The sequence below is a fragment of the Ideonella livida genome (genome assembly GCF_010499455.1).
In the GTDB taxonomy this organism is placed as follows: domain Bacteria; phylum Pseudomonadota; class Gammaproteobacteria; order Burkholderiales; family Burkholderiaceae_C; genus Ideonella; species Ideonella livida.
Genome location: NZ_JAAGOH010000014.1, coordinates 55424 through 113094, shown reverse-complemented (window position 1 = coordinate 113094; position 57671 = coordinate 55424). Strand labels below are relative to the sequence as shown.

Sequence of the window (57671 nt, the reverse complement as noted above, 5' to 3'; positions counted from 1 at the left end):
CGCGCTGGCCAGCCAGAAGGGGTTGGGGCTGGAAATGCCCACGAAATTGCTGCGCAGATCTGCCATGGCGATGGCTCCGGAAAAAGGTGTGCGGGGGACGGCGGGTCAGCCGATCAGGTACTGGTGGATGGCCTGGGCGGCGCGTTTGCCGTGCTCCACGGCCCAGACGGTGAGGTCGCGGCCACCGGCCACGCAGTCCCCACCGGCCCACACGCCCGGCAGCGCGGTGGCGCCGGCCTCATCGGCCACCAACTTGCCGGCGGCCGTGGTCAAGCCCGCCGCCGCGGCCCAGGGCACGGCCAGCTTCTGGCCAATGGCCTTGAGCAGCAGGTCGGCCGGCAGGGTGTCGGTGGCGCCGGTGGGCTGCAGGCGGCCGTCGACCAGCGCTTGCTGCGCCAGGGTCACGGCCTGCAGCGCACCGCCCTCGCCCACCAGGGCCTGTGGGGCCACCCAGTGGCGGATGACCACGCCGTTTTGCAAGGCCCAGCGCTGCTCGTCCACCGAGGCGCCCATGGCCTCGGGGCCACGGCGGTAGGCCAGCGTCACCTGCTCGGCGCCCAGCAGCTTGCACTGCACGGCAGCGTCCACCGCCGTCATGCCGCCGCCGATCACCACCACACGCCGGCCCACGGGCAGGGTGCTCAGGTCTTCGGTTTGGCGCAGGCGGGCGATGAAGGCCACGGCGTCTTCCACGCCGGCCAGGTCTTCACCGGGCAGGCCCAGGCGCTGGGTGTCGCCCAGGCCGATGCCCAGGAACACGGCGTCATGGCCGGCGCGCAGCTCGGCCAGTTGCTCGGGCGTGTCCAGCCGCCAGCCGGTGCGCACCTGGATGTCGCCCTGGCCCAGCAGCCAAGCCACTTCACGCTGGGCAAAGTCGCCCGGGGTTTTGTAGCGGGCCAGGCCGTATTCGTTCAGGCCGCCCAGGCGCTCGTGGGCGTCCAACACGGTGACGCGGTGGCCTAGCAGCGCCAACTGCTGGGCACAGGCCAAGCCGGCCGGGCCGGCGCCCACCACCGCCACATGGCGGCCGGTGGCCGGCGCGCTGGGCAGCAGGCTGGGCAGGGGCAGGTGCATCACCGCATCCACCGCATGGCGCTGCAGCCGGCCGATGGCGATGGGCTGGCCCTGCTGCGTGTTGCGCACGCAGACCTGCTCGCAAAGCTCTTCCGTGGGGCAAACGCGGGCGCACATGCCGCCCAGCGGGTTGGCCGCCAAGATGGCCTGGGCGGCGCCGCGCAGGTTGCCGTCGCCAATGCGGCGGATGAACTGCGGCACCGGGATGCCGGTGGGGCAGGCCGTTTGGCAAGGCGCGTCGTGGCAGTACACGCAGCGCTCGGCCTCCAGCACGGCCTGGGCGGGCGTGAGGGGCGGCTGCGCATCGGCAAAACGCTGGGCGTACTCGGCGGCGGGCAGGCGGCCGGCGCGGAGGTCGGGGGCGGGGCTGGCGGTCACACGGACTCCTTGGCTAAGCAGTGGGGCTCAACTTCTTGACCATTTGGTCAGGATTTGGAGTCGACAGAAGCCAGAAGCGTGCCAAGGAAGGACCACCGCCGGCGAGCAGATGCCGCACCAGCGCGGGGACCAAACCCCTCCCGGGCACTGCGGGCGTGCATGGCCCCGCGTCAGGTCGGTGCCAGTTCGGTGCCCATCAGGCCCGCTGGCGCCCAACAAGACCCAGATCACCAGGCCTCGACCGCAAACAACACGACGCGCGGCCACCCGCCCTCGGCCACGGGGTGCGCTGTATGTGGAGTGCGGTGGCCCTGAGGCAGGTCACCGACAGACCTGCCTCAGACAGGCCAGGGCGGTCAGACCGCGACGCCGTAGGCCTCTGTGAAGGCGGCAGCGGCATAGGCATCGCTGGCGTAGGCGTAGCCGCGGTCGCCCCATTCGGTGCCCCAGGAGTTGCGCACGATGAAGTGGCTGCGGGTGTAGCCCACGATCAGCACGCAATGGCCGCCGCCCGCCTGGGCCGCGTCGTATTGGCGGAGCTTGCCTTGGGTGCGGGTGGCGTCGTTCCAGGCGGGGTCCACGTCCAGCCGGGTGAGGATGGGGCCGTTGTGGGCCAGCCAGGCGCGCCAGTTGCCCAGGTCGCGGCCCAGGTTGAAGTAGGCCGAGATCTTGCGCTGCGCGGCCATGGCGTAGAAGGTGTCGACCGGGCTGGGATCCCCTTCCACCGGCGAGAGGAACAGCGCGGGCTCGCCGTCCTCGCGCTGGAAGGGCAGCACCTCCTCGGTCACGCAGCCGAACTTGCGGGCGATGTCCAGCGCCGCCTTGAGGGAGGTGCCGTCCTGCTCGATGAAGGTGGTGGGCCGGCTGCGGAACTCGTCGGTCTCCTTGGCGGCCATCCAGATGAAGCGCACCGACAAGCGCTGACCCGGGCCGAGCTTGCCTGCGCGGGCCAGGTGCCAGCGCAAGATGCCGTCGGCAGTGCTCCAGCCCACGCAGGAGCCGGTGCGGCCCTGGTGCACCACCGGCCACTGGGCGTCGTCGCGCAGGTCCACCTTGGCGGGCAGCTTGGCGGCCGGGGCATGCACGCCGCTGGCGCGGGCGGTGGCCAGGCCCCAGTCCTTCTCAGGCTCGCGCGAGGGGGTGCAGTTGAGAATGAAGGGGCGGGCTGCCGGCGTGGCAGATCGGATTTGAGGGGCGCGGGCCATGGGGGCTCTCCTGCGGGGCGCCAGAGGCGCCGGGTTGGAAGACATGGGGCTGGCGCCCCGGGGGGTCGGCCGGCGCCGCCGCCTCAGCCGGTGACGGCGTCGGGATGGCGCTGGCGGATGTCGTCGATCTGGCCCAGGGTGCCGCTCAGGTGCAGCCGCAGCGCGGCGCGGGCCGCCTCGGGCTGCCCCTGCGCGATGGCGTCCACGATGGCCTGGTGCTGGCCCACCACCGAGGCGGCCTTGCCCGCCTCGGGCAGGTGCAGGCGGCGCAGCCGGTCGATGTGGCCGCTTTGGCGACGCACCTGGGTCCACAGCGCCTCCATGCCGCGGGCCGCATAGAGCACCTGGTGGAAGGCACGGTCGGCCTCGATGAACTCGGCGTAGCTGGCATCGTCCAGCAGGCCCCGCGCGTCCTGCCGCGACAGCAGCGCGCGCTGCAGGCCCAACGCGCCTTGCAGCCGGGCCAGGGTGGCGGGGTCGGGATCAGCCGCCAGGGCACCCACCAGCTCCAGCTCCAGCGCCAGCCGCAGAAAGTGCGCCTGCCGCGCAGCGGTCAGGTCGATGCGGCTGACCACGGTGGCGTGCTGGGCAAAGATCTGCACCAGCCCTTCCTCGCCCAACTTGAGCAGGGCATCGCGGATGGGGGTCTGGCTCAGGCCGAAGCCTTCGGCCAGCTCGCCGCGGGCCAGCACCGTGCCGGGCGCCAGCTGCATCGACACGATGAGCGCGCGCAGGTGCTCAAACACCTGTGGCGCCGCATGGCGGGTACGGTCCAGCTTGAAGCGGGCCAGGATCTCGGGAAGGGCGGTCATGCGGCGGAAAGGGACAAACGGCGGCATTCTAGGCAGCCGCCTGCGGCGCCTGGCAGAGGCTTTCGCACACTTGCTGGCACTGATATATTAGTGCTTTAATGCACCAATAGCCCGGCCACGCGCCGCCCGCCACCGCCCGCAACGCACGGGCGCAGGCCCACTCACCGGAGACAAGCCCCATGACCCTTCACCGCCGCCAACTCCTGCAAGCCCTGGCGGGCAGCACCACCCTGGGCCTGACCGGCCTCGCCCCGTCGGCCGGCGCCCAGGAGGCCCCCTGGCCCACCGCCAAGCCCATCACCTATGTGGTGCCGTTCACCGCCGGCGGCTCCACCGACGTGGTGGGCCGCACGCTGGCGCAGAAGCTGGGCGAGGCACTCAAGCAGACCGTGGTGGTGGAGAACCGCCCGGGCACCGGCGGCGGCATCGGCGCGGCCTCGGTGGCCAAGGCCCCGGCCGATGGCTACACCCTGATGGGCGGCACCATCAGCTCGCACGCCATCAACGCCGGCCTGTACCGCAAGCTGCCCTATGACCCGGTCAAGGACTTTGAGCCGGTGAGCCTGGTGGCCTTTTTGCCGAACGTGCTGCTGGTCAACCCGAACTTGGGCGTCAACTCGGTGGCCGACCTCATCGCCTTGCTCAAGAAAGACGAAAGCAAGCGCACCTTCGCCTCCTCCGGCGCCGGCACCTCCACCCACCTGGCCGGCGAGCTGTTCGCCGACCTGATCGGCGTGCCGCTCACCCACATCGCCTACAAGGGCACGCCGCCGGCTATGGTGGACGTGTCCGCCGGGCAGGTGACCTTCATGTTCGACCAGATGACGGCCGCCCTGCCCCTGCTGCAGGCCGGCAAGCTCAAGCTGCTGGCAGTGACCACGGGCAAGCGCTTCTTCCTGGCGCCGGACACGCCGACCATGATCGAGGCCGGCGTGCCAGGCTTCGAGATGTCATCCTGGCAGGCGGTGTATGCGCCCAAGGGCACGCCCAAGGCCATCGTGCAGCGCCTGAACGCCGAGATCGTCAAGGCACTCAAGCAGCCGGATGTGCGCGAGAAGCTGGGCAAGCAGCTGGGCATGGAGCTGGTGGGCAGCACGCCCGAGGAACTGGCCGCCCTGATGCAGCGCGAGATCCCGCGCTGGGCCGCGCTGGTCAAGAAGTCAGGCGCCAGCGCCGACTGAGGGACGCGCGCCGCCCGACCTGCCACCCCTTCCCACAGCCCCTGTTCAAGATGGCCTCCACCGCTTTTACCGCTTCCGCCGCTCCCCACGCCACCCCCGTTGTCGCCACCATGCGGGTGGTGCCCGTGGCGGGCCAGGACAGCATGCTGCTGAACCTGTGCGGCGCGCATGCGCCCTGGTTCACCCGCAACCTGGTCCTGCTCACCGACTCCGCCGGCCATACCGGCCTGGGCGAGGTGCCTGGCGGCGAGGGCATCCGACAGGCGCTGGAGCGCGTGGCGCCGCTGGTGATCGGCCAGCCCCTGGGCGCCTACCGCCGCACCCTCAACCGGGTGCGCGCCACCTTGGGTGGCGGTGGCGCCCACAGCGCCACCGTGCATCAGGTGACCGATGCGGCTGAGGCCGCCGTGCTGCGCCAGCCGCACGAGATCAACCTGCGCATGGACAACGTCATCACCGCCATCGAGGCGCCGCTGCTGGACCTGCTGGGCCAGCACCTGGGCGTGCCGGTGGCTGAGCTGCTGGGCGAAGGCCAGCAGCGTGACGCCGTCCCCATGCTGGCCTACCTCTTCTACATCGGCGAGCGCCGCCAGACCGACCTGCCTTACGCCGGCCCGCAGGGCCCCGTCGCCGCGGGCGACGACTGGCTGAACCTGCGCGACGAGGCCGCCCTCACGCCCGAGGCCGTGGCCCGCCTGGCCGAGGCGGCGCATGCCCGCTACGGCTTCCAGGACTTCAAGCTCAAGGGTGGCGTGATGCGCGGCGCCGACGAGATGCAGGCCGTGGCCGCCATCAAGGCACGCTTCCCGCAGGCCCGCGTCACGCTGGACCCCAACGGCGCCTGGTCACTGGCCGAAGCCATCGAGGTGTGCCGTGGCCAGGGCCACCTGCTGGCCTATGCCGAAGACCCCTGCGGCCCGGAGGATGGCTACTCCGGCCGCGAGGTGATGGCCGAATTCCGCCGTGCCACGGGCCTCCGCACCGCCACTAACATGGTCGCCACCGACTGGCGCCAGCTCGGCCACTCGCTGCGCCTGGACGCGGTGGACATCCCACTGGCCGACCCGCACTTCTGGACCATGGAAGGCAGCGTGCGCGTGGCCCAGCTCTGCCAGTCCTTCGGCATGACCTGGGGCAGCCATTCCAACAACCACTTTGACGTCTCGCTGGCCATGTTCACCCATGTGGCCGCGGCCGCCCCGGGCCCCATCACCGCCATCGACACCCACTGGATCTGGCAGGAAGGCCGCGAGCGCCTGACCACCGAGCCGCTGCGCATCGAAGGCGGCCAGGTGCGCGTGCCCGACCGCCCCGGCCTGGGCATCACGCCCGACATGGCGCGCATCGAAGCGGCCCACGCCCTTTACCGCCAGGTGGCCGCCACCGCCCGCGACGACGCGCTGGCCATGCGCCAGATCTTCCCCGGCTGGCAATACCACCCCAAGCGGCCGAGCTGGGCGCGCTGAGGCGGCCACACGCCAGCGGGCGCAACTAATCGGCGGCAGCCGCCGGCCGCTGCTTGTCCAGCCGGTAGGCGAACTGGGCGCGGCTCAGCCCCAGGCTTCGTGCGGCGGCAGAGACGTTGCCTTCGTGCGCCAGCAGTGCGTCGCGAAGCAGGCGGGCTTCCAGCGCGTCCAGGCTGAGCTGCTCGGTACCCAACGCGTCGCGCAGCAGGCCGTGCAGGTGTTGCGGGTCGGCACTGGCCGGGCGGCCCAGGTGGCCACTGGCGCCCAGCGCGAGCAGAGTTTCGTCACTGAGCTGCTCGCGGCGGAACAGGTGGGGCACGTCAATCGCCTTGCCCTCCTCGGCCGAGATCACGCCGCGCTCCACCAAGTTTTGCAGCTCGCGGATGTTGCCCGGGAAGGCGTAGCCCAGCAGGGCGCGTACCGCCCGGGGGGTGAAGCCCACCACCTCGCGTCCGTGGCGGGCGCATTCGCGTTGCAGGAAGTGGTTCATCAGCAGCGGGATGTCGTCGCGCCGCTCGCGCAGGGGCGGAAGGTGCATCGGAAACACGTTGAGCCGGTAGTACAGGTCTTCACGGAAGCGGCCAGCCTCCACCTCGGCAAGCAGGTCCACATTGGTGGCGGCCACCAAGCGCACGTCCACCTGCACGGTCTTGCTGCCGCCCACGCGTTCGATCTCGCCTTCCTGCAGGGCCCGCAGCAGTTTGCCTTGGCTGACCAAGCTCAGCGTGCCGATTTCGTCCAGGAAGAGCGTGCCGCCGTCGGCCCGCTCGAAACGGCCTGGCCGTGACACGCTGGCGCCGGTGAAGGCGCCACGCTCCACCCCGAACAGCTCGGATTCGATCAGCGTGTCCGGGATGGCGGCGCAGTTCACGGCCACAAAGGGGCCCTCGGCGCGGCGGCTGATGCGGTGCAGGCGCCGCGCAAACACCTCCTTGCCCACGCCCGACTCGCCGGTGAACAGCACCGTGGCCTGGGTGGGCGCCACACGCGCCAATTGGTGGCAGGCCGAGTTGAAGGCCGATGAGGCCCCCACGATTTCATGCCGCCCGCCGGCGGTGGCTGCGGGGGCGGTGCGGGCTTGCCCGGGCCCCTCCCCGGCGGCGACCGGCGGTGGTGGCGCGGCGTGCAACGTGGCCCGGGCGGGCGGTGAGGCAGCCGCCAGCGCCCGGAAGTCCTTGGCCTCTAAGTAGCGCAAGTCCTCGCGCACATCGCCCCACGCGCTGGCGTTGCGGCCCACCACCCGACACACCGCCGCCCCCATCGAGCGGCAGTCCAGCTCGCGAAAGATCACCAGCTGGCCGAACAGGCTGGTGACGTAGCCGGTGGCGTAGCCCACCTGGGTCCAGCAGGCGGACTCAGTGCCGATGCCGTAGGCCTCGATGTGCTCGTCGTCCTCGCTGGAGTGCTCCCAGAGGAATTCGCCCTCGTAGGTGCCACGGTCGATGTCGAAGTCATAACTCACCGGCGTGACCTTGACGATGCCCTCCAGCGCGTGCAGCCGCGTGCCGGCCATGAACACGGTGGTGGTGTCGCCCTGGGGCCAGCGCTCGCGCACCAACTGCGCGTCGCGCGCGCCGGCCACGTAGCCGGCGCGGGTGAGCAGGCCACGGGCCCGCTCGCGGCCCAGGGTGTCGATCAGCTCACGCCGCAGGTGGCCCATGGCCGAGCTGTGCAGCAGCAGCATACGCTGGTCGTTGAGCCAGATGCGGCCGTCACCGGGCGAGAAGAACAGGCTCTCGGTCAGGTCGGCCATGGTGGGGTGGTGACCGGGCGCGATCTGGTCCACCCGGCCCTTCTTCAGCAGGCCGCCGGTCTCGCGGGCCGCTTCGGCCAGGGAAATGCGGGGGGTCTTGGCGGGTGGCGTTTTTCTCATTTCGTCAATCCACGACAACGGAATGGCCTGAAATGTTCACCATTTAAGCAGGTGGATTCGGGTGGGTTTTCCCTGTGCTGCGCGGCATCCGCCGGCCCTGGGGAAAGTCCCAGGGTGCGGGGGTGGCGGCCCTATGAGAACCGGGCCGCGCCGGACGGCCCGCCAGCCCATGCGGCGCGGGTCTTCTGGCGGTGTCGGCACGGCCGTTGCGCTGAGGCAGGCATGGCGGACCGTCGGTCTGCCAACCAGGAGCCTGACGACATGAGCACTTCTTCTCCTTCCTCCTTGCTGAACGCCGCGCCCTGGCCGGGCCGCTTCTTCAGCCAGGGCTGGCAGATCGGCCACGAACCCCTGACGGTGACCGAGCCGGCCACCGGCCAGACCCTTGCTACCGTGGGCCTGGCAAAGCCGGTCGACGTGGCCGCCGCCAGCGCGGCCGCCGCCACCGCCCGGCGCGCCTGGGCCGCCCTGCCGCCGCGTGAGCGGGCCGCCGTGTTCCAACGTGCGGCGCGCCTGTTCGAGCAGCACCTTGACGAACTGGCCCTGTGGGTCACCCGCGAGTCCGGCGGCATCCTGCCCAAGGGCCAGCATGAGCTGCGCGAGGCGGCGGCGTTCTGCCACCTGGCCGGCGCCCTGCCACTGCACGCCGCCGGCCAGGTGCTGCCCAGCGTGCCCGGGCGCCTGTCGCTGGCCAAACGGGTGCCGCTGGGCACGGTGGGCGTGATCTCTCCCTTCAACTTCCCGCTGATCCTGACGCTGCGGGTGGTGGCCCCGGCGCTGGCGCTGGGCAATGCCGTGGTCGTCAAGCCCGATCCCCGCACGCCCATCAGCGGCGGCCTGCTGATTGCCCGGGTGTTTGAACTGGCGGGCCTGCCGGCCGGCGTGCTGCACGTGCTGCCGGGAGGCCCTGCCGTGGGCGAAGCGCTGGTCACCGATCCCGGCGTGGCCATGATCTCCTTCACCGGCTCGGCCGGCGTCGGCCGCCGCATTGGCGAGCTGGCCGGCAAGCACCTGAAGAAGGTGTCGCTGGAACTGGGTGGCATCAACCCATTGGTGGTGCTGGAGGATGCCGACCTCGATCTGGCCGCCTCCAACGTGGCCTGGGGCGCCTGGTTGCACCAGGGCCAGATCTGCATGGAGTCCAACCGCATCCTGGTGCACGAGTCCATCGCCCCGGCTTTGAGCGAGCGCCTGGTGGTCAAGGCCCGGCACCTGCCGATGGGCAATGGTGCCACCGGCCAGGTGGCCTTAGGCCCCCTGATCGACGCCCGCCAGCGCGACCGGGTCCATGCCCAGGTCATGGGCAGCGTGGCCGCAGGCGCCCGCCTGCTGGCTGGCGGCACCTACGATGGCCTGTTCTACAGCCCCACCGTCCTGGCCGGCGTGCGCCCGGGCATGCCGACCTTTGACCACGAGACCTTCGGGCCGGTGGTGAACCTCTGCACCTTCCGCACGGACGAGGAGGCCGTGGCCCTGGCCAACCAAGGCCCTGGCGGCCTGGCCGGCGCGGTGATTTCACCCAACCTGGGGCGCGCCCTGGCCCTGGGCGAGCGCCTGCACGTGGGCATGTTGCATATCAACGACCAGACGGTGAACGACGACGCCAACAACCCCTTCGGCGGGCCCGGCATCGCCGGCAACGGCAGCTCGCACGGCGGGCCGGCTGACATCGAGCAGTTCAGCACCTGGCAGTGGGTCACGGTCAAGAACGCGCCGCCCGCCTACCCCTTCTGAACCGCGACCAGTCTTTCACCGGATGGCCCCAGGGCACCTGCCCCGTCTCCTGAGGGGCTTTGACGAAACGGGCCATCCGGTCCTTTCCAACCCCGACCGCAGACCCCCTTCCCAAACACCGAGGAACCCGCCATGAGTCAAACCCTTTTCGGCAAGACCATCGTCATCACCGGCGTCAGTTCGGGCATCGGCAGCGAGACCGCCCGCCTGATGCGCCAGCTAGGCGCCTGTGTCATCGGCATGGACCGCCAAGACCCCAGCATCACGCTGGACGGCTTCATCAAGGCAGACCTGTCGGAGCAGGCGGCCATTGATGCCGCCGTCAAGCAACTGCCCGCACGCATCGATGCCCTGTGCAACATCGCCGGTGTCCCCGGCACCGCCCCGGTCGATCTGGTGGCCCGCGTCAACTACCTGGGCCTTCGCCACCTCTGCCAGCAAATGCTGGAACGCCTGCCCCAGGGCGGAAGCATCGTCAACATCGCCTCCATCCTGGGGGCCGAATGGCCGCTGCGCCTGGACGTGCACAAGGCCCTGGCCGAGACCCCCAGCTTTGAGGCCGGCCTGGCCTGGCTGGCCCGCCACCCGGTGGCGCAGGCAACCTGCTACCAGTACTTCAAGGAGGCGCTGATCGTCTGGACAGCCGCCCAGTCCCAGCCCTGGTTCCTGACGCAGGGCGTACGCATGAATTCGGTGGCCCCGGGGCCGGTGTTCACCCCCATCCTGGGAGATTTCGTGACCATGCTGGGCGAGGAGCGGGTGCAGAAGGACGCCCACCGCATGAAGCGCCCGGCCTACGCCGACGAGGTGGCGCCGGTCATCGCCTTCCTGTGCTCGGACGCCGCGCGCTGGGTGAGCGGCGTGAACCTGCCGGTGGATGGCGGGCTGGCCGCCACCTACCTCTGAGGTCTACGACCAAGCCGCCAAGCGGCCGTGCCGCCGACGCCCTCACCGTTCGTTCATGACCCGGTCCCACGAGGCCGGGCGTCCTGGAGACCTCCTATGCCCTTGTCCTTTTCGCCGCGGCTGAGCCGCTGGCTGACCGTCTGCGCAGCGGCCGTGGCCAGCCTGGCCGCCCTGCCCGCCCGGGCCGATATCACGGTGGGCGTCACGCTCTCGACCACCGGCCCGCTGTCTTCGCTGGGGCTACCGGTGCAGGCCTCGCTGGCCTTGTGGCCCAAGACGCTGGCCGGCCAGCCGCTCAAGGTGGTAGTGCTGGACGATGGCTCGGACCCTTCTGCCGCCGTGCGCAACGCCCGCCGCCTGGTGACGGAGCAGCAGGCCGACGTGCTCCTGGGCTCCTCCGGCGTGCCCGCCGTGCTGTCCGTGGCCCAGGTGGCCACGGAGACGCGAACGGTGCAACTGGCCCTGGCACCCGCCCCCCGGCCCGGCGGCGCCCAGGACTGGACCTTTGCCCTGCCCCAGCCGGTGTCCTTGATGGCCCAGACCCTGGCCCGCCGCATGGTCGCCGACAAGGTGCACAAGGTGGCGGTGCTGGGCTGGAACGAGGCCTACGGTGAAAGCTGGGTGCAGGCCTTCGGGCCGGCCGCCCAGGCGCAGGGGCTGCAGATCATCGGCACCGAGCGTTTTGCCCCGCCCGACACCAGCGTCACCGCCCAGGTGTTGAAGGTCCTGGCCAGCCAGCCTGAGGCCGTGCTGGTGGTGGCCGCCGGCACGGGATCGGTGATGCCTCAGGCCGCGCTGCGGGAGCGGGGTTTCAAGGGCCCGATCTACCACACGCATGGCGCGGCCTCGCCCGACCTGATCCGCGTGGGCGGCAAGCTGATGGAGGGGGCGGTGCTGCCCGCCGGCCCCATGCTGGTGGCCGAGCAGTTGCCTGCCAGCCACCCCAGCCGCCCGGTGGCCCTGGCCTATGTGCAGGCCTTTGAAGGCAAACATGGCCCGGGTTCCCGCACCCAGTTTGGTGGCCATGCACATGACGCACTGCAGGTGCTGGAGCGCATCGTGCCGCTGGCGCTCAAGCAGGCGCAGCCCGGTACCGCCGCCTTCCGCCAGGCCCTGCGCCAGGCGCTGGAGAGCGAGCGCGAGATCGCGCTCTCGCACGGCGTTGTCAATTTCACGCCAACCGACCACATCGGCTTTGACGCCCGGGGTGTTGTGGTGCTGCGCATCGAGCAGGGCCAGTTCCGCCTGCAGCCCTGAGCGGCCCCCGCCCCCGTTCTCCCACAGCCCGTGGCGCAGACCACGGCTCCTTCCTCCACTGGAGACATTCCCATGCAACACCGCCGCCATGTGCTGGCAGTGGCGGCAGCGCTCGCGCTGCCCGCCGCCGGCCATGCCTTTGACATCGACACCGGTACCGATTCCGCGCTCAAGGTCCGCCTGGACCTCACGCCCAAGTACAGCGCCGCCTGGCGGCTGAAGGACCCGTCCATTGCCACCTCGGTGGACGTGACCGCCGACCCGGGCGTGCTCAACGAGGACGACGGCAACCACAACTTCAATAAGGGGCTGATCTCCAGCCGCCTGGACCTGCTGGCCGAGCTGGACGTGGCCGCGCCGGGCTGGGGCGCGCGTCTGAGCGGGGCGGGCTGGCGTGACAGCGCCTACCTGGGCCGCTCCGACTACAGCGGCGCCACCCCGTTCCGTGCCGGCCCGGCCGCCCTCGGCGCTTTCAGCACCGCCAACGGCAGCGCGGGCCAGGCCCCCGATGAGTTCCTGGCCGCCACGCGGCGCCAGCATGGTCAGGGAGGCGAGGTGTTGGACGCCTTCGTCTACGCCAAGGGCGAGGTCGGCGGCCTGCCCGGCACCGTGCGCCTGGGCAAGCACACCCTGCAGTGGGGCGAGAGCCTGTTCTTTGGTCAGAACGGCATTGCCAATGCGCAGGGGCCGGTGGACATCGCCAAGATCATGTCGGTGCCCGGCTGGCAGTTCAAGGAAGTGCTGCTGCCGGTGGAGCAGGTCTCCGGCTCACTGCAGGTCGCTGAGGGCCTGACCCTGGGCGCCTACTACCAGCTCAAGTGGCGGCCCAGCAAGATCCCTGGCGTCGGCAGCTACTTCTCCAACCAGGACTATGTGGGCACGGGCAGCGTCAACTTCGGCAACGACAGCAGTGGCGCGCCCATCGTTCTGTACCAGGACAACCAGGCCGACCTGCGGCCCAAGGACAGCGGCCAAGGCGGCGTGCAACTGCGCTGGAGCCCCATGGGCAGCGATTTCGAATTCGGCTTCTACGCCACGCAGTACCACGACAAGACGCCCGCCGTGCCGGTGTTCGACTTCGTCAACGGCAATGTGCACCTGGCCTACGCCAGCAACATCCGCACGGTGGGTGCCAGCGTCACCGCCTCGGCGGGCCAGCTGAACTGGGCGGTGGAAGGCTCGCTGCGCAGCAACGCCCCGCTCAACAGCGACCCCGCCGTGCTCGGCCTGGGCCCGGTGACGGCCTGCGGCACCGCCGGCGCCGCCCCCTGCTACGCCGTGGGCCGCACCGCCCACCTGCAGGCCTCGGGCATCTATGTGCTGCAACCCGGCCCGCTGTGGCAGGGCGGCGCGGTGCTGGCCGAGCTGGCCTACAACCGCACCGTGAAGGTGACCGAGGACCCCTTCGCCCTGGGCCCGGGCGGCACCAGCGCAGGCCTGGGCGGCCTGGACCCGAACACCACCAAGGGCGCCTTCGCCTTCCGCATGCTGTTCGAGCCGCAGTACTTCCAGGTGCTGCCGGGCGTGGACCTCTCCCTGCCCATGGGCCTGGGCTACAACTTTGGCGGCCGCTCCTCGGCCATCGCCAACTTTGCCGGCGGCGCCAGCAACGCCGGGGACGTGAGCCTGGGCGTCAAGGCCAAGGTGGACAACGTCTGGAACACCAGCCTCACCTGGACCGACTACTTCGGCCGGCCCGGCACCTTCACGGAGACCCTGGTTCCGGGCAGCGGCAGCCCGCGCCAACTGACTTTTGCCCAGACCCTCAAGGACCGCAGCTACGTGGCCCTCGCGGTCTCGCGCACCTTCTGATCCACACGGAGACTCTCTCATGCAACGCAAGCATTTCCTGGCCCGGGCACTGGCCGCTGCCCTGGCCTGCGGGCTGGGTGCCACCGCGCCCGCCCGCGCCGCGGTCAGCGCCGACGAGGCCGCCAAGCTCAAGACCACCCTCACCCCGATGGGCGCAGAGCGCGCCGGCAACAAGGACGGCAGCATCCCCGCCTGGACCGGCGGGCTGACCCAGGCCCCAGCGGGGTACAAGCCCGGTGACCACCGCGCCGACCCCTATCCCGGCGACAAGCCGGTGCTGACCATCAGCGCGCAGAACATGGCACAGCACGACGCCCGGCTGAGCGACGGCGTCAAGGCGCTGATGAAGAAGCATCCGGACTTCCGCATCGAGGTCTATCCCGCCCGCCGCAGCGCCGCCGCACCGCAGTGGGTCTACGACAACACCTTCAAGAACGCCACCCGCGCCAAGCTGGCCGGAGGCGGGCACGGCACCGAAGGCGCCTACGGCGGCGTGCCCTTCCCCATCCCCAAGGACGCCTACGAGGTGTTCCAGAACCACCGCCTGGCCTGGACCGGCACCCATGTGCAAGCCCCCGTGCGGGTGTGGGTGGTGACGGGGGACGGCAAGCGCACCATGGCCTCGGGCGGCACCCAAACCCTGTCCAAGCCCTACTACCTGCCCGATGGCAGCCTGGAGCAGTTCGACGGCTACTACTCGCTGGGCAAGTTCCTGGCCAGCGAACCCGGTTCCAAGGCCGGCGAGGCCATCTTGGCCCATGACCCCATCAACGCCAGCCAGCCGCGTGGCCTGTGGCAATACCTGGTGGGCCAGCGCCGAGTGCGCAAGGCACCGTCGGTGGCCTACGACACGCCCGACTCGGTGACCTCGGGCATCGGCCTGTTCGACGAGGCCTTCATGCTCTTCGGCCCCATCGACAAGCACGAGTTGAAGCTGGTGGGCAAGAAGGAACTCTACATCCCCTACAACAACAACCGCGCCGCCCTGGCCCCGGTGGCCGATCTGGTGACCCCGGGCACCCTGAACCCCAAGTTCGTGCGCTGGGAACTGCACCGGGTGTGGGAGGTGGAGGCCACGCTGGCCGCAGGCAAGCGCCATGTGGTGCCCAAGCGCAAGTACTACCTGGACGAGGACACCTGGCAGATCATCCTCATGGACGGCTGGGACGCCAAGGGTGAGCTGTGGCGCACCAACTTCACCCTCGCCCTGACCGCGCCGGACATTCCGGCCGTGGTGGGCAATATGTTCTGGGGCGGCTACGACCTGCAGACCGGCGCCTACTACCTGAACATGGCCTCCAACGAGCTGAAGGCACAGTACCAGGTAGTGCCGCCGCTGCCGCGCAGCTTCTTCAGCCCCGAGGCCCTGGCCAACGAGGGAGCACGCTGATGTCCCCGGCCGTGACGCAGCCCGGGTGGCACCGGCGGCGCCTGCTGGCGGCGCTGGCCACCGGACCGATGCTGGTGGACCGCGCCCCGGCCCGGGGTCAGCCCCTCAGCCCCACCCCTGGGCCGGCGGCCCCGCGCCCGGAGGTGCTGGACCGGCCGGCGCTGGCCAGTCTCCGGGCGCTGCAAGCCACGCTGCTGGCGGTATCCCGCGCAGGCGACGGCAACGCCCCCCGCCTGGTGGCCGTGGGCGAACGCGGCACCGTGCTGCTCTCAGACGACGGTGGGCGGGCCTGGCGCCAGGCGGCCCAGGTCCCGGTGCAGGTCACCCTGACCGGGGTGCGCTTTGCCAACGCCCGCCAGGGATGGGCCGTGGGCCACTTGGGGGTGATCCTGCGCACCGAAGACAGCGGCGAGCACTGGATCCGCCAGCTCGACGGCCTGCAGGCCGCCGCCGCCTGCGCCGAGGCCGCCACTCGGGTGGGTGACGAACGCCTGGCCCGCCAGCTCCAGCGCCTGGGCGAGGAAGGGCCGGACAAGCCATTCTTTGACATCGCCTGCCGCGACGCCCGCACCGCCTGGGCCGTGGGCGCCTACGGCCTGGCCTTTGTCACCCACGACGGCGGCCAGCGTTGGCAGCCCCTCACGCCCGCGCTGGACAACCCGCGCAGCCTGCACCTGTATGGCGTGTTGCCGCCGGGGCCGGCCACCGGCGGCCGCCTGCTGGTGGTGGGTGAACAAGGCCTGGTGCTGCGCGGCGACTCCGGCGCCGCCGAGAGCGAGCGCCTGAGCGCCCAAGCCAGCGGCAGCCGCGCCACCCTGTTTGGTGTGGTGGCCGCCCCCAGCGGTGGCCTGCTGGCCCACGGCCTGCGCGGCACCCTGCTGCGCTCGGACGACGGTGGCCAGCGCTGGCAGGCCCAAGACAGCGGCGTGTCCGCCAGCCTGGCTGCTGCCGCGCCCCTGCCCGACGGGCGGGTGGCCGTGCTGGCGCAAAGCGGTGAGCTGCTGCTGGTCCCAGCGCCGGGCGTGCCGGGCCAGCCGCTGCAGCGCCGGCCAGCACCGCCGGGCAGCCTGCCAGCGGCCGGCCTGAGCTGGAGCCAGGGAACGGACGGCACGGCCCTGGTGGTGGCCGGCCTGCGCGGGCTGCGCCGCCAAAGCCTGGCCTGAGAGGCTGAGCGACTTTCACCCATGCCCCCTTGAGCCCGGCGCGCCCTGCAGCGCCGCCGGGCCTGCTTGACCCTTGCCCCCACGGCGCCCCGGGTGCCGTCCCCTGCCATGCACGCTGACACCTCCCTGGACCACCAACCGGTCATCCCCCGACTGGAGGATTTCGACCCCCGCTCCGGCTCCCTGCTGGAGCGGGCGGTGTTCAACCACCGGCCCTGGGTGATCGCCCTGAGCCTGCTGGCCACGCTGCTGCTGGGCTGGCAGGCCCTGCGGCTGCCGCTCAACGCCAGCTTTGACAAGACCCTGCCGGGCCGGCATCCGTACATCACGAACTACCAGGCTCACCGGGCCGATCTGGCCGGCCAGGGCAACGCCCTGCGCATCGTGCTGGCGACCGCGGAGGGGGACATATTCAGTCCCCGCTACCTGGACACCCTGCGCCAGCTCAGCGACGAGGTGTTCCTGCTGCCCGGCGTGGACAGGCCCTTCATGAAGTCGCTCTGGACCGCCAACACCCGCTGGGTGGCCGTCACCGAAGAGGGCCTGGACGGCGACACCGTGATGGGCGACGGCTACGACGGCAGTGCGGCCGCGCTCGCCCAGGTGCGGCTGAACGTGGAGCGCTCCGGTGAGATCGGCCAGCTGGTGGCGGCGGATTTCCAGTCCAGCATCGTCTACGTGCCTTTGCTGGACAAGGACCCGCGCACGGGCCAAGCCCTGGACTACGGCGCCCTCTCCCGCCAGGTGGAGGCGCTGCGCGCCAAGTACCAGCAGGGGCCGCTGCAGGTGCATGTGACCGGTTTTGCGAAGGTGGCCGGGGACTTGATAGAGGGCGTGCAGCAGGTGATGCTGTTCTTTGGCGTGGCGCTGCTGATCTGCGCGGGCGTGCTCTACGGCTACACCCGCTGCGCTCGCAGCACGGTGCTGGTGGTGGCCTGTTCGGTGGTGGCAGTGGTCTGGCAGGCGGGCCTGCTGGCCCTGCTGGGCTATGGGCTGGACCCGTATTCGGTGCTGGTGCCCTTCTTGGTGTTCGCCATCGGCATGAGCCATGGCGCCCAGAAGATGAACGGCATCATGCAGGACATCGGCCGCGGCACCCACCGGGTGGTGGCCGCGCGATACACCTTCCGCCGCCTGATCGTGGCCGGCGTCACCGCCCTACTATGCGACGCCGTGGGCTTTGCGGTGCTGGCCATCATCCCCATTCCGGTCATCCAAGACTTGGCGGTGGTGGCCAGCCTGGGTGTGGCAGTGCTGATCTTCACCAACCTGGTGCTGCTGCCCATCCTGCTGAGCCACCTGGGCGTAAGCCCGGCGGCCGCACGGCGCAGCCTGCAGCAGGAGGCGCGAGACCTGGCCCAGCCCGAAGCCACCTTCACCGCCCGGCGCGGCCAAGGCCTGTGGGGGGGGCTGTCGCGCTTCACGCAGACTCGACCGGCGGCCTGGGCGCTGGTGGTGAGCGCGCTGCTGGCCGCAGGCGGCTACGCGGCCAGCCTGAAACTGCAGATCGGCGACCTGGACCCTGGCGCCCCCGAGCTGCGCCCGGACAGTCGCTACAACCGAGACAACGCCTACCTGGCCCGGCACTACGCCGCCAGCAGCGACATCCTGGTGGTGATGATCACCACACCCGAGGACCAGTGCACCCGCTACGACACCTTGGCCAGGTTGGATCGCCTGAGCGCCGCCCTGGTGCAGTTGCCAGGGGTGGAATCCACCCAGTCCATGGCCCAGCTCTCCAAGCAGGCCATGGTGGGCTACAACGAAGGCCAGCTCAAATGGGGCGACCTGTTCCCCAATGCCGCCGCGCTGGGCGGGGTGCAGAGCCGTGCACCGCGTGAGCTGTTCAACCAGGGCTGCAGCTTCCTGTCGCTCTACGTGTACCTGCAGGACCACAAGGCGGCCACGCTGAGCCGCGTGGTTGAGGCCGTGGAGGCCTTTGCTGCGGCGCATCCGGTGGCCGATGAGCGTCTGCTGCTGGCTGCCGGTTCCGCCGGTTTTGACGCGGCCACCAACATCGTCGTCAAGCAGGCCATGCGCGAGATGCTGTGGTGGGTATACGGCGCGGTGGTGCTGCTGTGCTTTGCCACCTTCCGCTCCTGGCGCGCGGTGGTGTGTGCGGTGCTGCCGCTGGTGCTCACCAGCGTGCTGTGCGAGGCGCTGATGGTGGGCCTGGGCATGGGCGTGAAGGTGGCCACGCTGCCGGTGATCGCGCTGGGCGTAGGCATCGGCGTGGACTACGCGCTCTATGTGCTCTCGGTCATGCTGGCCCGGCTGCGCCTGGGGGACTCGCTGCAGTCGGCCTATCTGCATGCGCTGCAGTTCACCGGGCGGGTGGTGCTGCTCACTGGCCTGACCCTGGCGCTGGCCGTGGGCACCTGGGCCTTCTCGCCCATCAAGTTCCAGGCCGACATGGGCATCCTGCTGGCCTTCATGTTCGTCTGGAACATGGTGGGCGCCCTGGTGTTGCTGCCGGCGCTGGCGCGCTGGCTGCTCCAACCGGCGGCACGTCCGGCCCCCACCCCGCCCGCCGCCCACGTGGCCACCCGCCCGATGGAGCTGGCATGAGCATGCCGCGCCGCCGGGGGGGCGCCGAAGTGTGCCGCGGCGTGCTGGCCTGGCTCCTGGCCACCGGCACGGTAGCTGCAACGGCGCAGCAGGGCGCCGGCATGCCCTGGCTGCTGGGCCAGTCCCTGCCGCTGAGCGGCCCGGGCTATGCCACCGCCAAGCGGGTGCAGGCCGGAGCCCAGGCCTGGTTGGCGCGGCTCAACGCCCAGGGCGGCGTGCAGGGCCGGCCGGTGGAACTGCTCACCCTGGACGACGGCGGAGACCCCCAGCGCACCGCCGCCAACGTGCGCCGGCTGGCCCGCGACGGTGCGCTGGCAGTGCTCAATTGCCAAGGCGAGCGGGCCTGCGGTGCGGCGGCACAGGCGACCCGCGAGGTGGGGCTGCCACTGCTAGGTCCGTACTCGGGGGCCTTGGCCCTGCGCCAGGGGGACGGCGCACAGGTGCTGCCGCTGCGGGCCGACGACGGCCGTGAGATCGACGCCCTGCTTCACCAACTGCAGGGCATGGCCGTGCGCCAGGTGGCCCTGCTGGGGGACGGCAGCGAGCCCGCCCGAGAGCGCCTGCTGGCCGAGCGCCTAGGCCATGCAGCCCTGCTGGCCGTGCACTGGTCTTTGCCCCAGGCCGACGCCACGGCACTGGTCCAAGTGCAACAGGCGCTCCAGGCACGCCAAGGCGCAGGGCAGGCGCCGCTGCAAGCCTTGGTGCTCTGTCTGGGCTGGGACAGCCTGGACCTGCTGGACCGCGAACGCTTTGGGCTGGCGCCCGGGGTGCCAGCCGTGGTGACCAGCTTGTCCACCGCAGGGCTCACCCAGTTGTTGGCGGTGTTCCGCAACCAGATGGTGGGGTTCACCAGCGTGCTGCCCAACCCCGACATCTCGCGGCTGCCGCTGGTGCTGGACCTGCAGCGCGACGCCGAAGCCTATGTGGGCCCGGAGGCCCTCAACCTCGACGGCTTGGCGGCCTATCTGCACCTGCGCGTGGCCACCGAGGCCCTGGCCCGCATGCCACGCAGCGGCCCGGCGGCGGGCGCCCCGGCCCAGGCGTTCTGGCAGGCCTTGCAGGGACTGGCCGGCACCACCGTGGGCGGCTGGCGGCTGAATTTCGGTCCCGGCACGCCGGGCGCTTCGGGCGTGGAAATCGTGCTGCGGGGCCGCGATGGCCGCCTGCGGCGCTGAGCCTGCCCGCCGCGCGCGGGCCATTGCACCGTTCATTTCTTGCACTTCCTGAGGAGACGACGCCATGCTTGATCTTGATGTCCGCCAAATGCTTGCCCCTCTGCAGGCGGCCCAGGTGCCAGATTTGGCCGACCTGCCGCCCGAAGGTGCCCGCGCCCTGTACCGCCAGATCATGGCCGCCCACGGCCCGGGGCCGGACGCCTCGGAGGTGCAGACCCAGGTGCTCCATGCTCCGGGAGATGGGGGGCCGCTGGAGGTGCGGCTGTACCGGCCCGCCCAGGCCCCGGCAGCGGTACTGCCTGTGGTGCTGTTCCTGCATGGCGGGGGTTACAGCGTGGGGGACCTGGAGGGTTACGACCCCATCTGCCGGCAACTGTGTGTGGACAGCGGCGCTGCCGTGGCCACCGTAGCCTACCGCCTGGCCCCCGAGCATCCCATGCCCGCCGGCATGGCCGATGCCTGGGCCACGCTGCTGTGGTTGCACGGCGGCTGTCCCGCGCTGGGCCTGGACCCCGAGCGCATCGCCGTGGCTGGCGACAGCGCCGGCGCCGCGATGGCGGCGGTGCTGGCCCTCCTGGCCCGCGACTCGGGTGGCCCCGTGCTGCGCGGCCAGGCCTTGCTGTATCCGCCCGCCGCCGGGGGCCATGCCGAGGGGCCGCAGGGGCCGTTCTTGTCCCACCAACGCCATGCCCTGGGGCCCACCCTGACGGCACGCACCATGCAGCGCTTCAACGCCTGGACCTATGGCGAGGCGGGCCGAGCGGCCTCCTGGCGCGAGGCCGCTCCCTTGCTGGCCCCGGATTTTTCCGGTCTGCCGCCGGCCTTGATGATGCTGGCCGGGCTGGACACCTTGCATGACGAGGGACATGCCTTGGCTGCTGCGCTGCTGGCCGCCGGCAGCCCGGTGACGCTGGTGGACTACGCCACGCTGCCTCACGGCTTTCTCAGCATGGCCGGCCCGGTGCCGGCGGCCCGGCTGGCGCAGCGCCAGCTCGGGCTGTGGTTGGCCGAACGTTTGCGCTGAGCGGCGATCCCTCAGCGCGCCACCGGATAGGCCCGTTCGGGTTCAGGTAAAGGGCCACGGCCGAACCAGACGGTCTTGACCGAGGCCACATCCCGTCCGTCACGGCGGGCAGGCACATGAGGGGTGTCGCGCAGCAGCTGGGCCAGGGCCTGCGCAAAGGCTTCATCCCCGGGCTGCACACGCAGCACCTCCACCGACTCCACCACCCCCAGTGCCGAGATCTGCAGCCGCAGCTGGAGCCCTGCACCGCTGAAGGCCAGGCCTTCCAGCCGCTCCAGCGTCAGACCGGTCACAGGCAGGGCAGGACGGTCGGGCGCCGTGGGTAAGGGGGAAACGACGCGCTCATCAGCTTGGTCAGGCCGCGCCTCGCGTGGGTCTGCCAAGTCCGCCAGGGGGACGGCCGCTGTGGGTTCAGGTGAAGCCGGGGCTGCCGGCCTGTCGGGCAAGGCGGACGGCGCCTGCGGGGCCGCGGCGGGCGGAAGCTGTGGCACCACCGCCGCTGCAGCCACTGGCAACGGGGGGGGGCCGTTGGTCTGCGCCACCACCCAGAGCAGCGCTGCGCGCGGCGGCGCGGAGGACGGCGGTGACAGGCGGGCGGCGGGGGTGTCCAGCGCCTGCACCAGGCCCCACACCAAGCCCGCGTGCAGGCCCAGCACCGCCACGCTGGCGGCCCACCGGCCGGAGCCACCCGGGATACGGGCCGGGCCCTCCCCTGGCAGGCCACCTCCCCCCGGTCGGTCAACGCACGGTGGAGATCTCACGCCAATCCAGGCGGTGCAGGCTGGTGGCTCCCGTGCCCAGGGCCAGGGTCAGCACGTTGCCAGCGCTGTCGCCGTAGTTGAGCTGCACCTGCCCGTCGACCTTGATCATCGTGATGTCGGTGGCCAGGCCGGCGGTGTCTTCCTTGTACTCCAGGGTGCCACCGGAGCTGCTGGCAGGGTCCAGCAGGACCGACTTGCCGGTGGCAAATGCCGCGGCGTAGGAGCGGCTGGTGCCGGAGAGCGAACAGACGTCGCCCAACGGGGTGTTGGTGGCAAAGGCGACGATGCCGTTGTAGACGTCGCCGTCCACATCGGTCACGCCAGTCACGTTGTAGTACCAGCCCATGGCGGACACCGGGTTTGTGGTGTCCAGACCGGACTGCAGACTGCTGACCTGGGTGAGCTGGCTGCGGGTGAGCGGATAGGTGTAGCCGCTGGGCAGGGTGCTGGCGGTGTAGAACCCGCCGGTGGCATCGGTCCCGTCCACCAGGGCGAAAAAGCTGTGCGTGCCCTCCTTGGCCTTACGCACGTCCTGCGCTGACAGCAGCTGGCCGGTGCCCAGCATCACATAGCGCTTGCGTGTGGACGGGTCGCCAGCCACCAGGGGCATGGCGGTGATGGGCAGGGCATCGCCGTTGGCATCCGTCAGCCGCGCCAGCAGCAGCGGCGAGGGATAACTGCCGGTGGTGCCGGTGAGGTCGAAGCGCCAGACGTTGCCGCGCAGGTCGCCGGCGTAGACTGCGTCGGCGGTGTAGTCGCCCGCCTCGGGGATGAAGGCCCGCAGCGACGCCATGTTCAAGGGGGCGCCGGTGCTGCCTTCGGTGGTGGCGATGGCCTCCAGCAGGGCCCCTGTGCGGGGGTTCACCAGAAAGAGGTAGCCCACGCCGTCGCTGTTGTTGTAGCCCGAACTCAGCAGCACCACCCAGCCGTACTTGGCGGTCTTGACCACGTGGGGCACGCCAAAGCTGTAGCCCATGCGGCTGTCGGTGAACTCCCAGAGCACCTTGCCGGCGACCGCGGATTCCGAGGTCCAGCTCGCCGGGTTGGTGACGTCGATGGCGTAGTAGCCGCGGCCGCCCTTGCCCAGCCCGCCGACCAGCACGGTGCGCCAGTTCGGGCTCGTGCCGCTGCTGCCTTGGGTCTGGGTCATGTCCAGGTCAAAAGCCACAGGCGTGCTGTCCACGTAGTAGCGGTGGCTGTAGGTGGGGTTGCCCAGGGCCGCCAGGCCAGCCGTGGCGAAATAGCGGTCAGAGGTGGCGGCGGCGTCGCCGTAGGTGAAGCTGGGGATGTAGGCGAACAGCTCCTTGCCCTTGTCGCTGCCGCTGGTGCTGCCGTTGAAGGCGTGCAGCATGCCGTCGTTGGCGCCGGCGTAGACCACCGGCTGGCGGTTGGCATAGGTGGCACGGAAGCTGGAGTAGCCCGGGTTGTAGGCGTCGGTGTAGGGGTAGCTGGGGGTTCCCACGGCCGTCAGCTTGGAGTTGACGATGTCACCCAGGCGGTAGGAGCGGCTGCGGAAGACCCCGCCGCTGTCCACCTCCTGCGCATGGTCGCCCCGCAGATAGGCCACGAAATTGGAGGCCGATTGCGAGCTGGCGCTCACCCCAGGCACCGAGGAGAAGGAGGAGAACAGCGTGCGGGCATGCAGGGTGCTGGACGTCAAGCTGGCATAGGTGAAGGGCAGCGCCGCGCCGGTGGCGGTGCAGCAGGTCACGATCTTGCGCTGTGCCGTTGTCATGCCCTCCAGCACGGCCTGGGCATCCCACACCGCGGTCAGCGTGGCCTCGCCACTGCTGTCGTAGGTGACGGTGGAACCCACCACATTGCCGGACCAGGTGTTCGGGTCGTAGCTGGAGGCGTAGCTGGCGCTGCCGGTGCTGGCACTGCGCCGGGTGCTGGCGGAGTAGGCGGTGGTGGTGGCGGTCGAGGTCTCGGCCGCAATCTTGGCGAAGGCGGCGGTCAGCCCGGCCTTCATCTTGTCGGCCTGGTTGGCCGCGAAGTAATTGTCCGGCCGCCGGTTGGAGCCCACCGTGTCGGACGTGGTGGCCCAGGCGCTGGTAGGCAAGGTGGAGGTGTCGTTGCTGCTGCTGTAGGGGTCAAAGCCGCTGGGCACGGTGAACCCGCCGTACTTGGTGGCCAGCCAGTACTGGTTCTTGGGGGAATAGCCGCTCTCCCACACGTCCAGCCAGTAGGTGCTGACCGTCTGGTTGCCGCTCAGGTCACTGCGCTGGTCCACGGTGTGGGCGTCGTAGGCCAGGCCGGCGATGTAATAGGTGCCGTTGCTGACCCGGGTGCTCTCGAGCGAGGTGATGCCCTCGAGCTTGCCCACCATGGCGGTGGCCTTGGCCACATCCACCGTGGTGTCACCGCTCACCTCGGTGGGCAGCGTTGGCTCAGAGGAATTGCGCAGGGTGGTGCCAGGCAGGTTGGCGTCGTAGTTGGTGTTGGTGTCGCCGATGCCCAGGATGAAGTTCTTTTGGCAGGAATAGAGGATGGGGTCATCCCAGGTCTTGATGACCGGTGAGCCATCGGCATAGGCCGCGGTGGAGCTGCCCAGGGCCGCGTAGTAGGACGGCACATTGCCTTGGTGCTTGAGGTAGCGCAGGGCCGTGTAGTAGAGCTCGCCGACCGGGTCGTAGGTCTTGTAGGTCTTGGCGGCGTTACCGAATCGGTTGAGGTAATTGACCACCCCGCTGGACGTCACCGTACCGCTGGGGAGCGAAAAATCCGACTCGGTCTGTGAGGCGTCAGCGCTGTCCGGCTGGGTCGCAAAGATGCCGGTGGTGGCACTCCATTCCGCAGCAGCGTTGGTGATGGCCGTGGAGCCCGGAACGGGCTGCATAGGACCCACGTACTTCATGCGGGCCCGCAGCACGCCCCCATCGATGAGCTTGTTGGGGTTCACGAGGTCACCGTAGGTCAGGTAGCCCAGCGCCCCGAAACGCAACTTGTCGGCATAAGCCTGGATCAGGCCCTCCGGCTTGTAGTTGCTCCCGTAGGCCGTGCAGTTGGACTCCACACCCACGCTGCTGTCGCAGACCTTGATGCGCACGTAGACCTTGTAGGCCACGCTGGCGCTGGCCGTGCCGCCCGCCGCGCTCTGGTTGTTGTAGTCGATGACATTGACACCGTCGCTGTTGACCGTGTTCGAGGTCGAGGTGTGCATCAGGTAGCCCACCGAGCCTGGCATTGCGCCGGCATCGGCATCAACTGCCGACACCAGGATCGCATTGCCCATCTGCCAGGATTTGGAGTTGAGCCGGCCCCAGGAAAATGGACTGGCGCCCCCGACATGGCCGGCCCCCTGCAGGAACTTCAGCGGTGAGTTGGCGGTGTTCTTGTACGTGCTGAAGTTGTAAGCCTTCTCCAGGATGGTCTGGGTGGTGGTGTCCACCGCCCGGTAGCCGCCCGAGAGCACCATGCGGAACGTGTCCAGCGCCCCCATGGTGAGCCAGTTCATGAAGTTGCCGCTCCACAGGGGCGAACTGGCGCTGGAGCTGCAGGTGTGGCTGCTGGCCGCCCCATGGGGTGTGAAGTAGCTCTGCGCCGGCGTGGTGTCGTTGTAGACGTAGCGGTAACACTTGCCGGGATCGAAGTAGCCGATGTAGGTGTTGCCGGCGCTGTAGTTGTTGGTGCCGCTGTACGCCGCCGACAGCGCGGTCGGGAACTCCACCGACAAGGCCAGGGCCACGTTGCCCGGCACGGTGGCGGTGGTGAAGAAGGGTTCGTCAGCCAGGGTGACAGCATCGGCAACGCCCGCCAGCAGCAGCAGGGGCAAAGGCAGCAGGCGCAGGCGGAAACCGGCGGACGAGATCGGCATGAGGCGCGGTGAGGGCATGGGATGACAGGCGGTCAGCGCGTGCAGGAGGTGGAGGGAAGCGGGGCGTTAGCCCAGCCCGAGGGAATTCACAGGGCCACCAGGCTCTGGAAGAAGGCCTGCGTGTTGCGCGGGCCGTCGACCCGCACTGAGATGCGGTAGGTGGCGGTCGAGCAGGTCAGCACCTCGCCGCCGGCCTTGCCGCTGCTCTGCGTGCTGCTGGTGCCGCAAGGCACCTCCTGCAACACGCACTGCGCGGCAGTGGCGGAGCCGGTGGCGTTACACATCCGGTCGATGACGGTGCGCACGGTGACGCCGGCGACAGTGCTGGAAATGTCCGTGCCGCTGAAGTTCGCGGCGGTCCACGCCGCATCGCTCAGCAGCACCTGCGGCACGCCGTCAGACGAGCTGGCCAGCAAGGTGGCGGAATAGTTGGCGGTGCTCAGGTGGGCCTGTCGGGCCGCCACGGAGGACAAGTCCCCGGTCTTGAGCAGCGCCACGGCCGCGGCGATGCCGCGCTCGCCCTGGTTCTTGAGATCCCGCCGGAAGGCCAGCTGGCCGGCCAGGGTGACGGCGGCATCGGACGACCGCATCAGCGAAACACCGCCGGCCAGCAGCACCATCAACGCGATGAGCACGATGATCAGGGTGACACCCCGCTGACGCGCGGGGCGCGAGGTTGGGCTGCGGCGCATCATGACACCCCCACCGGGTTGCGCAGCACCACCGTGGTTTCCACCACGCGGTAGCGGTAATGGCGCTCCGCCGCGTCCAGCGTGCGCAGCAGGTTCAACCCGACCGGCTCCAGGTCCGCGAACAGATGGAGGCTGTCGGCGCTCTGCACGGTCTTTTCCGGCTGCAGGCTGCGCAGCACCAGGGCCACCCGGATGGCCTTGATCCGCTTGAAGATGGCCGGCAGCCCGGTGGTGCCGGCCACCAGACCCGAAGCGGCGTAGGTGCCGCTGCTCGGCGAGGCCCACGCGTCGATGCGGCCGTCGTCATCGTTGTCCACCCCGTAAACGGCATGCATGGCGTAGACACCGGCGGCCAAGGCTCGCAGGGCCCGGTCCTGCCCGTCGGTCTGCAGCAGGTCGTAGGCAAAGAGCGTCTGCTCGGCCCCCACCCCCAGCACCAGGAACTGCGGGCTCGTGCCAGCGGCCGGCACCCCCAAGGGCAGGACCTGGGTCTTGTCGCCCAGCCCGGCCAGACTCAGACCGCCGACCGTGGCCGCATGGAAATCCCCACCCAGCGGCAGGCTGGTGGCCGGTGGCCCCGCAAAGGTGCTGGCCACCTGGCTGACGGCACAGCTGGCCGCCACCGGGTCGTGCAGCAGCAGCAGCTCGTTGGCATGGAAGGTGAGGGTCTGCGGCACGCTCAACGCGGTCCCGGGCGCTGCCGTCACCGAGGTGGCCACCCCACCCGCTGCCGCCGTGCCAGACATCAGCAGCAGGGCATCGGACGGACGCGAGGCATCCGGGTGGGCAGTGGCGCCGGGCAGGATGAGCACCGGGGCCAGCAGGAACTGTCCGCTGCCATCCGGATCCACGTTCTCGAAGGGCGCCGGCAAGGCGGCAGACAAGGGCAGCGTCTGGCCGCTGGTGGCCTTGGCATGCAGCACACAGCCATAGCCCGTCCCGGCCACCGCGGTGAAGCCGCTGCCTGCACTGCGGGCCAGCGTGTCGATCTGGTAGAGCGCCAGTGCACCAGCCTGCTCCAGGTCGTTGAGCCGGGTGGTCACCCGTTTACGGCCTTCGGCCTCGACCAGCACGCCGAGCACGGCCACGCTCACCAGCGCGCCCACGGCCAGGGCCACCATCAACTCCACCAGCGACAGCCCGCGCGCTCCGCGGCCGCGGGGCTGGCGCCGCGCGAAGGGCCGCACCGTTGGCGTTGTTCTCAAGTCCTTCATGGATGACAGGTTCTTCGCGGTTCAGCCCGGCAGGGCGAACTCGGTGACATAGCGGCCCTGGGCCGCGGCGCTGCCGCGGGCTACCGAGGTCCAGGTGATGGTGAGCGTGACGGCATCCGCGCCAGGACTGAGGTCATAGGTGGCGTCCGGCAGACCGGAGGCGGTGGTGTCGGTCAGACGGGACTCCCAAGCCGCGAGGGTGGCGGTATCCAGGCTCACCGTTTGGGCGGCCCACATGGCCGCCACCAGCTCCTGGGCCATCAGCGAGGCACGGTGGCGTTCGCCAGCTTCTGTGGACAGCCGGGTGGCCGTGGCCTGCAAAGCCACCAGGCCCAGCACCCCGATGGCAAACAGCACCAGCGACACGAGCACCTCGATGAGCATGACGCCCCGGGCGGCCCGACGCATGCGGCGGCCGGGGAGACGCAGGGTACGGCTCATCGGCAGCCCTCCACCTGTCCGCTGGCCAGCGATTGGGAGGGGTCGCACAGACGCACCTCGCCGCCCAGTCCCACCTGCACGGCCAGGCTGCGCGAAGCGCCACTGGCGGTGAAGGTGTAGGTGACGGGATCGCTGCCGCTGGGCGATTCGCAGTCCGCCCCCAGGCCGTTTTCGGCGGCCGTCAGCGTGCTGCGCTGGCCCAGCGCGTTGAAGCACAGCAGGGCGGGGCCGGTCACGGTCACCCCTTGGCTGGCGGCCTCGGTGCCGCCGCGCAGAAAGGGATCATCCACGCTCGCCTCCCCGTCGCGGACCATCAGCAGCACGGCCCAGCGGCCGCCGTCTGCCTGCGGCACGGCGCTGGTCGATGGCACGTCGGCGGTCAACAGGTAGCCAGCCGAGCGGCTGCGGCGCACCGCCTCCGCCTGCGCCAGACGCACGGCATTCTGGGCCGTCTCGGCCACCGCACGCAGGCGGGCATTGGCCACCCACTGGCTGGCCGCCGGCACTGCCATCGCCAGCATCAGGGCGGCCACGGCCAGGGTGACCATCAACTCAACCAGGGTGAAACCGGCAGGCCGGCGGCGCTTCAAAGCGGTCCTCAGCATGACGTCCCCTTGCGCTGGATCCAGCAGCCGGTGGCGGCGGTCCCCCAGCTGGTAGGCAGGGCGGTGGTGGCCATCACGCCATCTTGGTCGATGGTGTAGGTGAATCCGGACACTGCGCCGCTGCCTTGCGCTTCGGCGACCCAGGTGCTGGCGGTCAGCGTGGTGCAGCTGATGGTGAACAGACCGGCGGTGCTGCTGTTCTCACAGGGGCTGGTGGCGGGGATGGCGGAAACCGTCTCGTAGGTGCGGTGGTCCTGGTAGTGCTGTTCCATGCGCACCCGCAGGCTGGACAGTGCATTGCTGCCGTCCACCAGGTGGCCACGCATCACATAGTCGGTGTAGGCCGGCACGGCCACCGCCGCCAGGATGCCCACGATGGCCACCACCACCATCAGCTCCAGAAGGGTGAAGCCGCCCATCGCGGCGCAGCGCCCCTGCCAGCTCAGGTCCCGGTGCTTGCGCCACCCGTGCCGGCGCGGTCCTTGCTTGCCATTTTTCATCTTCGTCTCCCGTGCACCGCGCCGGACCGTGCCGTGGCTGCAAGTCGCAGCGGCACGGCGTCGGCGCTGTCTGAAAGGGAAGATAGGGGCTAACCGTGTAACTTTCGGTTAATTAGGGGCGGACGGGCGTTCTTATCAAGCCAAACGGCCATCGGCCTCCCCCATTGAGGTGATCCCGCCACAGTCGTGGGGGGCGGCCGATGGCGGGGCTGCCGCCATGCCCCCCTGGCCCGCGCGCCGCGGTGCTGCGCGCACAATGGGCCCATGTCAAGCCGCCTCACCCTCACTCCCCTGGGCATGCCGCCCTGGCCCACGCAAGATCCCTTCCTTTTCTGCGTGCACCACGACGACCGCTACCCACGGGGCAACGGCCACTATGGCCCGGACGCTCCGCTGGCGGGCCGGCAGATCGGCAGCGACTTCAGCGGCCGGGACGGCTGGAGCATGTACCACGGCCAACAGGTGCCCGGGTTCCCCGCCCACCCCCACCGTGGCTTCGAAACAGTGACGGTGGTGCGCCAGGGTCGCATCGACCACAGCGATTCCCTGGGCGCGGCCGCCCGCTACGGCGGTGGCGACACCCAATGGCTGACCACCGGCGCCGGGGTGGTGCACGCCGAAATGTTTCCGCTGCTCTCCACCACGCAGGGCAACCCCACAGAGCTGTTCCAGATCTGGCTGAACCTGCCGGCCCGCGCCAAGTTCGCGCCGCCGCACTTCACCATGTTCTGGGCCGAACAGATCCCGCGACTGCTCGCCCCTGGCGTGACGGTGACGGTGGTGGCCGGCGCCCTGCCCGGCGCCAGCGGGGCCCCCTTGCCTCCGCCGCCCGACTCCTGGGCCGCCCAGCCCGAAGCCGACGTGGCCATTTGGACCGTGCGCCTGGCCCCCGACGCCCGCTGGACATTGCCTGCGGCCTGCGGCCCGCGCACCCTGCGTCGGCTTTACTTCTTTGCCGGCCAGGCGCTGGAGATCGACGGTCAGGCCATTGCCCCGGGCGTGGCCATTGACCCGCCCGCCGGCGAGGCCCTGGCCCTGCACAACCCCGGTGCCGCCGAGCTGGAGCTGCTGATGCTGCAGGGCGCGCCCATTGGCGAGTCGGTAGCGCAGTACGGCCCCTTTGTCATGAACACCCGTGCCGAACTGCAACAGGCCTTCGCCGACTACCAGCGCACCCAGTTTGGTGGCTGGCCCTGGCCCGACGAGGCCCCGGTGCACGGCCCAGACCCGGCGCGCTTTGCCCGCCATGCCGATGGACAGGTGGAACACCCGCCGGGCGCAGCGAAGGGCGGCTGACCGCCGGCCCGCACCCCATCGGGTCTAGGTGAAGCGCGCCCGCAGGTGCCATTCGCCAGGCGCTATGTCGTTGCGAATGGCCTCGCGGGTCAGCGCGTCCAGCGCCGGATCGTCCGGCGCGTACAGGCCGCACAGGCGCAGCGCGCGCCGCACGTCGATCTGCCGGCCCAGGTACTCGTAGACCACCCGCGCGCAGCAAGGCATGCGCTCGCCGCTGCCCGACACCCCCAGCCGCAGGCCCGAGAGCCGGGTCACCCGGTTCTTGTACGACGGGAACAGGATGGTCTGGGTCATCTCCAGGCCGGTCAGGGTCTCCAGATCGGTCAGGAAGATGCGGTCGGTCAGCAGGTGCGCCACCCCATGGTAGCGGCCGTGGCTGGCCCGCTCGCCCGGCCGCTCCACCATGCGCTCGGTGCGCTGGTAGACCACCCGGTCGCCCTGGCGCTGCAGCACCACCAGCGTGCGCAGCACCCGCCCCGGGCAGGCCATGGCGTAGTAAGTCTCAAAGTAGTGCCCCAGAAAGCGGTCCAGCCCCTCACTGCCTGAGGCCGCCAGCTGGCCCAAGGTGCTTGACACCGGGTCTGCCGCGGCCGCCTCGCGCGGCTCGGGTTGGCGCGGGCGCACCTGCACCAGGCGGGCGAACTGCGCGGCCGGCAGCACCATCTCGTGGGGCTCCACACCAAAGAAGTCGCACAGCCGGCGCAGCAGGCCGGCACCGGGCTGGAAGCGGCCGCTCAGGTAGCGGTTGAACTGGGCACGGTTGATGTCCAGCCGCCGGCAGACCTCGGCAATGGAGGGATAGAAGCTGCACAGCAGGCGCAGGTTGTGGGCGAAGTCGTCGTTCACGCGGGTGGGGGGTCTGGGTGTGACGCACTTTGGCGCACCAAAGGCGCCAGTTTGCATGCTTCTGCGCCGTGAGTGCGAATTCCCGTCGCGGCCGTGGGCCGATGAAATGCGGCGCTGAAGCCCTGAACGGCCAGGCCGAACCGCCTGCCGCTCGGGACCTGCCCCGACACGCCAACACGGAGACAACCCATGCGACCCCTGCCCTGTCCAGGCTGCCCCTGCACGCCTGCCCTCCTCGCCACCGCCCACTCGGAGGTGCGCCATGCTTGAGGCCCTCAACGACCTGCTCTGGAGCAAGGTGCTCATCGCCCTGCTGATCGGCCTGGGCCTGTGGTTCACCGTCGGCTCGCGTTTTGTGCAGTTCCGGCACTTTGGCCGCATGTTCGGCATCCTGAGTGCCAGCCAGGCTTTCGCCAAAGACCGTGAGGGGCACCTGTCTTCCTTCCAGGCGCTGATCCTGTCGGTGGCCGGGCGCGTGGGCGGCGGCAACATCGCCGGCGTGGCGGTGGCCATCACCCTGGGCGGCCCGGGCGCCGTGTTCTGGATGTGGATGGTGGGCCTGCTGGGCATGGCCACCAGCTACTTTGAATGCATGCTGGCCCAGGCCTACAAGCAGGCCCAGCCTGACGGCACCTACCGTGGCGGCCCGGCCTACTACATCGAGCGGGGCCTGGGCCCGCGCTGGAAGTGGCTGGCCGCGCTGTACTCGGTGCTGCTGCTGGTGACCTTCGGCTTTGGCTTCAGCGCGCTGCAGGCCTTCTCGGTGGCCAGCTCGGTCCAGGACGCCTTTGGCGTGCCGGTGGCCGTCACCGGCGTGGCGCTGGGCCTGGTCATGGTCGTCATTGCCTTTGGCGGCATCCGCCGCATCACCCAGGTGGCCGAGGTGCTGGTGCCGGTCATGGCCGTGGGTTACCTGGGCATGGCCCTGGTGGTCATGGCCCTGAACCTGGAGCAGATTCCCGGCGTGCTGGCCCTGATCTTCAAGAGTGCCTTCGGCCTGGAACCCGCCGTGGGCGGCACCGTGGGCGCTGCCGTGCTCATGGGCGTCAAGCGCGGCCTGTTCTCCAATGAGGCCGGCCTGGGCAGCGCGCCCAATGTGGCCGCTGTGGCCTATGTGCCGCACCCGGGCAGCCAGGGCGTGGTGCAAGCCTTCTCGGTCTTCATCGACACGCTGGTCATCTGCTCCTGCACCGCCTTCATGGTGCTGCTGGGCGACGTCTACAAGCCCGGCATGGACGCCAGCCTGGGCGGCATTGCCCTCACTCAGGCCTCTCTGGCCAGCCATGTGGGCGAGTGGGGACGGGTGTTCGTCAGCCTGGCCATGCTGCTCTTCGGCTTCACCACCGTCATCTACAACTACTACCTGGGCGAGAACAGCCTGACCTGGCTGGGCGGCCAGCGCCGCCCGCTGCTGGTGGCCTACCGCCTGACCGTGGCCGGCCTGTGCACCTGGGGCGCCACCAGCGACCTGGGCACCGTGTTCGCCTTCGCCGACGTGACCATGGGCTTTTTGGCCCTGGCCAACCTGTTTGCCCTGGTGATGCTGTTCCGGCCGGCGCTGCGCCTGATGCGTGACTTTGACGAGCAGGTGGCCCGGGGCGTGGCCGAGCCGGTATTTGACGCCCGCCGCTTCGCCGACATCGGCATCGACGCCCAGGCCTGGACCCTGGAGCGCCAAGACCAGGCCCGTCTGCAACACCCGCGCTGAAGTCGCGCCGCACCCCTTCCTTGAGGAGACCTCCCATGGACACCCGTCTTGAACACGATCTGTTGGGCGACATGGCCCTGCCCGCCGACTGCTGGTGGGGCATCCAGACCCAGCGCGCGGTGGAGAACTTTCCGCTCACCGGCGTGCCCATCGGCCACCACCCCGCGCTGGTGCGCGGCCTGGCCCTGGTCAAGGCCGCGGCCGCCCGCGCCAACCTGGAGCTGGGCGTGCTGCCCGCCCACAAGGCCGAGGCCATCGTGGCGGCCTGCCTGGAGGTGGCCGGTGGCCGCCTGCACGAGGCCTTTGTGGTGGACCTGATCCAGGGCGGCGCCGGCACTTCCACCAACATGAACGCCAACGAGGTGCTGGCCAACCTGGCGCTGGAGAAGTTGGGCTGGCCCAAGGGCGCCTACGCCCACCTGCACCCCAACGACGACGTCAACCAGTCGCAGTCCACCAACGACGCCTACCCCACCGCGGCACGGGTGGCGCTGCAGTTCGCCACCGAGCCGCTGATCGAGGCGGTGGCCGGCCTGCGCCAGGCCCTGGCCGACAAGGGCCGCGAGTTCGCCGGCGTGATCAAGATGGGCCGCACCCAGCTGCAGGACGCCGTGCCCATGACCCTGGGCCAGGAGTTCGAGGCCTTTGGCGTGACGCTGGGCGAGGACATCGACCGCCTGCGCGAGGTCTGCGCCCTGCTGTGCGAGGTGAACCTGGGCGGCACCGCCATTGGCACCGGCCTGAACGCCCCGGCCGGCTACGGCCCACGCGCCGTGGCCCACCTGGCCGAGTTGACCGGCCTGCCCATGGTGCCCGCCGCCCACCTGGTGGAGGCGACCTCGGACATGGGCGCCTTCGTGCTGTTCTCCGGTGTGCTCAAGCGCCTGGCGGTCAAGCTCTCCAAGGTGGCCAACGACCTGCGCCTGCTCTCCAGCGGCCCGCGCACCGGCTTTGGTGAAATCCACCTGCCGCCCATGCAGCCGGGCTCGTCCATCATGCCGGGCAAGGTCAACCCGGTGATCCCGGAGGCGGTGAACCAGGTGGCCTTCCAGGTCATCGCCAATGACCTGGCCGTGACCCTGGCGGCCGAGGCCGGCCAGCTGCAGCTCAACGCCATGGAGCCGCTCATCGTGGCCAACCTGCTGCAATCGCTGCAGATGCTGGCCGCGGCCTGCCAGATGTTCGAGACCCGCTGCATCCGCGGCATCCGGGCCGACACCGAGCGCTGCCGCGAGCTGCTGGAGCGCAGCATTGGCATGGTCACCGCCCTGGTGCCGCACCTGGGCTATGCCACCGCCACCCGGCTGGCCGCCGCCGCGCTGCAGACCGGCCAGACCGTGCGCGCCCTGGTGCTGGCCGAAGGCCTGATGGACGCCGAACGGCTGGACGAGGTGCTCAGCCCCGCCGCCATGCTGGGCCCCGGCGCCGACCCCAAGGCCATCGCATGAGCGCCACCGCCCGCCGCATCTTGGTGCTCTACACCGGCGGCACCATCGGCATGGCCCCCGGCCCGCAAGGGCTGGCGCCCATGACCGACTTTGCCGCCTGCCTGCAGGCCTGGCGCGCTGACCTGCAAGACTGCGGTGACCTGCCGGCCTTTGAGGTGCGCCCGCTGGCGCCGGCCATTGACAGTGCCAGCCTGCGCCCGGCCCACTGGCCGCGCCTGGCCCGCACCCTCACCGAGGCCTGGGACCACTTTGACGGCTTTGTCGTGCTACACGGCACCGACACCCTGGCCTGGAGCGCCGCCGCGCTGTCCTGTCTGCTGCGCGGGGCCGACAAGCCGGTCATCTTGACCGGCTCGCAAATCCCCTGGCAGGCGGCGCGCAGTGACGCCCCCGCCCACCTGGAAGCGGCACTGCGCCTGGCGGCCGACGCCCGGCTGGCGGGGGTGACCCTGTGTTTTGGCCGCCACCTGTGGCCGGGCGCGCGGGCGGTGAAGTGGTCTAGCCAATCCCTGGACGCCTTTGCGGCCCCCAATGACCTGCCGCTGGCCGATCTGGCGGCCACGCTGCGGGTGCACACCCCGCGGCTGCGGCGGGCGACGCCCCCCCGCCGCTTCCGCGAGGCGGTGGCCGGGGACGCCGCGGTGGCGGTGATCACCGTGCATCCCGGCCTGCCCGCCCAGACGGTGCGCGCCCAGTTGGCCGTGCCCGGCCTGCGCGGCGCGGTGCTGTGCAGCTACGGTCTGGGCAACCTGCCTGAAGACCCCGAGTTGCTGGCGGCCTTGGCCGAGGCCCGTGACCGGGGCGTGATGCTGGTCAACCGCAGCCAATGCCCGCATGGCGGCGTGGCGCCCGGCACCTACGCCAGCAGCCATGCGCTGCAGGCCCTGGGCGTGCTGCCGGCCGGTGATCTGACGCTGGAAGCGGCCTTTGCCAAGCTGCAGGTGCTGCTGGCCGAGCCCACCGACGACGAGGCCACCCGCCGCGCCGCTTGGTTCGAGAACTGGGCCGGCGAATGGGGCACCGTGTCCCCGCCCCAGGGGCTTGCCCAGGCTTGAGGGCTGGCAACCGGCCGCCGGTGGCCGGCGATGGCCGATGATGGGTGGGGGTACGGCACATGGTGTTGCCGCGCCCACCTCCTCTGTGGCTGTCATGAACTTCGCCTCCTTCACCCCTGCCTGGTGGCCACGGCTGCGCCAGCCCGGCACCCTGCGGGCCGACGCCCTGGCCGGATTGCTCAGCGCCTTGCTGGTGCTGCCCCAGGGCATCGCCTTTGCCACCCTGGCGGGGTTGCCGCCACAGTACGGCCTGTACTCGGCGGTGCTGCCCTGCATCGTGGCCGCGCTGGCGGGCAGCAGTTGGCATGTGGTGACGGGGCCCACCAACGCCAACTCCCTGGCTTTGGCGGCCATGCTGGCGCCGCTGGCCCTGCGCGGCAGCCCCGGCTATGTGGAGTTGGCGCTGGCGCTCACACTGTTGGTGGGCGCGTTGCAGTTCGCCACCGGGGCGCTGCGCCTGGGGGCCATTGCGCACTTCATCTCACCCACCGCGCTGCTGGGTTTTGCCAGTGGCGCGGCGCTGCTCATCGTCTGGCATGCACTGCCTGACGCACTGGGCCTGCCGGCCGACGCCCTGCACCAGCCGCTGGCCACTGTGCAGGCCTGGACAGGCGCTGTCGCTGACGGGCACACGTCGCCCGCGCCAGGTGCCCTGGTGGTGAGTGGCCTCACCCTGGCGCTGGCCGCCGGCCTGCGCAGGTGGCGGCCGCGCTGGCCTTTCATGTTGATCGCGCTGGTGGCCGGCACCGCGCTGGGCGCGCTGTTGCAGGCCGCGGTGGACCGGGGCGCGCTGGGCGCGGCCTGGGCGGTGGCGGTGCTGGGGCCCTTGCCTTCCGCCCTGCCCCCGCTGCACTGGCCCCAGGTCCCACCGGCGCGCTGGCCCGATCTGCTGGGGCTGGCCGCTGCGCTTACCGTGGTGGCCTTGGCGCAGAGCATCGCCATTGCCAAGGCGGTGGCCGAGAAGTCCGGCCAGCGCATTGACGCCAACCGCGAGTTCCTGGGCCAGGGCCTGGCCAACCTGGTGGGCGGGGTGAGCGGCGCCTACGTGGCCTGCGGCTCACTCAACCGCAGCCTACCCAACCTGGAGGCCGGTGCCCGCACGCCGCTGGCGGCCGTGTTCTCCGGCTTGGCGGTGGTGCCGCTGGTGGCGTTCTCGGCGCCGTTGCTGGCCCGCATTCCCCTGGCGGCCGTGGCCGGTCTGCTGATGCTGGTGGGCTGGACCCTGCTGGCCCCAGCCAGTTGGCGGCAGCTGGCGCGCGCCAGCCGTGCCGAGTGGACGATTGCGGCGCTCACCCTGGTGGCCACGCTGGTGATGCGGCTGGAGCTGGCGGTGCTGGTGGGCAGCGCCCTCTCACTGGGCGCCTATCTGCAACGCACCGCCCGGCCGTCCCTGCGCAGCATGGGCTTTGACCGGCCCAGCCCGCCCCGCCACTTCGTGGTGTTGGACGGCCGGCCCGCGGGTGACTCGCCCACCCTGCCCGAGTGCCCGCAGCTCAAGCTCTTGCGCATGGAAGGCTCGGTCTACTTTGGCGCCACCGCCCATGTGAGTGACCACCTGCAAGCGCTGCGCGACAGCGCCCCCGCCCAGCGCCACCTGCTGGTCATGGCCAAAAGCATGAACTTTGTGGATGTGGCCGGCTCCGCGATGTGGCGCCAAGAGCTGCGTGCCCGACGTGCCCAGGGCGGAGACCTGTACTTCCACCGCCCCCGGCCCGATGTGGTGGCCCAGTGGCGGCGCGACGGCCTGCTGGCCGAGCTGGGCGAGGACCACCTGTTCCAGAACAAGGCGCAGGCCCTGGCCACCATCGTGCACCGCCTGCAACCCGAAGGCTGCGCCGCCTGCCCGCACCGCGTGTTCACCGACTGTGACCAGCGCCCCGGCGCCGCGCTGCATCCGGTGGTCTGAACTGGCGCCCCACGCCGACGGCGATTTGGTGCCTATGGCGTTTGCGGCTCAGACCGCCTCGGGCATGCCGCTGCGCAAAGAGCGCGTGATGGCCAAGCCAATGCGCGTGGCCTCGGTGGCGTCGGCCAGGGTCAGCGAAAGCTGCCGCTCGCCGCGGCAGGCGGCCACAAACTCGGCCATCTCCTGCTGGAAAGCCGCCTCAAAGCGGGCATGAAAGTCCGGCAGCACCGCATGGCTCACGCCCGCGGCGCTGCGCAGCTCCAGCCGGTCGGCATGGGCGCCAAAGCCCACCTGCAGGGTGCCGGCGGTGCCAATCACCTCGGTGGTGGTCTCGTGGCCGTGTGGCAGGGTGCGGCTGGCGTAGAACACCGCGCGGGCGCCGCCTTCAAACTCCACGATGGCCAGGCCGTTGTCCACGTCCTGGCACTCGGCCAGGCCCGGGTGCAGGGCGATGGTGCCGGTGGCAAAGGCCCGCAGCGCCTTGGGCCGGCCCAGCAGCCAGCGCGCCAGGTCAATGTCGTGCACGCTGCAGTCCATGAAGATGCCGCCCGAGGTGGGCGCAAAGCGCACGAAGAAGCCCTCGGGGTCGTTCTGGTCGCAGGTTTGTGAGCGCACCAGGAAGGGCCGGCCCAGCTCGCCGGCCTCGATGCGCTGGGCCGCGCGGCGGTAGCTGGGGTCAAAGCGGCGCACAAAGCCCACCATGGCCACTTGGTTGGGGTGCTCGGCGGCCACCGCTTGCACGCGCTCGCAGTCCTCCACATTCAGGGCCAGCGGCTTTTCCACGAACACATGCTTGCCGGCACGCAGCGCGGCCATGGTTTGGTCCGCGTGCAGGCTGGTGGGCGTGACCAGCACCACGGCGTCCAGCTCAGGGTCGTCCAGAAAGGTGTCGAAGCTGGCGTGGCAGCGGCCCACCCCCAGCTGCTCGCGCGCCCAGTCCAGCTCAGACGGCACCGGGCTGCAGGCCGACACCAGTTGGCAGTGTCGGTTGCCAAAGGCCAGGGCCTCGGCGTGGCGCTTGCCCAGGCGGCCCAGGCCGGCAATGCCCACGCGCAGGCGGGGCTTGGCGGGGGTTGAGGAGGAGCTGCTCATGCTCACAGCTCCACCGGGCGGCCCGTGCGGGCGCTTTCAGCCGCAGCGTCAGCCAGGATCTGGGCCTTCACGCCGTCTTGCACCGTGGTGCGGAAGGGCGCACCGCTCTGCAGGCACTCAAAGAAGTGCTCAATCTCCAGCCGGTAGGCGGCGGCGTAGCGCTGCAGGAAAAAGTCTTCCGGCTTGTCGGCATGGATGCCGCTGGCGTTCCACTGCCGCACCTCGGTGGGCGTGTGGTTGCCCGCCTGCAGCAGGCCGGTGGCGCCCAGCACCTCAAAGCGTTGGTCGTAGCCGTAGGCGGCGCGGCGGGTGGTGTTGATCTGGCACAGGCGGCCCTTCTTTGTGCGCAGGGTCACGGCGGTGCAGTCAAAGTCGCCGGCCTCGCCCACAGCGGGGTCGGTCAGCACCGAGCCGGTGGCGCTCAGCCAAGCGGCTTCGTCGCCGTCGGCGCACAAGATCCAGCGGAAGACGTCGAAGTCATGGATCAGCATGTCGCGGAAGATGCCGCCCGACTGCTGGATGTAGGCCACCGGCGGCGCGCCCGGGTCGCGGCTGGTGATGACCAGCATCTCGGGGTTGCCAATCTCGCCGGCGTCCAGGCGGCGGCGCACCTCGTTGAAGGTGGGGTCAAAACGGCGCTGAAAGCCGATCATGCAGGCCACGCCCGCGGCAGCCACCTTCTGGCCGCACTCGATGGCGCGTGGCACCGACAGGTCCACCGGCTTCTCACAGAAGATGTGCTTGCCCGCCGCGGCAGCGCGGGTGATCAGGTCCGAATGGGTGCTGGTGGGCGAGCCGATCACCACGGCGTCAATCGCCGGGTTGGCCAGCACGGCGTCGATGTCGCCCACCTGGGCGCCCAGCTGCTGCGCCAACTGCGCGGCGCTGTCGCCCATGGGGTCGCAGACAAAGTCGAGCTTCACGCCCGGCAGGCGGGCCAGGTTGCCAGCGTGGATGCGGCCAATACGGCCAGCGCCGAAAACGGCGACGTGTTTCATGGGGTCTCCTGAGGCAGGCGCGACGCGCGCGCTGAATTGAAATTTCAATTCCATGATGTTCTTTCATTGGAAATGAATTTGCAAACAGGGTTAGCCCGAAGAACAAGTGTTGACCATAAATGGTCAACGTCGCCCAGCACGGCGGCGGCCTGCCTGCCTAGAGTGCGGCGCCATGGCCCCAAGGGCCGAACCGCCACACCGCCAACACCGCCTCATACACCGGAGACCGCGCATGTCCGCCACCCTGAACTTCGCCATCAACCGCATCAGCGCCTCGCGCCAGCCTTTCCCGGCCTTCGCCGCCATGTGCCAGCGCCTGGGCATCTCGGCCATTGAAATCCGCAACGACCTGCCCGGCGTGGAGCTGCAGGACGGCACCCCGGCCTCGGACATCGGCGCCATCGCCCGCGACCACGGCCTGCGCATCCGCTCCATCAACGCCCTCTACCCCTTTGACGTGTTCAACGCCGAGCGCGCCGAACAGGCCAGCCGCCTGGCCGACTATGCCGCCGCCTGCGGCGCCGAGGCCCTGGTGATGTGCCCCCTCAACAGCTGGCAAGACGAGCGCAACGCCGCCCAGCGCGCCGCCGGCTTGGTGCAGGCGCTGGAAGGCCTGCGCCCCATCCTGCGCAGCCGCGGCCTGACCGGTCTGGTGGAGCCGCTGGGCTTTGAGGAATGCGCGCTGCGCCAGAAGAGCCTGGCCGTGCAGGCCATCCAAGCCATTGGCGATGACGGCACCTTCCGCCTGGTGCACGACACCTTCCACCACCACCTGGCCGGTGAAGACACCTTCTTCCCCGAGCTGACCGGCTTGGTGCACATCTCCGGCGTGGAAGACCTGGACCTGGGCGTGAACCAAATGCGCGACGGCCACCGCGTGCTGGTGGGCGACGCCGACCGCCTGGGCAACCTGCCCCAGCTGCGCCGCCTGCTGGACCTGGGCTACACCGGCCTGGTGTCCTTCGAGCCCTTCGCCGAGAGCGTGGCCACCGCCGCCGACATCGAAGCCCAGCTGGCCGCCAGCATGGCCTTCATCCGTGAAGGCGTGGCCGCGCTTGCCACCGCCGCCTGAACGTGGCCACATGGCGGGATGAGCGACTCCGCCTCCCGCCCGCGCCGCAAGCGCGCGCCCCGTTTTGATGACATCGCCGCCGCTGCGGGCGTGAGCCCGGCCACGGTCAACCGGGTGTTGAACGACCGCGGTGGCGTCTCGCCCGAGCGCCGTGCCCGGGTGATTGCCGCCGCCCGCGAGCTGGGCGTGCCACGCGTGCTGCCCGACCCGCACCACGGCCTGATCCGGTTTGACGTGGTGCTGGCCGCCAGCGCCACGCCCTACTTTGACCGGCTGGAACAGGCCTTTGAGCGCGCGGCCCAGGCCCTGGCGCCGCGCGTGCTGCTGCACCGCCACCGCTGCCCCACCGACGACGAGACCCGTCTGGCCCGCCTGCTGGGCCAGCCGCCGCACCGGCGCAACGGCCTCATCGTGGCCCTGCCCGACAGTCCCACCGTGCGCGCCGCGCTGCGCGAACAGGTGGCCGCCGCCGTGCCCGTGGTCACGCTCATGAGTGGGGTGGCCGACGTGCCCGGCCTGCACTACGCCGGCATCGACAACCTGCAGGCCGGCCGCACGGCAGGCCACTTCATCGGCCGCATGGCCGGCCCCGCGTCGGGCCAGGTGCTGCTGGTGACGCACCAGCTCAGCTTTCGGGCCCATGCCGAGCGCATACGCGGCTGCACCGAGGTGCTGGCCGAGCGCTTTGCGCACCTGCGCGTGCGCGGCCCCGTGGCCTGCACCGACGACCCCGACCGGGTGCACTTTGCCGTGCGCGAGGCCCTGGCCGCCTGCCGCGCCGAGGGCCTGCCCCTGCGCGGCCTCTACACCAGCGGCGCCGGCACCGCCGGCGTGCCCGGCGCCCTGCTGCGTGAGGCCCCCGCCGTGCGCCCGGTGTGGGTGGGCCACGAGATCCATGCCGCCCACCGCGCCCTGCTGCGCACCGGCACGCTGGAACTGGTGATCGACCAGGCCCCCGAAGCCCAGGTGCAGGGCGCACTGACCCACCTGCAGCAGGCCTTGGGCCTGCTGGACCATCCCGTGTCCAGCGGCCCCATCAACTTTGCGCTGCATTGCCTGGAAAACCTGGGCGGCGAACACGCTTGACCATTTATGGTCATTTCGGGCGTGGAAATTGTTTTCCAACGCACCGATCCTGAGGGCTGTTCACACCCGCGTTGCGGCCGGCTCATCGGCCGCGGCGCCCTAGCCCTCAGGAGACACACATGACCCTCAACATCGGCCTCATCGGCTGCGGTGGCATTGGCCAAGAACACGCCCGCCGCCTGCAGTTCACCCTGAACGGCGCCCGCGTGGTCGCCATCAACGACCTCCACCGCGACGCCGCCGTGGCGTTTGCCGACAAGGCCCAAATCCCGGCCACCTTCTATGACAGCGCCGACGCCCTGATCCAGGCGCCCGAGGTGCAGGCCGTGGTGGTGGCCTCCTGGGGGCCGGCGCACGAGGAGCAGGTGCTGGCCTGCATCGCCGCCGGCAAGCCGGTGTTTTGCGAGAAGCCCCTGGCCGTGACCGCCGAGGGCGCGCGCCGCATCGTCGAAGCCGAAATGAAGCACGGCAAGAATCTGGTGCAAGTGGGCTTCATGCGCCGCTACGACGCCGGCTACCGCGCCCTGAAGGCCGCGCTGGACGCCGGCACCGTGGGTGATGCCCTGCTGGTGCACGCCGCCCACCGCAACCCCGCCGTGCCCGAGATGTATGTGGGTGACATGAACATCACCGACACCTTCATCCACGAGATTGACGTGTTCCGCTGGCTGCTGAACGACGAATACACCAGCGTGCAAGTCATTGAGGGCCGCAAGACCCGCCACGCCCATGCCGGCCTGCATGACCCCGTCACCATCCTGCTGGAAACCCGCCAAGGCATCCGCATCGACACCGAAATCTTCGTGGCCTGCCGCTTTGGCTACGACATCCAGTGCCATGTGGTGGGCGAAACCGGCGTGGCCAGCCTGCCCGAGCCGCTGACCGTGCCGCTGCGCAGCAACGCCCGCCAAGGCAGCGGCATCCTGATGGACTGGAAGCTGCGCTTCATCGAAAGCTACGACGTGGAGCTGCAAGACTGGATCAACGCCACCGTACAGGGCAAAGTGCGCGGCCCCGACGCCTGGGACGGCTACGTGGCCAGCGTCACCGCCGAGGCCTGTATTGAAGCCCGCAAGAGCAAGCAGATCACCCCGATCAACCTGCCCGAGCGCCCGGCCTTCTACGCCTGATCGCCCGCCCCGCCGCGCGCCCTGTCCCCCACGGCGGGGGGCTGCACCATAAGCAAAACGGAGACACAAGCATGCAGATCGCGCTCGATCCCTACATGATCCGCCACCTGAGCCTGAGCGAACTGCCCGGCGCGGTGGCCGAGCTGGGCTATGACCAGATCGAACTCTCGCCCCGCAGCGACTTTCTGGACTGGTGGGTCATGCCCCGCGCCACCGCACCGCGCATGGCCGCCTTCAAGGCCGCCATGCGCTCAGCCGGCGTGGGCCTGGCCAGCCTGCAGCCCATGTACCGCTGGGCCAGCCCGTTTGAAGACGAGCGCCAGTGGGCCGTGCGCTGCTGGAAGAAGGCCATTGAAGTGGCGGTGGAGATGGACTGCCGCCTCATGGTCAGCGAATTCGGCCGCGGTGCCTCGCCCGAGCGCAGCGTGGCCGCCACCGCCGGCACCGCCTTGAACCTCAACACCAAGGAAGCCTGCGAGGCGGCGTGGTTCCGCTCCATGGACGAGTTGCTGCCGATCTTGGAGCGTGAAGGCATCACGCTGAGCGTGGAGCCGCACCCCGAAGACTGGATCGAGACCTACCAGCCCGCCTGCGACATCGTGCGCAACCTCGGCTCCAAGGCCCTGAAGCTCAGCTTCATCGCCCCGCACACCTTCTATTACGGAGAAGATGTGGCCGCGATGGTGCGCGAAGCCGGCGACTTGCTGGCCCATGTGCGCGTGGCCGACACCTACAACCACAAGAAGAGCAGCCAGCTGCGCTACATCGTCAACCCGCCCGGCAGCAGCCAGGTCCGCGTGCACCAGCACCTGGACATCGGCCAGGGTGAGGTGGACTTTGAAACCCTGTTCAAGACCCTGGGCGAGGTGGGCTTTGACGGCTTGATCTCGGCCTGCGTCTTTGCCTGGGAAGACCGCGCGGCGGATTCCAGCCGCTTCATGCGCGATCAGCTCCAGGCGCTGGTGAACCGCCACCTGGGCTGAGCCCCAGCGCGCGCCTCACACCTCTTCAGCCAGCGCCAGCAGCACGTCCAGCAGCACGGCGGCGCCGCGCGCCAGGTCTTCTGGCGCGGTGTGCTCACGCGGGTTGTGGCTCAGGCCCGCCACGCTGGGCACAAAGATCATGGCGGCCGGGCACTGGCGGGCCATCATCTGCGCGTCATGCCCCGCGCCCGAGGTCATGGTGCGCACCTTCCAGCCCCGGTGCCGGGCGCTGTCCTGGATCAGCCGCACCAGGCGCAGGTCAAAGTGCACCGGCTCAAACCGCGCCAGCCGGCGGGTCTGGACCTCCAGCCGCTCCTGTGCCGCCAGCTGCTGCACCAAGTCGGCCAACTCGGCTTCAGCGCGCTGCAGGGTGGCCTCGTCGGTGTGGCGCAGGTCCACCGTCAGCGTGGCCCGGGCCGGGATCACATTGATCAGGTTGGGCTGCAGCTGCAGGGCACCCACCGTGGCCACCAGGGGCGCGCCATGGCGCTGGGCCAGCGCGCGCACGGCCACCGCCAGCGCGGCAGCCCCCTGGCCAGCGTCGCGGCGCAAGTGCATGGGCGTGGTGCCGGCATGGTTGGACTGGCCGATGAACGTGAACTCCTGCCAGGAGATGCCCTGCAGGTCCGCCACGGCGCCAATGTCCACGCCCTCGGCCTCCATCACCGGGCCCTGCTCGATGTGCAGCTCGATGAAGGCATGCGGCACGATCTGGCCGCAGGGCAGCGCACCGGCGTAGCCGATGCGGCGCAGCTCATCGCCCAGGCGGGTGCCATCGGTGCCCAGGGTGTCCAGGGCCTGAGCCAGCGGCAGGCCGCCGGCGTGGACCAGCGAGCCCATCATGTCGGGCTGGAAGCGCACCCCTTCCTCGTTGGTGAAGGCGGCCACCACCAGGGGGCGCTCGGTCTGCAGGCCGCGTGCATTCAGCCAGCGCACCACCTCCAGGCCGGCCATCACGCCGTATTGCCCATCTAGGCGCCCACCGGTGGCCACGGTGTCCAGGTGGGAGCCGGTCATCACCGGCGGCAGGTGGCGCCGGCCCGGCCGGGTGCCGAAGATGTTGCCAATGCCGTCCACCTGCACCTGCAGGTCCAACTCGCGCATCCACCGCACCAGCTGGTCGCGGGCGTCGCGGTCGGCGTCGGTCAGGGCCAGTCGGCACAGGCCGCCGGCCGGGGTGGCACCCACGGTGGCGTTGGCGGCCAGGCGGTCCATCAGGGGCTGGATCAGGTCCTGGGCGTCGGGGCGGCGCGCCGCCAGCCAGGCCTGCTGGGCGGCCAGCACCTGCGCCGGGCTGCGGCCCGTCAGCGATTCATACACCGCCGGGGCGGTGGCACCCTCGGTGTTGAGGATCAGCACCCGGGCGCCGGCGTCCAATCCCGACGCCGAGGCCGCCCGGCCCGCCCAGGCCATCAAGGCGGCCAAGCCCGCCACACCGGACTCGCCGGCCAGCACCGGCACATCGCCATGGGGGGCCTCGGCCAGCACCCGCATGGCGGCCACGGCCTGGTCGTCACTCACGGTGGCGAACACATCCACCGCCGGCTGCAGGAAGCGCCAGGCCAGGGGGGAGGTTTCACCACAGGCCAGCCCGGCCATCACCGAGTCCACCGTCCCGGTGGCCCGGGCGGGCTGCCCCTGGCGGGCGCTCTGCAGCAGGCAGTCGGCCTGCTCGGGCTCCACCACCCAGAACACCGGGCGGCGGTCGCCAAAGCGCTCGCAGAAGTAGCTCACCACCCCGGCGGCCAGACCGCCCACGCCGCCTTGCAGCATCACGTGGGTCCAGGGGCAGTCAGCGTCCGGCGGCAGGCCTTCCAGCAGCTCATCGGCCAGCACGCCATAGCCTTGCATCACGTCGCGCGGCACGTCCTCATACCCGTCGTACGAGGTGTCCGACACCACCTGCCATCCGTGGCGCTGGGCCAGGCGCGCGGCTTCGCGCACAGACTCGTCGTAGTCCCCGGCGATACGCACGATCTCCGCGCCCAGGGCGGCAATGGCGGCCTCGCGCTCCACGCTCACCTGGGCGTGCAGCACGATGACGCAGCGGCAGCCCAGGCTCTGGGCAGCGGCGGCCAGGGCGCGTCCATGGTTGCCGTCGGTGGCGCTGATGACCACAAACCCCCGAAGCTCTGCAGCATGGGTGCCAGCCAGCAGGCTGGCGGCCGTCCAGCCGGCATCGGGCCAGCGGCGCAGCACCAGGGTCAGCAGCGCGTTGGGCGCACCCAGGGCCTTGAAGCTGCCCAGTGGCGAGCGAGAAGACTCATCCTTGACGCTCAAACCGCCCAGCCCCAGCGCCCGGGCCAAGCCCGGCAGTTCCCAGGTGGGCGTGGGTTGTGGCCGCAGTGGCGGCCAGCCGCGCAGGCGCGCCCGGGCGGCCTGGGCGGTGGCGATGCCCAGCACCGCCGTGTCAGCGGAATCGGCAGGGCGGCGGGTGGCGTGGGGGTTGTGGAACAGCATGGGCATCGTCGGGGCAAACAGGGCGTGGGCAGGCTGGGGCTGAAGGCGGTGAAGCGGCCGCAGGCCGTGGGGAGGCTGGGTTGGCGCGCGCTCAGCGCCGGGGCAGCCGCACCCGGGCCAGCTCGGCAAAGTAGCGCGCGCCCAGCGGCACCAGGGTGTCGTTGAAGTCGTAGGCGGCGTTGTGCAGCGGGGTGGCGCCGGGCACCCCCTCCCCGGCGCCGTTGCCGATGAAGACAAAGGCGCCCGGCAGTTCCTGCAGGAAGCGGCCAAAGTCCTCCGAGATCATCATGGGCGGCGTGTGGGCCTCCACCTGCCCGGCGCCCACCACCGCCTGCGCGGCGCGCACCGCCACGTCCACGCACTGCGGCCAGTTCACCGTGGGGGCGAACTCATGCGTGTAGCTGAACTCGCAGCGGGCGCCGTGGGCCTGGCAGATGCCCTCGCACAGCTCACGCATACGCCGCTCCAGCAGGGCCTGCACCTCGGGGTGGTCGCTGCGGGTGTCGCCCTTGATGACCACCTCGGTCGGGATGGCGTTGCGGATGCCGTCGGTGATGAACTCGGTGCACGACACCACCGCCGGATGGCGCGGGTCCACCGAGCGGGCCACCACGGTCTGCAGCGCCAGCACGATCTCAGCGCCAATGACCAGGGGATCCACCGCCATGTGCGGCCGGGCGGCATGCCCACCCCGGCCGGTGATGCGGATGACAAAGTTGTCCTCGCTGGCCATCAGCCCGCCGCTGCGGGTGGCGATGTGGCCGGTGGGCAGGCCGGGAATGTTGTGGGCGCCGTAGATCTCATCCATGGGAAAGCGCGTCAACAGCCCGTCGGCCAGCATGGCGGCAGCGCCCCGGCCGTGCTCTTCTGCCGGCTGGAAGATGAAGCGCACCGTGCCGTCAAAGTCGCGCCGCCGGGTCAGCAACTCGGCCGCGCCCAGCAGCATGGCCATGTGGCCGTCATGCCCGCAGGCATGCATGCAGCCCGCCCGGGTGGAGGCATGGGGCCGGCCCGGCGCGTTCTCCTGCAGGGCCAGGGCGTCCATGTCGGCGCGCAGGCCGATCACCCCGGCGCCCTGGCCCACCGTCAGGCTGGCCACCACGCCGGTGCCCCCCACGCCCCGGTGCACCTCCAGGCCCATGGCCTGCAGCAGGGCGGCCACCCGGTCGGCGGTGGCGTGTTCCTCAAAACCGGTCTCGGGGAAGCGGTGGAAGTCGTGGCGCCAGCCCACCCAGCCCGGGCTCAGGCGGTGGACCAGTTCGGCGTCGGCATCGCGGTCCGCGTCAGCGGGGGTCAACGGCGTGTTCATGCCCCGGATTCTTGGATGCCCTGGTCGAGCGAATTCACCATCTTTCGGCCCAAGATGATGAAATCCACCCACACACCACGCCCAAACTGACGGTTCACCACAACCCATGGACCCCATCTCCCGCCTGGATCCCCGACCCGACACCCGACCGACCACCCGACCCGTGGCCCTGGACGCGCTGGACACCGCCCTGCTGGACCTGCTGCAGCGCGACGCCTCCCTGCCCATGCGCGAGCTGGCCGAGCGCGTGGGCAGCTCACCCGCCACCTGCCAGCGCCGCATCGCGCAGTTGCGCTCGCGTGGCGTGCTGCAAAAACAGGTCGCGCTGGTGGACCGCCAACGCGTGGGCCGTTCGCTCACGGTCTTCGTCTCGGTGGAGCTGGACAAGCAGAACGCCGCCCTGCTCACCCAGTTTGAGCAGCGCGTGGCCGCGCTGGACGAGGTGATGGCCTGCTACGAGATCGCCGGCGAGTTCGACTTCCTGCTCATCGTCAGCGCCGAATCCATGGCCCAGTACCACGCCTTCACCCGCGAGGTGTTCTCGTCCATCCACAACGTGCGCAACTTCAAAAGCATGTTCGCCATGAACTGCTCCAAGTTCGAGACCCGGGTGCCGCTGCCGCCGCCGGCGGGCTGAAATTCCTGTTTACTGGATTAAAATTCTAATACACTGGAATTCATGCAGATCGACGCTTTTCTGGCCCAACGCCTGCGCGAGCTGCGCCAGGCCCACGGCCTGACCCTGGAACAGCTGGCCGAGCGCAGCGGCGTCAGCCGCTCAATGATCTCGCTCATCGAGCGCCAGGAGACCAGCCCCACCGCCGCCGTGCTGCACAAGCTGGCCGACGCCTTCGGCCTGCCGCTGCCGGCCTTGTTCACCCCGCCCGCGCCCACGCCCCAACCGGTGGCCCGCCTGGCCGATCAGCCGGTGTGGACCGACCCGGCCTCGGGCTACCAGCGCCGCCAGCTCACCCCCGGCGGGGTGGCCGCGCCGGTGGAGCTGGTGGAGGTGCACTTTCCGGCGGGCCAGTCGGTGGATTTCGACATCCCGGCGCCGCGGGTGGGCATCGAGCAGCAGCTCTGGATGCTGGAAGGCAACATGCTCATCACCCTGGCCGGCGCCGCCGAGCCCCAGCGCTGGCTTCTGGCCAGTGGCGACTGCCTGGCCATGACGCTGGGCGAGCGCATCACCTTCCACAACCCCGGCCCCCGATCGGCCCGCTACCTGCTGGCGCTCACCCGCAGCGCCGCCCCTTCCCGGAGACTGCCATGACCCCGCCCCGCCTGGTGGACTGCACCCACGCCCGTCACGCCCAGGCCATCCTGGACATCCTCAACCACGCCATCGTCCACAGCACCGCGCTGTACGACTACACCCCCCGGCCCCTGGCCAGCATGGAAACCTGGTTCGCCACCAAGGACAAGGGCGGCTTTCCGGTGCTGGGCCTGGAGGACGAAACCGGCCAGCTGCTGGCCTTTGGCAGCTACGGCACCTTCCGCGCCTTTCCGGCCTTCAAGTACACGGTGGAGCACTCGGTCTATGTGCACCCCGACCACCGGGGCCGCGGCCTGGGCCGCCAGATCATGCAGGCCGTGATTGCCGCCGCCCGCCAACGCCAGGTGCACGCCCTGGTGGGCGCCATCGACGCCAGCAACGCCGGCAGCATCGCCCTGCACACCCAGCTGGGCTTCCAGCCCGTGGGGACCCTGCCCCAGGTCGGCTTCAAGTTCGGCCGTTGGCTGGACCTGGCTTTCTACCAGCTGCTGCTGGACACGCCGCAGGATCCGGTGGAGGGGTGAGGCGGGGCCGCGACTCGGGTGGATGCGAACTACTTGACCAATTCCATCAGCTTGCCAAAGCTGTCCACCACGTCGTACTTGACGGCTTCTGGCGCGAACTTCTCGTTGATGTCGTCGAAGAACTTTCGGGCGCACTTGATCTTGGTTTTCTCGATCTCACGTAGTTCCATGCTGGACATCGAGCCCTTTGTCTCGGCCACGAAGTAGACGTGTTTGACCGCGCCTTCCTTGAACGAGATGGCCCAGTCGGGGTTGTAGTCGCCCACTGGCGTAGGGATCAGGAATCCGCGCGGCAGCTTGGCGTAGACCACGACATCGCCGCTGGTGTCCAGCTCCTTCACGAACTGGCGTTCGATGTTGGAGTCGGTCAGCACGTAGTCGTAGATGTGGCGTTTCAGCTTGTCACCGGCCTTGCTGAAGTCCTGCTTGGTCTGGCCGGCCGTGAAGATGTCGAGGTCGAACTTGTCCTCCACCGGGTCATAGGCCAGGTGCTCGATGATGACCGTGGCCTTCTGCTCGTTGATCAAGCGGATGGCTTCGGCGATGAAGCTCTCGGGGTTGGTCTTGAACTGCGCGAAGACCGCGACGTTCATGCCCTTCAGGATTTCAGCAATCGTGCGGCGGGTGAGTTGCGTGCCTTCGGCCAGCTTGCCAATCAGGTCGTACTTGACGGCCGAGTGCACCGACAAGCGGTTGACCTCGGTTTCTGTGGCCTGCAGCTTGAAGGCCTCGCCGGCTTTCATGTCTTCGTAAGTGGCACCTTCAACCTGTTCACCGCGCTGGACCGTGTATTGCAGCGGAGTCACTCGAAGGCCGGCATGCGTGTTGTTCAGCGCCGCCACGGCCTTTTCGATCAGTTCAGCCTCCTCGAAGCTGACGCTGTACGCCGCCTTGCGGTTGATGCGGTTCCACAGGGCCTTGAACTCCTGCTTGTCGAAGTTGGCGTTCAGCGGGTTCTTCTTGGGGCGGCGGTCGTCGCCGATCTCTGGCAACTGGCTGGCACTGAACACGCTGTCGATCAGCTGGTAGACCTGGGCCGCATAGGGCTTCAGTTCAGGCGGAAGCTCGGCTAATGTCTCGGCCTTCTTGGCGTCGTGATAGGCACCAGAGATGCGGTCGGCATCGTCGGTGTAGTCGTTCTTGAGCAGGTACTTGTAGATCTGCTTGGCCAGCTGCGGGGTGACTTCCACGTCGCCGGTGGCCGTCTTAAGCACCTTGCCAGTGAAGAAGGCTTCATCCGCCACCTTCGGACGGGCAGACAGCGATTCGCTGATGTCCCTTTGCAGCGCAGCGACGAAGTCCTTGTAGCTCTCGCTGGCCACCACGGTGAGCACGTTCACGTCATGGACGATGGCCGGATGGTCCATGCGGTCGCCGTGCTGGTTGACGGACAGGCGCAGGCCCCGGCCGACTTCCTGGCGGCGCGAGATGGTGTTGTCGCTGTGCTTGAGCGCACAGATGACGAACACGTTCGGGTTGTCCCAGCCTTCGCGCAGGGCCGAGTGCGAAAAGATGAAGCGCACCGGCTCATCCAACGAAAGCAGGCGTTCCTTGTTCTTCAGGATGAGGTCGTACGCTTCCACATCGTTGGACAGGCCAGCGTTCTCGCCGCGCTTCTCGATGTCCGGGTCAACGTCACGCTTGGTTTTCTTGTCGATGGAGAAGTAGCCGCTGTGGGTCTTATCGGCGGTGATGCCCTTGAGGTACTTGACGTAGGGCGTTTCAATCAGGTCCAGCACCTCGTTGAGGTACGAGTTGTATTCCTCTTCGAAAACCCGGGCGTATTCGCCTCTTTCGTCCGGCTGCGAGTAGTCGCGGTACTTGGCCACTTCGTCGATGAAGAACAGCGTCAGTACCTTCACGCCCTGCTGGAACAGGGCCTGCTCCTTGTCGAAGTGGGCCTTGATCGCCTCGCGAATCTGGATGCGGCGCAGTGCCGCCTCGGTCACATCGCCGATGGCATCACCCACCGTCAACAGCACCCCGTTGGTGAAGCTCAGGGTGTCGGCGTTGGCGTTGATGTCCGACACCACAAAGCCGTCGCGGTACTGGTCCAAGCCGTTGGACAGGTCGTACAGGTTGTCGCCTTTGCACAGCTTTCTGAGCACGCGCTTGATGTTGCCGCCCGCCAGCTTCTGCTCGAACTCAACGCGGGCTTCAGGCGGCTTCTTGCTCGAAATCTCGATGGATTGCAGGTAGAGGTAGCCCGCGGTGCCCGCCAGGCCCTTCACCGCGATGCCGCGCACGGCGATCTTCTTCACCAGCTTCTGGTTGTAGGCGTCCAGCGCGTCCAGGCGGTGAATCTTGTTGTGCGTCGTCTTGTGCGTGGCCGAGTAGCGCAGCACCATCAAGGCCTTGAACTCCTCCAAGGACTTCAATGTCGCCGCGCCTTCCATCTTCTGTGGCTCGTCCAGGATCAGGATGGGCCGGTTCGCGCTGATGACGTCAATCGGGCGTCGCGACTGGAAGTCGTCCAGCACCTCGTAGATGCGGCGGTTGTCGGCACCACGGGCGGCAAAAGCCTGCACGTTGATGACCATCACGTTGATGCCCGCATCCGAAGAAAAGCTCTCCAGGTGGTGCAGCTGCTTGGAGTTGTAGATGAAAAAGCGCGCCTTCTTCTGGTAGGTCTCCAGGAAGTGCTCGGCGGTGATCTCCAGCGATTTGGCCACGCCCTCACGAATGGCGATGCTGGGCACCACGATGATGAACTTGCTCCAACCATAGCGGCGGTTCAGTTCGAAAATCGTCTTGATGTAGCAGTAGGTCTTGCCCGTGCCCGTTTCCATCTCCACGTCGAGGTTGACGCGGGCGACCTTGGTCTTCACCAGCGTTTCAGACATGGGCAGGTTCTGGCCGCGTTGCACCTGCTGGATGTTGTCCAGCAAAGCCAGGTCGGTCAGTGCCAGGTCTGCGTTCTTGAAGCCGGAATCCGAAAACAGGTCTTCCGTGCCCTTCTTGGCTTGGCCGGGGTCGATGCGATAGGTGATGGCCTCCACCGATGCGGGCGGCTGGCCCTTGAAGCAATCCACCACGGCTTGCACGGCAGCAGACTGGTAGGCCTGGGTCTTGAACTTGAGTTTCATGCGTTGTTCCCTGTGGGCGCGTTGTCTGCGTCTTGCACGTCTTGCAGCTCGCGCTCAATGTCTTCTATGCGTGGCAAATCGGTTTGCAAAGCATCCGGCAGCGACTGAACCAGCTGGTACTCCGCCACGCCAATGGGCTTGTTCATGTCGCGCAGCGCGTACTCGGCCACCACCTTGTCGCGGCTCTTGCACAGCAGCAGCCCCAGGCTGGGCTGGTCGGTCGGGTGTTTGAGCTGGCTGTCCACGGCGCTCAGGTAGAAGTTGAGCTTGCCCGCGTGCTCTGGCTGAAACTCCCCCGCCTTCAGCTCCACCACCACATAGCAGCGCAGCTTGAGGTGATAGAAAAGCAGGTCGAGGTAAAAGTCTTTCTCGCCCACTTGCAGGTGCACCTGCCGCCCCACAAAGGCAAAGCCCGCCCCCAGCTCCAACAAGAACTGGGTGACATGTTGAACCAGCGCATCCTCAATCGAGCGCTCAAGCGCCTCGGTGCCCAGGCCCAAAAAGTCCAAGCGATACGGGTCTTTGAGTGATTCGCGGGCCAGGTCGGACTGCGGCTGCGGCAGGCGCAGGCTGAAGTTGCTCACCGCTTGGCCCACGCGCTCATGCAAACGGGTTTCAATCTGCATCACCAACACATTGCGCGACCAGCCGTTTTCAATGGCCTGCTCGGCATACCAGCGCCGTTGGTCGGGGGCTTGCAGCTTGTCCAACAGCGCCAGTTGGTGATACCACGGCAATCGTGCAAGCACCGCTTGCACAAAGTCGGCATCGGGCCAGGCCAGGGCAAACGCCCGCATGTACTTCAGATTACGCGGCGAAAAACCCTGCATGCTTGGAAACGCCTTGCGCAGGTCGTGGGCCAGTTTGTCCACCACCTTGCTGCCCCAGCCCTGTTGGGCTTGGCGCTCCAGAATGCCCTGACCAATCTGCCAGTACAGCAACACCAGTTCTTGGTTCACCGCCAGCGTGGCACGCTGCTGTGATGCGTGAATGCGCTGCTTGAGCTCAGCCAGCCATTCCGTGTATCCGCCAGGGGCCGCTACAAGCGATGCGGGGTGTGATGTATCGCTCATGGCGGCACCCCTCAAATGCACTTCACTTCGGTGGCCGGCGACAGCAGCTTGAATATTTGCTCCACGTTGATCTTGACCGAGCTGTCTTTGAAGCCCGCATCGCGGAACACCACGCGCAGCGGCTGCACCTTGGCCAGCTCTTTCACGAAGGCCTCATCGACGCCGCCGTGGCCGTCGAAGCAGGCGGCAAGTGCATTGCCGTCCACCAGGAACACGTCCTTGCCTTGAATGGCCTGCTTGGCGATGGGCAGCGCAAGGTCGACACCCCAATCGAGCATCACTTGGAACAGCAGGTCTTCGGGCGTGCGGTCGGGCTTGATGTTGTCGACAAACATGTCGAGGTTAGGCTTCTCCAACGCATCGGGCGCGTAGTAGATGTCGGCCATGTTCGACGTGTCAATCTTGAGGACACGAAAACCAATGTCGCGATTCCAAGTCTGCACAGCCTCTTTCTTGAGAATTGCCGCGCCTGCCCGCCGGATGCGTTCCTTCGATATCTCCGAAATGTGCGGTTTCAGTCCGACTTGCGTGCAAAACTGGAATGCCTCTTTTGCATCCTTGCTGTCTTGTCCGATTTCCTCTGGGAATTGCACGCTTATGAATCGGCGATTACTGCCGTCGCGTCGACTTATTTCCATCGTTGCATGCGCCAAAGTGGAAGAGCCTGCAAAAAGATCGAGGCAGATATCTTTCGGCTGCGTCATAAACGATACAAGACGCTCCATCAAAAGAACTGGCTTGGGATTCGAGAAGACCTTCTTCCCTTCCGGGAAAAGCGTCTTCAGGTCGTATGCACCAGATCTCCCGTCAAGGTCGAAAACGCTTGACATCTTGTCCTCGAACTCGAAGGCATACACCTTCAATTCAATCAACTTGCTTTCATCATCTCCAAACAAAATCTTCTTCTCATTGAGAAGGCGCTTCATGGTCGTCTCAGGAAAACGATATCCCATGAGCGGCTGTTTGCATGGCTTCTTGGTTATCGGATGCATCACGTCATACCGATATCCTTCCTTGCCAGGGTTGTGGACGCTGCGGCTGCCTGCATAAACACCTGACCCGTCAATGAACTTGTAATCCGCCAAGGGTCCAAGCTGATCTTTATTTTCCCGAAACCAGTCGGTGTATGCGGCCTGCAGTTGTTCGGCATCATTTGGGTACTTGGCAATGAGTTCATTGCCAACCTTGATGAGAACTTCCTTGACGTCTGAGACAGAACTCTTCCAGACCCCCTCCAAGTCTGTCTTGCTTCTTGCGAAGACGTGAATACTTTCGTGCTCGACAGCGATATTGCTCGGGTTGTTGTCAGTGGCGTTTTTCCAGATCAGTGTTCCGAGATAGTTGGTTTCGCCAAAGACCTCGTAACACAGATGCAATACATTGGCGGATTCTGCATCGTCAATTGAGATCGCAATGACTCCAGCGGGGGCCATGAGATTTCGCGCTACACGCAGCCGTTGATACATCATCCCCAGCCAGTCGGAGTGAAAACGACCATTTGACTCGGTATTGGCGACGAGTCGGTTGCCTTGCTCATCTGTCTGATTGCTTAGAGTCAAATACTCAAACGTATTCCCAATAAAGTCATCCCGATAGACTAAGTTGTTACCTTTCTTGCGGTTATACGGCGGATCCATGTAGATCAGCTTGACCTTGCCGAGATACGTCTCTTGCAGTAGCTTTAGCGCATCGAGATTGTCACCCTCGATGAATAGGTTTTTGGTTCCATCGAAGTCCACGCTCTCATTTCGGTAGGGTCGTAGCGTCTTTGCAATAGGCGCGTTGGACGCAAGCAGCGCCTCACGCTTTCCCGGCCAATTGAGGTGATATCGCTCTTGTGGCCCTTCAACAATCGACTCCGAGAGTTCTTGCCGGAGTTGGTCGAAATCCACCGAAAGTTGGATATACCCACCTTCGCTCCTACCCTCCGTCACGCAACCGGGAAACATTTGGCGCAAGCGGCTGATGTTCTCTTGAGTCAGATTAGGCGAGTGCATATTTAGTTTTTTCATATTCTTTCCTCTGATCGCTGTGTTCGCGCTGCTTCAGCGGCTCAGTTGTTCAAGTTCAGCTTTAAGTTGGCGCAGGATGGAATTGATCTCCACCTTGCGATTGAATTGCTTCTCTTTGGCCAGACTTGCCTCGGTCTTTGCAACCTCTTTGGCCTTCGTCATCGCTGCCTCTGTCCGCGCGATCAAGTCACACAAAGGCTCTTGAGTTCTCGGGGCTATCGGCACAAGTCGGTGCAGCAACTGCTCATAGAGTCCAGCAAGGTCGAGGGCGAGAGGCAGCGGCACACGCTCGGCGGTGGCGGGCATCCATCCTGACTCGAAGTACTCGGAGCAAACCCATTTGATCGCATCGGCTTCGGTGGGCCGCTTGTACGCAGCGACCACTTGTGTCTTGGCCTCGGCTCCTTGGCCCTGCGTGACTTCAAAGATGATGGGAAACTGCACTGCGCCGTCGATGCAAAGGAGCACGTCGTGGTGCAACTCGGGGGTCTTCAGCTGGATGGCGAAGACCTGAATCTCCGGCACACCCGGCTTTGCGGCCAGGTTGATCGTCTCGGGTGCCAGCTTGTAGCGCCAGACGATCTGCTCCACCTGCTCCACGAACAAATCTTTTAAGCGGGTGTTGGCGCCGCTGTGCTCATAAATCTTGTTCTTGGGCAGGACGCGGCCAAACTCCGCTTGCTTGGGGTAGGCGAACAAGGCGCCAGGCAATGAACTCACGCCGCCTCCTGGATCACCAGAAAGGTGATGAGCTCGAAGTCGTCCAAGCCAGAGATGGTGTGGGTCAGTGCCGTGGTCTTGCCGCCGGTGAACAGGCTGTCCAAGTCCTTCTCTTCCTTCACCTCGATCATGGAGCGGATGGCCTTGCCCAGCAGGTCGGAGTAGACCTGCATCTGTCGCCCTTCGGCCGTCTCTTCATTGAAGAGCTGGGTTGCGTTCGGGATCGGCTTGTCTTGGCCCTTGCAGCAGGTGCGAGCCAAGTCCAGCAGGCGCTTCACCTCGGTGTGGTCGTGCACCACATGGCCGGCCCGGTCGATGTAGACGAGGTAATACGGGTGAAGGCGGTTGTGGCTGGGGTTGTGCTGGCTGCCGCTGATGCCCGGGTTGCGGTTGCGCAGCGTGAAGATGACGCCGGGGCGCAGGCCCATGGCGGGCTTGGCGGGCACCACGGCGTGCATGCCGTTGGGCACGTTGCGCAGCTCGCCATGCGCTTTGACGTAGTTGAGCAAGTCCATGCGGAAGTCGTTGAGGCCGAGGTCGGTGATGGACACGCCGGTCTTCAGGTCTTCCAGCTCAATGACTTCTTCTTGCAGGCGGCGCAGCTGCTCCTTGCGGTACGACACGTCGTTGGCTTGAGCGGACAGCACGTTGTCGTCGCCCGTGGCCGTCACGTCCGCAATCATCATGCGGCTCTCCACCCGGTCCTTGAGGTTGATGTACTCGTCGAGGGTGATGTCGGGCCAGTAGTTGACCAGCTGGATGCTGGTGTTGGGCGAACCAATACGGTCCACGCGGCCAAACCGCTGGATGATGCGGACGGGGTTCCAGTGGATGTCGTAGTTGATGAGGTAGTCGCAGTCTTGAAGGTTCTGGCCTTCAGAGATGCAGTCCGTACCGATCAGCAAATCGACCTCGGCGGGCTCGCCGGGCAGCACCACGGCCTTCTCCTTGGAGCGCGGGGAGAACAGCGTCAGCAGCTCCTGGAAGTCGTAGCCCTTTTTCAGCGTGGACTTTGGCGCGCCCTTGCCCGTCACCTTGGCGGTATGCAAACCATGGGCTTCTTGCAGCGCGGGGGCGAGGTTGGCATAGAGGTAGTCCGCCGTGTCCGCAAAGGCGGTGAAGATCAGCACCTTCTTGTTGCCGGGGTTGATCGGGTGGGCGATCTTTTCCAGCAGGTGCGCTTTGAGGTGTCGGAGCTTGGCGTCGTCCTCGGGCGTGATCTTGTTCATCGAGGCCAGCAGGGTGTCGATGAGTTCGAGGTCGCCCTTCAGGTCGTGCTCCCATGAGGGCAGGTCCATGTCGCCGAGGCTGATCTTGACCTTGCCACCGATGTGGCCCGATGCGTCGCCGGTGTCGTCGTCGAGGATCGGCAGTTCGTCGTCTTCGCCTTCGAGGTTGGCCAGAACCTCGGTCAGGTCCCCCACGCTGGCCGACGCGCCTGACTGGTTGAAGGCGGCGATCTTCGCCAGCGTGCCTTGGTGATTGCGACGCAAGGCGTTCAAAGTCAGCCGGAATGATTCGACCGAGCTTTCCAGCCGCTTGA

General features: G+C 68.6%; 45 protein-coding genes (2 of these 45 running past the window's edge). 23 read left to right on the top strand and 22 right to left on the bottom strand.

Translation table 11 applies throughout. The features are described 5' to 3' along the window. From preA to G3A44_RS12965, 4 genes are all read right to left on the bottom strand, one after another. Positions 1 to 66, bottom strand: partial view of an NAD-dependent dihydropyrimidine dehydrogenase subunit PreA gene (gene preA / locus G3A44_RS12980; protein WP_163457950.1) — the start only. Its footprint begins 1248 nt before the window's first position; 66 of the gene's 1314 nt are visible here — the first part of the coding sequence; the start codon lies at positions 64 to 66; its stop codon lies off the left edge, out of view. Between the two features lie 39 nt (positions 67 to 105). After that, positions 106 to 1452 carry an NAD(P)-dependent oxidoreductase gene (locus G3A44_RS12975; RefSeq protein ID WP_163457949.1) on the bottom strand — a complete coding sequence of 449 codons (1347 nt, stop codon included), beginning with the start codon at positions 1450 to 1452 and terminating at the stop codon, positions 106 to 108. 356 nt (positions 1453 to 1808) lie between these two features. Beyond that, positions 1809 to 2657: a C1 family peptidase gene (locus G3A44_RS12970; protein WP_163457948.1), complete on the bottom strand. Its 849-nt coding sequence runs from the start codon at positions 2655 to 2657 to the stop codon at positions 1809 to 1811. Positions 2658 to 2740: 83 nt separating this feature from the next. Then, positions 2741 to 3469 (bottom strand): GntR family transcriptional regulator, encoded by a 729-nt coding sequence (locus G3A44_RS12965; protein WP_163457947.1) that lies wholly within the window; start codon positions 3467 to 3469, stop codon positions 2741 to 2743. A gap of 179 nt (positions 3470 to 3648) precedes the next feature. Here G3A44_RS12965 and G3A44_RS12960 point away from each other — a divergent pair, with 179 nt between their 5' ends. After that, positions 3649 to 4650: a Bug family tripartite tricarboxylate transporter substrate binding protein gene (locus tag G3A44_RS12960; RefSeq protein ID WP_163457946.1), complete on the top strand. Its 1002-nt coding sequence runs from the start codon at positions 3649 to 3651 to the stop codon at positions 4648 to 4650. A 50-nt stretch (positions 4651 to 4700) separates the two neighbouring features. Further along, positions 4701 to 6116, top strand: a complete 1416-nt coding sequence (locus G3A44_RS12955) for an enolase C-terminal domain-like protein (protein ID WP_239061856.1) — start codon at positions 4701 to 4703, stop codon at positions 6114 to 6116. A 25-nt stretch (positions 6117 to 6141) separates the two neighbouring features. Here the strand turns inward: G3A44_RS12955 and G3A44_RS12950 are convergent, their stop codons facing one another. Further along, a complete protein-coding gene (locus G3A44_RS12950) occupies positions 6142 to 7989 on the bottom strand; it encodes a sigma-54-dependent Fis family transcriptional regulator (RefSeq protein ID WP_163457945.1) in 1848 nt (615 codons plus the stop codon). A gap of 261 nt (positions 7990 to 8250) precedes the next feature. Between G3A44_RS12950 and G3A44_RS12945 the strand changes: the two genes are divergently transcribed. The 9 genes from G3A44_RS12945 to G3A44_RS12905 all read left to right on the top strand — a co-directional run bounded on the left by G3A44_RS12945 (position 8251) and on the right by G3A44_RS12905 (position 21018). Further along, the gene (locus G3A44_RS12945) at positions 8251 to 9723 is read left to right on the top strand and encodes a benzaldehyde dehydrogenase (protein WP_163457944.1); all 1473 of its coding nucleotides are present in this window, start codon (positions 8251 to 8253) and stop codon (positions 9721 to 9723) included. Between the two features lie 132 nt (positions 9724 to 9855). Continuing rightward, positions 9856 to 10629 (top strand): coniferyl-alcohol dehydrogenase, encoded by a 774-nt coding sequence (locus G3A44_RS12940; RefSeq protein ID WP_163457943.1) that lies wholly within the window; start codon positions 9856 to 9858, stop codon positions 10627 to 10629. A gap of 96 nt (positions 10630 to 10725) precedes the next feature. After that, positions 10726 to 11886, top strand: coding sequence for an ABC transporter substrate-binding protein (locus tag G3A44_RS12935; protein WP_239061855.1), 1161 nt, complete (start codon positions 10726 to 10728; stop codon positions 11884 to 11886). 72 nt (positions 11887 to 11958) lie between these two features. After that, positions 11959 to 13698 (top strand): DUF1302 domain-containing protein, encoded by a 1740-nt coding sequence (locus tag G3A44_RS12930; RefSeq protein WP_163457942.1) that lies wholly within the window; start codon positions 11959 to 11961, stop codon positions 13696 to 13698. A 19-nt stretch (positions 13699 to 13717) separates the two neighbouring features. Next, positions 13718 to 15088: a DUF1329 domain-containing protein gene (locus G3A44_RS12925; RefSeq protein WP_163457941.1), complete on the top strand. Its 1371-nt coding sequence runs from the start codon at positions 13718 to 13720 to the stop codon at positions 15086 to 15088. Beyond that, positions 15088 to 16251, top strand: coding sequence for a YCF48-related protein (locus G3A44_RS12920; protein ID WP_163457940.1), 1164 nt, complete (start codon positions 15088 to 15090; stop codon positions 16249 to 16251). The genes G3A44_RS12925 and G3A44_RS12920 overlap by 1 nt, the downstream gene beginning before the upstream one ends. A gap of 108 nt (positions 16252 to 16359) precedes the next feature. Beyond that, positions 16360 to 18819 carry an efflux RND transporter permease subunit gene (locus G3A44_RS12915; protein WP_163457939.1) on the top strand — a complete coding sequence of 820 codons (2460 nt, stop codon included), beginning with the start codon at positions 16360 to 16362 and terminating at the stop codon, positions 18817 to 18819. Beyond that, positions 18816 to 19994, top strand: coding sequence for an ABC transporter substrate-binding protein (locus G3A44_RS12910; protein ID WP_163457938.1), 1179 nt, complete (start codon positions 18816 to 18818; stop codon positions 19992 to 19994). Before G3A44_RS12915 ends, G3A44_RS12910 begins: the two co-directional genes overlap by 4 nt. A 64-nt stretch (positions 19995 to 20058) precedes the next feature. Then, positions 20059 to 21018 (top strand): alpha/beta hydrolase, encoded by a 960-nt coding sequence (locus tag G3A44_RS12905; protein WP_163457937.1) that lies wholly within the window; start codon positions 20059 to 20061, stop codon positions 21016 to 21018. 11 nt (positions 21019 to 21029) lie between these two features. On the opposite strand, the gene G3A44_RS12900 is transcribed toward G3A44_RS12905, so the two are convergent. From G3A44_RS12900 to G3A44_RS12870, 7 genes are all read right to left on the bottom strand, one after another. Then, entirely contained in the window at positions 21030 to 21311 is a 282-nt protein-coding gene (locus G3A44_RS12900) for a hypothetical protein (protein WP_163457936.1), read from the bottom strand. 445 nt (positions 21312 to 21756) lie between these two features. Then, positions 21757 to 25596, bottom strand: a complete 3840-nt coding sequence (locus tag G3A44_RS12895; RefSeq protein WP_163457935.1) for a pilus assembly protein — start codon at positions 25594 to 25596, stop codon at positions 21757 to 21759. A gap of 86 nt (positions 25597 to 25682) precedes the next feature. Next, on the bottom strand, positions 25683 to 26288 hold the full coding sequence (locus G3A44_RS12890; RefSeq protein ID WP_163457934.1) for a pilus assembly PilX family protein: 606 nt from the start codon (positions 26286 to 26288) through the stop codon (positions 25683 to 25685). After that, positions 26288 to 27502 (bottom strand): PilW family protein, encoded by a 1215-nt coding sequence (locus tag G3A44_RS12885; protein WP_163457933.1) that lies wholly within the window; start codon positions 27500 to 27502, stop codon positions 26288 to 26290. Before G3A44_RS12885 ends, G3A44_RS12890 begins: the two co-directional genes overlap by 1 nt. Positions 27503 to 27523: 21 nt before the next feature. Then, positions 27524 to 27943 carry a type IV pilus modification protein PilV gene (gene pilV / locus G3A44_RS12880; RefSeq protein WP_163457932.1) on the bottom strand — a complete coding sequence of 140 codons (420 nt, stop codon included), beginning with the start codon at positions 27941 to 27943 and terminating at the stop codon, positions 27524 to 27526. Continuing rightward, positions 27940 to 28548 (bottom strand): pilus assembly FimT family protein, encoded by a 609-nt coding sequence (locus tag G3A44_RS12875; protein WP_163457973.1) that lies wholly within the window; start codon positions 28546 to 28548, stop codon positions 27940 to 27942. The genes pilV and G3A44_RS12875 overlap by 4 nt, the downstream gene beginning before the upstream one ends. Next, complete coding sequence (locus tag G3A44_RS12870; RefSeq protein ID WP_310734372.1) at positions 28542 to 29048, bottom strand: type IV pilin protein; 507 nt, start codon at positions 29046 to 29048, stop codon at positions 28542 to 28544. The genes G3A44_RS12875 and G3A44_RS12870 overlap by 7 nt, the downstream gene beginning before the upstream one ends. Before the next feature lie 264 nt (positions 29049 to 29312). Here G3A44_RS12870 and G3A44_RS12865 point away from each other — a divergent pair, with 264 nt between their 5' ends. Continuing rightward, positions 29313 to 30344 carry a pirin family protein gene (locus G3A44_RS12865; protein ID WP_163457931.1) on the top strand — a complete coding sequence of 344 codons (1032 nt, stop codon included), beginning with the start codon at positions 29313 to 29315 and terminating at the stop codon, positions 30342 to 30344. 24 nt (positions 30345 to 30368) lie between these two features. Here G3A44_RS12865 and G3A44_RS12860 read toward each other — a convergent pair whose 3' ends face one another. Next, positions 30369 to 31190, bottom strand: a complete 822-nt coding sequence (locus G3A44_RS12860; protein ID WP_163457930.1) for a helix-turn-helix domain-containing protein — start codon at positions 31188 to 31190, stop codon at positions 30369 to 30371. 262 nt (positions 31191 to 31452) lie between these two features. On the opposite strand from G3A44_RS12860, the gene G3A44_RS12855 reads away from it, so the two are divergent. From G3A44_RS12855 to G3A44_RS12840, 4 genes are all read left to right on the top strand, one after another. Beyond that, positions 31453 to 32898, top strand: coding sequence for an alanine/glycine:cation symporter family protein (locus G3A44_RS12855; RefSeq protein WP_163457929.1), 1446 nt, complete (start codon positions 31453 to 31455; stop codon positions 32896 to 32898). Positions 32899 to 32933: 35 nt separating this feature from the next. Then, complete coding sequence (locus tag G3A44_RS12850) at positions 32934 to 34346, top strand: aspartate ammonia-lyase (RefSeq protein ID WP_163457928.1); 1413 nt, start codon at positions 32934 to 32936, stop codon at positions 34344 to 34346. Further along, complete coding sequence (locus G3A44_RS12845; protein WP_163457927.1) at positions 34343 to 35401, top strand: asparaginase; 1059 nt, start codon at positions 34343 to 34345, stop codon at positions 35399 to 35401. The genes G3A44_RS12850 and G3A44_RS12845 overlap by 4 nt, the downstream gene beginning before the upstream one ends. A gap of 94 nt (positions 35402 to 35495) precedes the next feature. Continuing rightward, positions 35496 to 37307 (top strand): SulP family inorganic anion transporter, encoded by a 1812-nt coding sequence (locus tag G3A44_RS12840; RefSeq protein ID WP_163457926.1) that lies wholly within the window; start codon positions 35496 to 35498, stop codon positions 37305 to 37307. 48 nt (positions 37308 to 37355) lie between these two features. Here the strand turns inward: G3A44_RS12840 and G3A44_RS12835 are convergent, their stop codons facing one another. Further along, positions 37356 to 38399 carry a Gfo/Idh/MocA family oxidoreductase gene (locus G3A44_RS12835; RefSeq protein WP_163457925.1) on the bottom strand — a complete coding sequence of 348 codons (1044 nt, stop codon included), beginning with the start codon at positions 38397 to 38399 and terminating at the stop codon, positions 37356 to 37358. Positions 38400 to 38401: 2 nt separating this feature from the next. Beyond that, on the bottom strand, positions 38402 to 39397 hold the full coding sequence (gene iolG, locus G3A44_RS12830) for an inositol 2-dehydrogenase (protein ID WP_163457924.1): 996 nt from the start codon (positions 39395 to 39397) through the stop codon (positions 38402 to 38404). Positions 39398 to 39629: 232 nt separating this feature from the next. Between iolG and G3A44_RS12825 the strand changes: the two genes are divergently transcribed. From G3A44_RS12825 to G3A44_RS12810, 4 genes are all read left to right on the top strand, one after another. Next, on the top strand, positions 39630 to 40469 hold the full coding sequence (locus tag G3A44_RS12825) for a TIM barrel protein (protein WP_163457923.1): 840 nt from the start codon (positions 39630 to 39632) through the stop codon (positions 40467 to 40469). Positions 40470 to 40487: 18 nt separating this feature from the next. Beyond that, positions 40488 to 41555 (top strand): LacI family DNA-binding transcriptional regulator, encoded by a 1068-nt coding sequence (locus G3A44_RS12820; RefSeq protein WP_163457922.1) that lies wholly within the window; start codon positions 40488 to 40490, stop codon positions 41553 to 41555. 119 nt (positions 41556 to 41674) lie between these two features. Beyond that, complete coding sequence (locus G3A44_RS12815; RefSeq protein ID WP_163457921.1) at positions 41675 to 42685, top strand: Gfo/Idh/MocA family oxidoreductase; 1011 nt, start codon at positions 41675 to 41677, stop codon at positions 42683 to 42685. 71 nt (positions 42686 to 42756) lie between these two features. Continuing rightward, a complete protein-coding gene (locus tag G3A44_RS12810) occupies positions 42757 to 43668 on the top strand; it encodes a sugar phosphate isomerase/epimerase family protein (RefSeq protein ID WP_163457920.1) in 912 nt (303 codons plus the stop codon). A gap of 15 nt (positions 43669 to 43683) precedes the next feature. On the opposite strand, the gene G3A44_RS24100 is transcribed toward G3A44_RS12810, so the two are convergent. Together G3A44_RS24100 and G3A44_RS12800 are read right to left on the bottom strand one after the other, a co-directional pair. Beyond that, positions 43684 to 46128: a diaminopropionate ammonia-lyase gene (locus tag G3A44_RS24100; RefSeq protein WP_163457919.1), complete on the bottom strand. Its 2445-nt coding sequence runs from the start codon at positions 46126 to 46128 to the stop codon at positions 43684 to 43686. A gap of 91 nt (positions 46129 to 46219) precedes the next feature. After that, entirely contained in the window at positions 46220 to 47437 is a 1218-nt protein-coding gene (locus tag G3A44_RS12800; RefSeq protein WP_163457918.1) for a M20 aminoacylase family protein, read from the bottom strand. Between the two features lie 163 nt (positions 47438 to 47600). Here G3A44_RS12800 and G3A44_RS12795 point away from each other — a divergent pair, with 163 nt between their 5' ends. Genes G3A44_RS12795 through G3A44_RS12785 form a run of 3 tightly spaced genes read left to right on the top strand, consistent with a single transcriptional unit; the run spans position 47601 to position 49237 of the window. After that, positions 47601 to 48074, top strand: a complete 474-nt coding sequence (locus G3A44_RS12795; RefSeq protein ID WP_375138656.1) for an Lrp/AsnC family transcriptional regulator — start codon at positions 47601 to 47603, stop codon at positions 48072 to 48074. A gap of 42 nt (positions 48075 to 48116) precedes the next feature. Then, on the top strand, positions 48117 to 48710 hold the full coding sequence (locus tag G3A44_RS12790; protein WP_163457916.1) for a helix-turn-helix domain-containing protein: 594 nt from the start codon (positions 48117 to 48119) through the stop codon (positions 48708 to 48710). Beyond that, positions 48707 to 49237 carry a GNAT family N-acetyltransferase gene (locus G3A44_RS12785; RefSeq protein ID WP_163457915.1) on the top strand — a complete coding sequence of 177 codons (531 nt, stop codon included), beginning with the start codon at positions 48707 to 48709 and terminating at the stop codon, positions 49235 to 49237. Before G3A44_RS12790 ends, G3A44_RS12785 begins: the two co-directional genes overlap by 4 nt. A gap of 29 nt (positions 49238 to 49266) precedes the next feature. Here the strand turns inward: G3A44_RS12785 and G3A44_RS12780 are convergent, their stop codons facing one another. The 5 genes in view from G3A44_RS12780 to G3A44_RS12760 are tightly spaced (at most 33 nt apart) and all read right to left on the bottom strand, a layout consistent with a single transcriptional unit that may run on beyond the window. Then, a complete protein-coding gene (locus tag G3A44_RS12780; RefSeq protein ID WP_163457914.1) occupies positions 49267 to 52323 on the bottom strand; it encodes a type III restriction-modification system endonuclease in 3057 nt (1018 codons plus the stop codon). After that, entirely contained in the window at positions 52320 to 53396 is a 1077-nt protein-coding gene (locus G3A44_RS12775) for a PDDEXK nuclease domain-containing protein (protein ID WP_163457913.1), read from the bottom strand. The genes G3A44_RS12780 and G3A44_RS12775 overlap by 4 nt, the downstream gene beginning before the upstream one ends. An 11-nt stretch (positions 53397 to 53407) precedes the next feature. Beyond that, positions 53408 to 55408 (bottom strand): site-specific DNA-methyltransferase, encoded by a 2001-nt coding sequence (locus tag G3A44_RS12770; RefSeq protein ID WP_163457912.1) that lies wholly within the window; start codon positions 55406 to 55408, stop codon positions 53408 to 53410. Between the two features lie 33 nt (positions 55409 to 55441). Continuing rightward, on the bottom strand, positions 55442 to 56128 hold the full coding sequence (locus G3A44_RS12765) for a DUF4391 domain-containing protein (protein WP_163457911.1): 687 nt from the start codon (positions 56126 to 56128) through the stop codon (positions 55442 to 55444). After that, on the bottom strand, positions 56125 to 57671 hold the 3' portion of the coding sequence (locus tag G3A44_RS12760) for a helicase-related protein (RefSeq protein ID WP_163457910.1). It continues 1753 nt past the right edge of the window; only the last 1547 of its 3300 coding nucleotides appear in the window; its start codon lies beyond the right edge, outside the window — the gene reads right to left on this strand; the stop codon is at positions 56125 to 56127. Before G3A44_RS12760 ends, G3A44_RS12765 begins: the two co-directional genes overlap by 4 nt.

Excerpts from the sequence above, each read along its gene's own strand:
- G3A44_RS12970 (WP_163457948.1), bottom strand. The coding sequence starts at position 2,657 with ATGGCCCGCGCCCCTCAAATCCGATCTGCCACGCCGGCAGCCCGCCCC.
- G3A44_RS12965 (WP_163457947.1), bottom strand. The coding sequence starts at position 3,469 with ATGACCGCCCTTCCCGAGATCCTGGCCCGCTTCAAGCTGGACCGTACC.
- G3A44_RS12960 (WP_163457946.1), top strand. The coding sequence starts at position 3,649 with ATGACCCTTCACCGCCGCCAACTCCTGCAAGCCCTGGCGGGCAGCACC.
- G3A44_RS12955 (WP_239061856.1), top strand. The coding sequence starts at position 4,701 with ATGGCCTCCACCGCTTTTACCGCTTCCGCCGCTCCCCACGCCACCCCC.
- G3A44_RS12950 (WP_163457945.1), bottom strand. The coding sequence starts at position 7,989 with ATGAGAAAAACGCCACCCGCCAAGACCCCCCGCATTTCCCTGGCCGAA.
- G3A44_RS12945 (WP_163457944.1), top strand. The coding sequence starts at position 8,251 with ATGAGCACTTCTTCTCCTTCCTCCTTGCTGAACGCCGCGCCCTGGCCG.
- G3A44_RS12940 (WP_163457943.1), top strand. The coding sequence starts at position 9,856 with ATGAGTCAAACCCTTTTCGGCAAGACCATCGTCATCACCGGCGTCAGT.
- G3A44_RS12935 (WP_239061855.1), top strand. The coding sequence starts at position 10,726 with ATGCCCTTGTCCTTTTCGCCGCGGCTGAGCCGCTGGCTGACCGTCTGC.
- G3A44_RS12930 (WP_163457942.1), top strand. The coding sequence starts at position 11,959 with ATGCAACACCGCCGCCATGTGCTGGCAGTGGCGGCAGCGCTCGCGCTG.
- G3A44_RS12925 (WP_163457941.1), top strand. The coding sequence starts at position 13,718 with ATGCAACGCAAGCATTTCCTGGCCCGGGCACTGGCCGCTGCCCTGGCC.
- G3A44_RS12920 (WP_163457940.1), top strand. The coding sequence starts at position 15,088 with ATGTCCCCGGCCGTGACGCAGCCCGGGTGGCACCGGCGGCGCCTGCTG.
- G3A44_RS12915 (WP_163457939.1), top strand. The coding sequence starts at position 16,360 with ATGCACGCTGACACCTCCCTGGACCACCAACCGGTCATCCCCCGACTG.
- G3A44_RS12910 (WP_163457938.1), top strand. The coding sequence starts at position 18,816 with ATGAGCATGCCGCGCCGCCGGGGGGGCGCCGAAGTGTGCCGCGGCGTG.
- G3A44_RS12905 (WP_163457937.1), top strand. The coding sequence starts at position 20,059 with ATGCTTGATCTTGATGTCCGCCAAATGCTTGCCCCTCTGCAGGCGGCC.
- G3A44_RS12895 (WP_163457935.1), bottom strand. The coding sequence starts at position 25,596 with ATGCCGATCTCGTCCGCCGGTTTCCGCCTGCGCCTGCTGCCTTTGCCC.
- G3A44_RS12890 (WP_163457934.1), bottom strand. The coding sequence starts at position 26,288 with ATGCGCCGCAGCCCAACCTCGCGCCCCGCGCGTCAGCGGGGTGTCACC.
- G3A44_RS12885 (WP_163457933.1), bottom strand. The coding sequence starts at position 27,502 with ATGAAGGACTTGAGAACAACGCCAACGGTGCGGCCCTTCGCGCGGCGC.
- pilV (WP_163457932.1), bottom strand. The coding sequence starts at position 27,943 with ATGAGCCGTACCCTGCGTCTCCCCGGCCGCCGCATGCGTCGGGCCGCC.
- G3A44_RS12875 (WP_163457973.1), bottom strand. The coding sequence starts at position 28,548 with ATGCTGAGGACCGCTTTGAAGCGCCGCCGGCCTGCCGGTTTCACCCTG.
- G3A44_RS12870 (WP_310734372.1), bottom strand. The coding sequence starts at position 29,048 with ATGAAAAATGGCAAGCAAGGACCGCGCCGGCACGGGTGGCGCAAGCAC.
- G3A44_RS12865 (WP_163457931.1), top strand. The coding sequence starts at position 29,313 with ATGTCAAGCCGCCTCACCCTCACTCCCCTGGGCATGCCGCCCTGGCCC.
- G3A44_RS12855 (WP_163457929.1), top strand. The coding sequence starts at position 31,453 with ATGCTTGAGGCCCTCAACGACCTGCTCTGGAGCAAGGTGCTCATCGCC.
- G3A44_RS12850 (WP_163457928.1), top strand. The coding sequence starts at position 32,934 with ATGGACACCCGTCTTGAACACGATCTGTTGGGCGACATGGCCCTGCCC.
- G3A44_RS12845 (WP_163457927.1), top strand. The coding sequence starts at position 34,343 with ATGAGCGCCACCGCCCGCCGCATCTTGGTGCTCTACACCGGCGGCACC.
- G3A44_RS12840 (WP_163457926.1), top strand. The coding sequence starts at position 35,496 with ATGAACTTCGCCTCCTTCACCCCTGCCTGGTGGCCACGGCTGCGCCAG.
- G3A44_RS12835 (WP_163457925.1), bottom strand. The coding sequence starts at position 38,399 with ATGAGCAGCTCCTCCTCAACCCCCGCCAAGCCCCGCCTGCGCGTGGGC.
- iolG (WP_163457924.1), bottom strand. The coding sequence starts at position 39,397 with ATGAAACACGTCGCCGTTTTCGGCGCTGGCCGTATTGGCCGCATCCAC.
- G3A44_RS12825 (WP_163457923.1), top strand. The coding sequence starts at position 39,630 with ATGTCCGCCACCCTGAACTTCGCCATCAACCGCATCAGCGCCTCGCGC.
- G3A44_RS12820 (WP_163457922.1), top strand. The coding sequence starts at position 40,488 with ATGAGCGACTCCGCCTCCCGCCCGCGCCGCAAGCGCGCGCCCCGTTTT.
- G3A44_RS12815 (WP_163457921.1), top strand. The coding sequence starts at position 41,675 with ATGACCCTCAACATCGGCCTCATCGGCTGCGGTGGCATTGGCCAAGAA.
- G3A44_RS12810 (WP_163457920.1), top strand. The coding sequence starts at position 42,757 with ATGCAGATCGCGCTCGATCCCTACATGATCCGCCACCTGAGCCTGAGC.
- G3A44_RS24100 (WP_163457919.1), bottom strand. The coding sequence starts at position 46,128 with ATGCTGTTCCACAACCCCCACGCCACCCGCCGCCCTGCCGATTCCGCT.
- G3A44_RS12800 (WP_163457918.1), bottom strand. The coding sequence starts at position 47,437 with ATGAACACGCCGTTGACCCCCGCTGACGCGGACCGCGATGCCGACGCC.
- G3A44_RS12790 (WP_163457916.1), top strand. The coding sequence starts at position 48,117 with ATGCAGATCGACGCTTTTCTGGCCCAACGCCTGCGCGAGCTGCGCCAG.
- G3A44_RS12785 (WP_163457915.1), top strand. The coding sequence starts at position 48,707 with ATGACCCCGCCCCGCCTGGTGGACTGCACCCACGCCCGTCACGCCCAG.
- G3A44_RS12780 (WP_163457914.1), bottom strand. The coding sequence starts at position 52,323 with ATGAAACTCAAGTTCAAGACCCAGGCCTACCAGTCTGCTGCCGTGCAA.
- G3A44_RS12775 (WP_163457913.1), bottom strand. The coding sequence starts at position 53,396 with ATGAGCGATACATCACACCCCGCATCGCTTGTAGCGGCCCCTGGCGGA.
- G3A44_RS12770 (WP_163457912.1), bottom strand. The coding sequence starts at position 55,408 with ATGAAAAAACTAAATATGCACTCGCCTAATCTGACTCAAGAGAACATC.